This window comes from Paraburkholderia xenovorans LB400, assembly GCF_000013645.1.
Lineage (GTDB): Bacteria > Pseudomonadota > Gammaproteobacteria > Burkholderiales > Burkholderiaceae > Paraburkholderia > Paraburkholderia xenovorans.
This window is the reverse complement of the sequence record NC_007952.1, coordinates 461,374-519,044: the sequence shown is the minus strand read 5'-3', so window position 1 is coordinate 519,044 and position 57,671 is coordinate 461,374. Positions and strand designations below refer to the sequence as shown.

At 61.9% G+C, this 57,671-nt stretch carries 44 protein-coding genes and 1 riboswitch (2 of these 45 only partly in view); of the genes, 14 read left to right on the top strand and 30 right to left on the bottom strand.

Features of this window, described 5'->3' with window-relative positions; all coding sequences use genetic code 11:
• A protein-coding gene (locus BXE_RS24275) for a response regulator (protein ID WP_040124076.1) crosses the window boundary here: on the top strand, positions 1–218 show its 3' portion. It extends 151 nt beyond the left edge of the window; the window shows 218 of its 369 coding nt (coding positions 152–369); its start codon lies off the left edge, out of view; it ends in the stop codon at positions 216–218.
• Positions 219–327: 109 nt separating this feature from the next.
• On the opposite strand, the gene BXE_RS24270 is transcribed toward BXE_RS24275, so the two are convergent.
• The 5 genes from BXE_RS24270 to BXE_RS24250 form a co-directional block, all read right to left on the bottom strand.
• Positions 328–1,164 carry an HpcH/HpaI aldolase/citrate lyase family protein gene (locus BXE_RS24270; protein ID WP_011490781.1) on the bottom strand — a complete coding sequence of 279 codons (837 nt, stop codon included), beginning with the start codon at positions 1,162–1,164 and terminating at the stop codon, positions 328–330.
• Entirely contained in the window at positions 1,161–2,645 is a 1,485-nt protein-coding gene (locus BXE_RS24265; RefSeq protein ID WP_011490780.1) for an MmgE/PrpD family protein, read from the bottom strand. The genes BXE_RS24270 and BXE_RS24265 overlap by 4 nt, the downstream gene beginning before the upstream one ends.
• 68 nt (positions 2,646–2,713) lie before the next feature.
• Complete coding sequence (locus BXE_RS24260) at positions 2,714–3,892, bottom strand: CaiB/BaiF CoA transferase family protein (RefSeq protein WP_011490779.1); 1,179 nt, start codon at positions 3,890–3,892, stop codon at positions 2,714–2,716.
• Positions 3,893–3,911: 19 nt separating this feature from the next.
• Positions 3,912–5,075 (bottom strand): acyl-CoA dehydrogenase family protein, encoded by a 1,164-nt coding sequence (locus BXE_RS24255; RefSeq protein WP_011490778.1) that lies wholly within the window; start codon positions 5,073–5,075, stop codon positions 3,912–3,914.
• 28 nt (positions 5,076–5,103) lie between these two features.
• Positions 5,104–5,946, bottom strand: a complete 843-nt coding sequence (locus BXE_RS24250; RefSeq protein WP_011490777.1) for an FAS1-like dehydratase domain-containing protein — start codon at positions 5,944–5,946, stop codon at positions 5,104–5,106.
• Positions 5,947–6,246: 300 nt separating this feature from the next.
• Here BXE_RS24250 and BXE_RS24245 point away from each other — a divergent pair, with 300 nt between their 5' ends.
• Positions 6,247–7,059: a 2OG-Fe(II) oxygenase gene (locus tag BXE_RS24245; RefSeq protein WP_011490776.1), complete on the top strand. Its 813-nt coding sequence runs from the start codon at positions 6,247–6,249 to the stop codon at positions 7,057–7,059.
• Between the two features lie 315 nt (positions 7,060–7,374).
• Positions 7,375–9,291 carry an FUSC family protein gene (locus BXE_RS24240; RefSeq protein WP_011490775.1) on the top strand — a complete coding sequence of 639 codons (1,917 nt, stop codon included), beginning with the start codon at positions 7,375–7,377 and terminating at the stop codon, positions 9,289–9,291.
• A gap of 164 nt (positions 9,292–9,455) precedes the next feature.
• Here BXE_RS24240 and tssG read toward each other — a convergent pair whose 3' ends face one another.
• The 14 genes from tssG to BXE_RS24170 form a co-directional block, all read right to left on the bottom strand.
• The gene (gene tssG / locus BXE_RS24235; protein ID WP_049782252.1) at positions 9,456–10,487 is read right to left on the bottom strand and encodes a type VI secretion system baseplate subunit TssG; all 1,032 of its coding nucleotides are present in this window, start codon (positions 10,485–10,487) and stop codon (positions 9,456–9,458) included.
• Between the two features lie 169 nt (positions 10,488–10,656).
• A complete protein-coding gene (locus tag BXE_RS24230; protein WP_011490773.1) occupies positions 10,657–10,920 on the bottom strand; it encodes a PAAR domain-containing protein in 264 nt (87 codons plus the stop codon).
• A 93-nt stretch (positions 10,921–11,013) separates the two neighbouring features.
• Positions 11,014–12,285, bottom strand: coding sequence for an SEL1-like repeat protein (locus BXE_RS24225; protein WP_011490772.1), 1,272 nt, complete (start codon positions 12,283–12,285; stop codon positions 11,014–11,016).
• Between the two features lie 149 nt (positions 12,286–12,434).
• On the bottom strand, positions 12,435–13,799 hold the full coding sequence (locus tag BXE_RS24220; protein WP_040124079.1) for an SEL1-like repeat protein: 1,365 nt from the start codon (positions 13,797–13,799) through the stop codon (positions 12,435–12,437).
• Between the two features lie 181 nt (positions 13,800–13,980).
• The gene (locus BXE_RS24215) at positions 13,981–15,378 is read right to left on the bottom strand and encodes an SEL1-like repeat protein (protein WP_237712047.1); all 1,398 of its coding nucleotides are present in this window, start codon (positions 15,376–15,378) and stop codon (positions 13,981–13,983) included.
• 149 nt (positions 15,379–15,527) lie between these two features.
• On the bottom strand, positions 15,528–16,892 hold the full coding sequence (locus BXE_RS24210; protein ID WP_011490769.1) for a tetratricopeptide repeat protein: 1,365 nt from the start codon (positions 16,890–16,892) through the stop codon (positions 15,528–15,530).
• Positions 16,889–18,943: a phospholipase D-like domain-containing protein gene (locus BXE_RS24205; protein ID WP_011490768.1), complete on the bottom strand. Its 2,055-nt coding sequence runs from the start codon at positions 18,941–18,943 to the stop codon at positions 16,889–16,891. The genes BXE_RS24210 and BXE_RS24205 overlap by 4 nt, the downstream gene beginning before the upstream one ends.
• Positions 18,944–18,976: 33 nt before the next feature.
• Entirely contained in the window at positions 18,977–21,715 is a 2,739-nt protein-coding gene (locus tag BXE_RS24200; protein WP_011490767.1) for a type VI secretion system Vgr family protein, read from the bottom strand.
• Between the two features lie 12 nt (positions 21,716–21,727).
• Positions 21,728–23,653 (bottom strand): type VI secretion system baseplate subunit TssF, encoded by a 1,926-nt coding sequence (tssF, locus tag BXE_RS24195; protein ID WP_011490766.1) that lies wholly within the window; start codon positions 23,651–23,653, stop codon positions 21,728–21,730.
• 1,161 nt (positions 23,654–24,814) lie between these two features.
• Positions 24,815–25,090: a hypothetical protein gene (locus BXE_RS24185; protein ID WP_040124083.1), complete on the bottom strand. Its 276-nt coding sequence runs from the start codon at positions 25,088–25,090 to the stop codon at positions 24,815–24,817.
• Positions 25,090–27,387 carry a DUF6531 domain-containing protein gene (locus tag BXE_RS24180; protein ID WP_049782251.1) on the bottom strand — a complete coding sequence of 766 codons (2,298 nt, stop codon included), beginning with the start codon at positions 27,385–27,387 and terminating at the stop codon, positions 25,090–25,092. Before BXE_RS24180 ends, BXE_RS24185 begins: the two co-directional genes overlap by 1 nt.
• A 478-nt stretch (positions 27,388–27,865) precedes the next feature.
• Positions 27,866–27,994: a hypothetical protein gene (locus BXE_RS47915; RefSeq protein ID WP_272942394.1), complete on the bottom strand. Its 129-nt coding sequence runs from the start codon at positions 27,992–27,994 to the stop codon at positions 27,866–27,868.
• Positions 27,995–28,562: 568 nt separating this feature from the next.
• Entirely contained in the window at positions 28,563–29,303 is a 741-nt protein-coding gene (locus BXE_RS24175; protein ID WP_011490762.1) for a CbtA family protein, read from the bottom strand.
• A gap of 11 nt (positions 29,304–29,314) precedes the next feature.
• Positions 29,315–29,548, bottom strand: coding sequence for a CbtB domain-containing protein (locus BXE_RS24170; protein WP_011490761.1), 234 nt, complete (start codon positions 29,546–29,548; stop codon positions 29,315–29,317).
• A 70-nt stretch (positions 29,549–29,618) separates the two neighbouring features.
• Positions 29,619–29,683, bottom strand: a riboswitch (cobalamin riboswitch).
• A gap of 116 nt (positions 29,684–29,799) precedes the next feature.
• Between BXE_RS24170 and BXE_RS24165 the strand changes: the two genes are divergently transcribed.
• On the top strand, positions 29,800–30,393 hold the full coding sequence (locus BXE_RS24165; protein WP_011490760.1) for a histidine phosphatase family protein: 594 nt from the start codon (positions 29,800–29,802) through the stop codon (positions 30,391–30,393).
• Between the two features lie 37 nt (positions 30,394–30,430).
• Here the strand turns inward: BXE_RS24165 and BXE_RS24160 are convergent, their stop codons facing one another.
• The 5 genes from BXE_RS24160 to BXE_RS24140 all read right to left on the bottom strand — a co-directional run bounded on the left by BXE_RS24160 (position 30,431) and on the right by BXE_RS24140 (position 35,596).
• On the bottom strand, positions 30,431–30,874 hold the full coding sequence (locus BXE_RS24160) for a hypothetical protein (protein ID WP_040125025.1): 444 nt from the start codon (positions 30,872–30,874) through the stop codon (positions 30,431–30,433).
• Positions 30,875–30,992: 118 nt separating this feature from the next.
• On the bottom strand, positions 30,993–32,006 hold the full coding sequence (locus BXE_RS24155) for a hypothetical protein (RefSeq protein WP_011490758.1): 1,014 nt from the start codon (positions 32,004–32,006) through the stop codon (positions 30,993–30,995).
• A gap of 19 nt (positions 32,007–32,025) precedes the next feature.
• On the bottom strand, positions 32,026–33,384 hold the full coding sequence (locus BXE_RS24150; RefSeq protein WP_011490757.1) for an MFS transporter: 1,359 nt from the start codon (positions 33,382–33,384) through the stop codon (positions 32,026–32,028).
• Positions 33,381–34,457, bottom strand: a complete 1,077-nt coding sequence (locus tag BXE_RS24145) for a hypothetical protein (protein ID WP_011490756.1) — start codon at positions 34,455–34,457, stop codon at positions 33,381–33,383. The genes BXE_RS24150 and BXE_RS24145 overlap by 4 nt, the downstream gene beginning before the upstream one ends.
• An 86-nt stretch (positions 34,458–34,543) precedes the next feature.
• Positions 34,544–35,596, bottom strand: coding sequence for a porin (locus tag BXE_RS24140; RefSeq protein ID WP_040125027.1), 1,053 nt, complete (start codon positions 35,594–35,596; stop codon positions 34,544–34,546).
• Between the two features lie 166 nt (positions 35,597–35,762).
• On the opposite strand from BXE_RS24140, the gene BXE_RS24135 reads away from it, so the two are divergent.
• The 8 genes from BXE_RS24135 to BXE_RS24100 all read left to right on the top strand — a co-directional run bounded on the left by BXE_RS24135 (position 35,763) and on the right by BXE_RS24100 (position 45,541).
• The gene (locus BXE_RS24135; protein WP_011490754.1) at positions 35,763–36,665 is read left to right on the top strand and encodes a LysR family transcriptional regulator; all 903 of its coding nucleotides are present in this window, start codon (positions 35,763–35,765) and stop codon (positions 36,663–36,665) included.
• 97 nt (positions 36,666–36,762) lie between these two features.
• Positions 36,763–38,280: an ATPase domain-containing protein gene (locus BXE_RS24130; RefSeq protein WP_011490753.1), complete on the top strand. Its 1,518-nt coding sequence runs from the start codon at positions 36,763–36,765 to the stop codon at positions 38,278–38,280.
• A 4-nt stretch (positions 38,281–38,284) separates the two neighbouring features.
• Positions 38,285–39,943 (top strand): ATP-binding protein, encoded by a 1,659-nt coding sequence (locus tag BXE_RS24125; protein WP_011490752.1) that lies wholly within the window; start codon positions 38,285–38,287, stop codon positions 39,941–39,943.
• A gap of 85 nt (positions 39,944–40,028) precedes the next feature.
• Complete coding sequence (locus BXE_RS24120; RefSeq protein ID WP_011490751.1) at positions 40,029–40,637, top strand: MarR family winged helix-turn-helix transcriptional regulator; 609 nt, start codon at positions 40,029–40,031, stop codon at positions 40,635–40,637.
• A 6-nt stretch (positions 40,638–40,643) separates the two neighbouring features.
• The gene (locus BXE_RS24115; protein ID WP_011490750.1) at positions 40,644–42,746 is read left to right on the top strand and encodes an FUSC family protein; all 2,103 of its coding nucleotides are present in this window, start codon (positions 40,644–40,646) and stop codon (positions 42,744–42,746) included.
• A 55-nt stretch (positions 42,747–42,801) separates the two neighbouring features.
• Positions 42,802–43,011, top strand: a complete 210-nt coding sequence (locus tag BXE_RS24110; protein ID WP_011490749.1) for a DUF1656 domain-containing protein — start codon at positions 42,802–42,804, stop codon at positions 43,009–43,011.
• A complete protein-coding gene (locus BXE_RS24105; RefSeq protein ID WP_011490748.1) occupies positions 43,008–44,012 on the top strand; it encodes an efflux RND transporter periplasmic adaptor subunit in 1,005 nt (334 codons plus the stop codon). Before BXE_RS24110 ends, BXE_RS24105 begins: the two co-directional genes overlap by 4 nt.
• Entirely contained in the window at positions 44,009–45,541 is a 1,533-nt protein-coding gene (locus tag BXE_RS24100) for an efflux transporter outer membrane subunit (protein ID WP_011490747.1), read from the top strand. Before BXE_RS24105 ends, BXE_RS24100 begins: the two co-directional genes overlap by 4 nt.
• Positions 45,542–45,916: 375 nt before the next feature.
• Here BXE_RS24100 and BXE_RS24095 read toward each other — a convergent pair whose 3' ends face one another.
• Both BXE_RS24095 and BXE_RS24090 read right to left on the bottom strand, forming a co-directional pair.
• Positions 45,917–46,378 carry a (2Fe-2S)-binding protein gene (locus tag BXE_RS24095; protein WP_011490746.1) on the bottom strand — a complete coding sequence of 154 codons (462 nt, stop codon included), beginning with the start codon at positions 46,376–46,378 and terminating at the stop codon, positions 45,917–45,919.
• Between the two features lie 51 nt (positions 46,379–46,429).
• A complete protein-coding gene (locus tag BXE_RS24090) occupies positions 46,430–48,700 on the bottom strand; it encodes a xanthine dehydrogenase family protein molybdopterin-binding subunit (protein ID WP_011490745.1) in 2,271 nt (756 codons plus the stop codon).
• Between the two features lie 607 nt (positions 48,701–49,307).
• On the opposite strand from BXE_RS24090, the gene BXE_RS24085 reads away from it, so the two are divergent.
• Positions 49,308–51,200: a tetratricopeptide repeat protein gene (locus BXE_RS24085; RefSeq protein ID WP_011490744.1), complete on the top strand. Its 1,893-nt coding sequence runs from the start codon at positions 49,308–49,310 to the stop codon at positions 51,198–51,200.
• Between the two features lie 26 nt (positions 51,201–51,226).
• Here BXE_RS24085 and BXE_RS24080 read toward each other — a convergent pair whose 3' ends face one another.
• From BXE_RS24080 to xylA, 4 genes are all read right to left on the bottom strand, one after another.
• Positions 51,227–52,426, bottom strand: coding sequence for a sugar ABC transporter permease (locus BXE_RS24080; RefSeq protein ID WP_011490743.1), 1,200 nt, complete (start codon positions 52,424–52,426; stop codon positions 51,227–51,229).
• Positions 52,423–53,982, bottom strand: coding sequence for a D-xylose ABC transporter ATP-binding protein (gene xylG, locus BXE_RS24075; RefSeq protein ID WP_011490742.1), 1,560 nt, complete (start codon positions 53,980–53,982; stop codon positions 52,423–52,425). The genes BXE_RS24080 and xylG overlap by 4 nt, the downstream gene beginning before the upstream one ends.
• Positions 53,983–54,061: 79 nt before the next feature.
• Positions 54,062–55,090, bottom strand: coding sequence for a D-xylose ABC transporter substrate-binding protein (gene xylF, locus BXE_RS24070; RefSeq protein WP_011490741.1), 1,029 nt, complete (start codon positions 55,088–55,090; stop codon positions 54,062–54,064).
• A gap of 169 nt (positions 55,091–55,259) precedes the next feature.
• On the bottom strand, positions 55,260–56,582 hold the full coding sequence (xylA, locus tag BXE_RS24065; protein ID WP_011490740.1) for a xylose isomerase: 1,323 nt from the start codon (positions 56,580–56,582) through the stop codon (positions 55,260–55,262).
• A gap of 230 nt (positions 56,583–56,812) precedes the next feature.
• Here xylA and BXE_RS24060 point away from each other — a divergent pair, with 230 nt between their 5' ends.
• A protein-coding gene (locus BXE_RS24060) for a XylR family transcriptional regulator (protein ID WP_011490739.1) crosses the window boundary here: on the top strand, positions 56,813–57,671 show its 5' portion. It continues 359 nt past the right edge of the window; 859 of the gene's 1,218 nt are visible here — the first part of the coding sequence; it begins with the start codon at positions 56,813–56,815; its stop codon lies off the right edge, out of view.

Genomic DNA, 57,671 nt, shown 5'->3' with positions numbered 1-57,671 from the left:
GTGACTGGCGCATGCCCAACATGGACGGCGCCGAGTTGATCGAATCGATGCAGGCCCGCAGTGAACTGGCGTCCGTACCCGTCATTCTGACGAGCGGCAGCGGCGAGGTGCCGGCCTTTCCCGTCAAAGGCTTTCTCAGGAAACCGTTCGCGCTGGACAAGCTGCTCTCGTTGCTGGCCGAATGCGAAAGCGACGCGGCGACGCCTGCCGTCTGCTGAATTTTCTCTAGCTGCGGGCACTGCGTCGTCACGCCTTCTCCCCCGTTTCGCGCACAAAAGAGGGGCAGACGACGGGCAAGCGCACGCAGTCGTGCGGCACGAAGGTGCGTTACGCGCCCGCCGCGATCCGTCGCGCCTTCAGAATCACCGGCATATCGACCATCTTGCCGTCCACCGCCACGGCTGCGCCCTGGCTCGTTTCCACCGCGGCCAGCACGCGTTGCGCCCACGCCTTGTCCGCTTCGCTCCATGCGTAAGCGCGATGCACCGCATCGATCTGCCGTGGATGAATGCACAGCTTGGCGCCGAAGCCGAAGCGCCGGCCGCGGCGCGCCTCGGCCTCGATGCCATCGGTATCGGTGATGGTGGTCGACACGCCGTCCACCGGCGCGCCGATCCCGGCAAGCCGCGACGCCAGCACGATCTGCGAGCGGAACAGATGCAGTTCCTCGCCGTCGCCATCGATACCGAGATCGATCTGAAAATCCAGTGTCCCGAACACGATGCGTTGCACGCGCGGCGCGGCGCACAACACCGCGAGATTCGCAAATCCGCGCGCGGTTTCGACGATCGGCAACACGCTCGACGCGGAATGTGCGAGCGCCAGCACGGCTTCGATCTGCTCGCGCGTCTCCGCTTTGGGCAGCACGATGCCGGCGACGCCGGCCTGGCCGGCCAGTGCGGCGATGTCCTCGTTGAACCACGAGGTGTCCGCGCCGTTGATGCGCACCCACGCGGGCCGCGCTTCAGGCCGCGCTGCAGGCCCCGTTGCATCGCCCGATACAGCGGCCAGCACCACCGCGCGCGCCGCCGGTTTTTCGTCGGGCGGCACGGCGTCTTCGAGATCGAGAATCACCGCGTCAGCGCCCGACGCGTGCGCTTTTTCGAAGCGCTCTGGACGATTGCCCGGCACGAACAGGTAGGAGCGCGGCAGCGCGGCGCTCATGCGGCCGCCGCCGCGTTGGCCCCGGCGTTGGCCCCGGCGTTGGCCCCGGCGTTGGCCCCGGCGTTGGCCCCGGCGTTGGCCCCGGCGTTGGACCCGGCGTTGGACTCGGCGTTGGACTGTGATTCAAACACCGACCCGACCTGCGCTTGCCCCACGATCCGCCACGCGTTGCCGAGCAATCGCGCGGCCTCGCCCTCCGTGGCTGCGCCCGAAAACGCCGCCAGCCGATGCAGCTTGGTGGCGATCTCATCGCGTGACAGCGTATTGCCAGGGTCGCCCTTCGGTTCGTCGACGCGGCCCGCTAACGTGCGGCCGTCGGTGGTGGTGACCGTCACCTTGCCGATCCAGCGCGCGGGATAAGCGGCATCCACCTCGGCGTCGAACGCCATCTCGACGTTGGCGCGGAAAGCCGCAATCTCGTCCGCGTCGAAACCCTGCTCGAATTCCGTCACGCCCGCATAGCCGTGATACGCGACCAGTCCCAGCACCGTGCCCATGTTGAACTTCGCCTGGTGCACGGTGCGCGGCGTGACGACCGCGCCGAGCACGTCGAGCGCGCCTTGATGCACGTGCGCCACGACTTTCGCCATATCGCGCGGTGCGAGACGGTGCTCCTGCACCACGGCGAGCAACGCGTCGGCGGCGGGGTGCGTATGACGGCACGCCGCGTGATACTTGAACGACGTCTCCGCCGTCGCCCACCGGCTGCCCAGTCGGTCGACCAGACGCGCCGGATCGGCGTCGCTCGACATGCCCGCGGCCATGCCCTGCGCGCCTTCGAGAATATGCGTCGCGCCCTTGAAGCCGTCGGCGGCGAGTTGCGCGGCCATCAACCCGTTGGCGGCGGCCATTGCCGTGTGCAGTTGCTTCGAGTCGGCGGCGTCGCGCAGAAACTCCCACAAGCCGCTTGCCTGCGTGCCCGCCGAGCCGAACGCGTCGAGCATCTGCGTGGGCGACAGACCGAGCAGCCGTCCCGCCGTGGCAGCCGCCGCCACCGTGCCCGCCGTGCCCGTGGTGTGAAACACCTTGTAGTGCGAGCGCCCCAGAAACTCGCCGACGCGGATGCCGACTTCATAGCCCGCCACCGCCGCCGCGATCAGGTCGCGGCCCGATGCGCGGCGGGCTTGCGCCAGCGCGAGTGCCACCGGAAACACGACCGTCGCGGGATGAAATACCGAGCCGTTGTGCACGTCGTCCTGTTCGGCGAAGTGCGACGCCGCGCCGTTGATCATGGCCGCGAAATATGGCGTGGCGCGGCTGCGGTCGATCAACACTTCGCAGGCGCCGTCCTTCGACGCGCCGCTAGCCTCGCGGGCGAACCGCGCAATGGTTTCGACCGGCCGCGCGCCTTTGCCGGCCAACGCCGAGCCGAGCCAGTCGACATACAGGTTGACGGTGCGCTCGACCACCGCAGGCGGAATGCTATTGAAGTCGAGTTGAGCGGCGAAGGTGGCAAGCGTCAGACTGGGATGATCGTTCATGATGATGTCGCGTCGTATTCGTTCAGGTCGCCAGCGTGGCGTTGTTTGCCCGCTGGAACAAGGGAATTTCAGATCGCGCCGGCAGCACGCAGCGCGTCGATACGCGCGCTGTCGTAGCCGAGCTCGCGCAGGATCGCGTCGGTGTGCTCGCCGAGCGCGGGGACGGGATCCATGCGCGGCTCGAAATCCGCCGGCATGCCTGGCGGCAGCAATGCCTGCACCACGCCCGCTGCCGTACCCACTTCATGCCAGCGCTCGCGCGCCTTCAATTGCGGATGCGCCCACACGTCGGCGAGCGTATTCATCTGCGCGTTGGCAATGCCGGCGTCATCGAGCCGTTCGATCACCTGCGCCGCGCTCAGCTTCGCGAAAGCCGCGACGATCACCTCGCGCAATGCTTCACGCGCCAACGTGCGTTTCGAATTCGACGCGAAGCGCTCGTCCGTGGCGAGTTCCGGCTGCTCCAGCACGCGCTCGCAAAAGAGCTTCCATTCGCGTTCGTTTTGCAAACCGAGCATCACCGTCTTGCCGTCGCCGGCGGGGAACGGTCCGTACGGATAGATCGTGGCGTGCGCCGCGCCGGAGAGCGCGGGCGGCGCCTGGCCGTCGATCGCGTAATAGAGCGGATAACCCATCCACTCCACCATGCTTTCCAGCATCGACACGTCGATGCGGCAACCATGCCCCGTGCGCCCGCGCAACAGCAGCGCGCTCAGAATGTTGGAATACGCGTACATGCCGGCCGCAATATCCGCAATCGAACATCCGGCCTTGGCCGGCTGTCCCGGCGAACCGGTGATCGACAGAAAACCGGATTCGCTCTGAATCAGCAGGTCGTAGGCTTTCTTGTCGCGGTACGGGCCGTCGGCACCATAGCCGGAAATATCGCAAACGATCAGCTTCGGATACTTCTTGCTCAAGGCGTCGTAACCGAGACCAAGCCGATCCGCGGCGCCGGGGGCGAGGTTCTGCACCAGCACGTCCGCGTCGACGACCAGGGCGTCGAGAATCTCCGCCGCGGCAGGCTGCTTCAGATCGAGCGAGAGGCTTTCCTTCGAACGGTTGGTCCAGACGAAATGCGACGACAGTCCATGCACGCGCTCGTCGTAGCCGCGCGCGAAGTCGCCGACGCCAGGGCGTTCGATCTTGATTACCCGCGCGCCGAGATCCGCGAGTTGACGCGTGCAGAACGGCGCGGCGATCGCGTGTTCGAGCGTGACGACCTTGATACCGTCGAGTGGTCTCATGAGTGTTTTCGCCCGCAGGTCAGAACGAACGCGGCAGCCCGAGAATATGCTCGGCCACGTACGAAAGAATCAGGTTGGTGGAAATCGGCGCGACCTGATAGAGACGCGTCTCGCGGAATTTGCGCTCGACGTCGTACTCGCAGGCAAAACCGAAACCACCGTGGAATTGCAGACACGCGTTGGCCGCTTCCCATGATGCGTCGGCCGCGAGCAGTTTCGCCATGTTCGCCTGCGCGCCGCACGGCTGATGCGCGTCGAAACGGCGTGCCGCCTCGAATCGCATCAGGCTGGCCGCTTCGACGTTGATGAACGAACGCGCGATGGGAAACTGCACACCCTGGTTCTGGCCGATCGGCCGGCCGAATACGATGCGCTCTTTCGCGTACTCAGTCACTTTGTCGACGAACCAGTAACCGTCGCCGATACATTCGGCGGCGATCAACGTGCGCTCCGCATTCAGGCCGTCGAGAATGTATCTGAAGCCCTGCCCTTCTTCACCGATCAGATTCTCGGCGGGGATTTCGAGGTTGTCGAAGAACAGTTCGTTGGTCTCGTGATTGACCATGTTCAGAATCGGCTGCACGGTCATTCCGTGGCCGATCGCTTCATGCAGATCGACGATAAAGATCGACATGCCCTCCGATTTCTTTTTCACCTCCGCAAGCGGCGTGGTGCGCGCGAGCAGAATCATCAGATCCGAATGCTGCACGCGCGAGATCCACACCTTCTGGCCGTTGATCACATAGCGGTCGCCGCGCCGCTCGGCGGTGGTCTTGATCTTCGTGGTATCCGTGCCGGTGGAGGGCTCGGTTACGCCCATCGATTGCAGGCGCAAGTCGCCGCAGGCGATCTTCGGCAGATACTTCTGCTTCTGCTCTTCGGAGCCGTGACGCAGCAGCGTGCCCATGTTGTACATCTGGCCGTGGCACGCGCCCGAGTTGCCGCCCGCACGATTGATTTCTTCCATGATGACCGACGCTTCCGTCAGCCCCAGCCCCGACCCGCCGAAGTCCTGCGGAATCAGCGCGGCCAGCCAGCCGGCCTTGGTGAGCGCATCGACGAATTCTTCCGGATAGCCGCGTGCTTCGTCGATCTTGCGGAAGTACTCGCCGGCAAACTGCTGGCACAGATCGCGTACGGCTTCACGAATGTCCTGGAAGGAATCCTGTTGCGTGGTTTGCATATCGAATCTCCCGGAGTTCAGGCGAAGCTCAGGCGAGCGCGGCCGTGGCGCGCATGGTCAGACAGCCCTCGTGGTCTTTGGCCCACAGATCGATGACCTTGCCGTCGGCGGAAGGCTTGCCGCACACCGTGAACGCCTGGCCCGCGAATGTCGGACGCACTGCCTTGAAAGCGAAACTCTGGAAAGTGGCGTCCGGCTGTTCGCGGCGCACCAGGTCGACCAGCAGGGTCGCAATCAACGGACCGTGAACGACCAGGCCCGGATAGCCTTCCACCTGCGTGACGTATGGGGAGTCGTAGTGAATGCGGTGGCCGTTGAAGGTCAGCGCCGAGTAGCGGAACAGCAAGACAGGGTCGGCGTCGATCGTGCGGCGCCACATTTCGCCTTCCGGCGCGAGTTGCGGTTGCGGCGGCCGCGCGCCCTCGTGCGGCGCGTCGCGATAGACGATGTCGTGTTCTTCTTCGAGCTTCAGCTCGCCGCCGGCTTCAATGGTGTGCTGCACGGTGACGAACACGAGACGGCCAGATCGGCCGGTCTTGTCCTCGATATTGGCGATGATCGAAGTGCGCGTGGCGCGCTCGCCCACTTTCAGCGGCGCGTGGAACGTCAACCGGCCGCCGGCCCACATGCGGCGCGGCAGCGGAACGGGCGGCAGAAAACCGCCGCGCTTCGGATGGCCGTCCGGGCCGACTTCGGACATTGGCGCGATCGGCAGAAAGTACAGCCAGTGCCAGAGCGGCGGCACCGTGCCGCCGTTTTCTTCGCGATCGAGCGTGGCGGCCATCGCCGCCAGCGGAAAGGCCGTGATGTCGTCTTGGGCTACCGCCTCCTTGCCGAGCCAGTCTTCGAGTTTCTGCGGGGCAGCAGACATAGGCAAAGTCTCCGGATGTGCATTGAGCTTAATAGGGCCTTACTATGAACGAAGCAGCACGTCCCGCGAAGTTCGCATTTCCTAAGCGGGCATTTGGATTTGCTTAAGGCCCGCCGGATGACCGCGTGGCTGACGCGGCGTCCCTGCGCCGACGCTGCATCGTTCTGAACATAATGCACCCGTTGCCAGAGCAACGACTGCGAACAGCGCAGAATTGAAGAGCAAGAGTCGGAGTGCGTGACGGAACGCGTGTGCTTACACTCGATCATCGTTCTGTAGATAGCGTGATGGAGAGGGTTTATGGATACGATTGCGAAGGGTCGACAATCGCACTCGCTGGAATTGGAGTTCGGAGCCGGTGCGACCCCGAAGCCGGATAGCAAAGGCAGTGCCGCGCAGGCCGACGGTTCGCTCGCGCAGCGTGTCGGGGCGATCGACTGGTTCGATGTCGAGCAAGGATTGAACGCGTATGGCAGCGCAATGCTGCACAACCTGCTCAGCGCCGGAGAATGCGACGCGCTGACCGCGCTCTATCGGCGCGAGTCATTGTTCCGCAGCCGCGTCGTGATGGCGCGGCACGGTTTTGGCCGCGGCGAGTACAAGTATTTTGCCTATCCGCTGCCACCATTGATTGCGGAGTTGCGTAGCACGCTTTATCCGTGCCTCGCGCCCGTGGCGAATCGCTGGAACGAGGTGATGGATATCGGCGTTCGCTATCCGGCTACGCATGCGGAATTTATCGAGCGCTGCCACGCCGCCGGCCAGACGCGCCCCACGCCGCTCATGCTTCAATACGCGATCGACGACTACAACTGTCTGCATCAGGACCTCTACGGCGAACACGTCTTTCCGCTCCAGGTCGCGATTCTGCTGTCCGAGCCCGGCGCGGACTTCACCGGCGGCGAATTCGTCATGACGGAGCAGCGTCCACGAATGCAATCGCGCACGGAAGTGGTGCCGCTCGGCAAGGGCGACGCGGTGGTATTCGCCGTCCATCACCGTCCGGTACAAGGGACGCGCGGCCCGTACCGGGTCAATTTGCGGCATGGCGTGAGCCGCCTGCGCTCGGGCCAGCGGCATACGCTCGGGGTGATCTTCCACGACGCGACCTGACGCGGCTTCGGGCTAGCCTGACTCGGCGTGGAGTGCGCCGAGCCCTGCTGCACCGCCGCAAAAATTCGACAATCGTAATTTTGACCAGGTATCATCCGGGAAAACCCGAATCCGCCGGATGCGCTGCGCCACCCTTTGCAGCGCGTATTGGCGTGTGCGTTCGGGTGCTATCGCCCGTCGTCGGGCGGGGCTGCTGGCCGGTGATCCCGGCATGGCGACCCAGTCCGGCGATACGAAGTTGGCGGGCCCGCGCGCCCGCCTTGTCGCAATCGGCCAAAAGCCGGTGGCGGCTATTTAGCCTGGACATCATCGATCATGATTGCTGCCGCGTTTTCGCGCGTCGCCGACCGCCTGCTTGCCGCGGACCCGGGGCTCGTACGTCTTCATACCGCGCTGCGCGTTGCGCTCGCCTGCCTGCTCACCGGCGTGGCCAGCATCGCGTGGACCGCCTCCCGGCATCACCCCATCACGCTCGCCGCACCCGGCATCCTCTTTGCGATGGTCGCGCCGCTGTTCGTGCGCGACGCGCGGCGGCCTGCGTGGTTCGGTACGCTCGTCTGCCTCTATCTGTGTGCGTGCGCGTGCTTCGCTGCGGCGAGCGTGCTGAGCCGGTTTCCGCTGGCCGGCGATGCCGGCTTCCTCGTCGTGATGTTCGTGGGCATGCTGTGTCAGGCTTGCGGTCCGCGTGCATTGGGTTGTGCGATGCTCGGCGTGGTGTGTTTTTACCTCGGCCTGTATCTGCATCCTTCGACGACGCATCTCGTACAGTCGCTCCTGCTGTCCGCGTTCGGCCCGTTGATGGTCGCGCTGGTGGGCCGCGTGATCGTGCCGACGCGGGCCGCAACGAGCTTGCGCCTCGCGGTCCACACGGTGACGCTACGCGCGTCGCGTGTGCTTCACGCTCCGGTGGCGGCGCATCTCTCCGCGCTGAACGAAGCCGCGCTCTCGCTCGAAGAACAATTGGCGCTGCTCAATCCGTCCGATGCCGAAACGATTCGTGAACGGATTGCAGAAGTGGAAGTGGCGGCCGGGCAGTATGCGTTTGCGTCGGGCCACGCGGACGGCGGCGTCGAGGCGAACGCTCGCGTATTGCGTCATGCGATTGCGCGGCTCAGGGAGACGGCGCATCAAGGTAACGACGCGCGGCGCGCTGCGTTTGCTCCAGCCGGCGGCGCGGTCGCGCTGACTGCGTCGCAGCGCTTTGCCGACTTGCGCAGCAAGCTTTGCTGGCTCCCCGCCACGCGCGCCACGACCGCTGCATTGCTCGCCATGCTGATTGGTCACTCGCTTTCGCCGGAACGCTGGTTCTGGGCGGTCATTACCACATTCGTCGTGTTCCTCGGCACGCGGTCGCGCGCCGATACGGTGTATCGCGGCGCGCAGCGCCTCGTGGGGACGCTGGGTGGCGCGCTCGTCAGCGTGTCGCTGGTTGCGCCGCTGCAGGACTCGCCGGTTTTGCTGGTCGCCGCGATGCTGCTGTGCGTGTTCGGCTGGGCTTACTTCATCCTGAACGCGTACGCGCCGGGAGTGTTTTTTATTACCGTACTCGTCGGGTTGGTCTACGGCGAGTTGGGGTTCGCGATGGGACCGCTGGTCGAATTGCGAATTGAAGAAGTGCTGGTGGGTTGCGTCGTGTCGTTCGCTGTCGCGATCCTGATGATGCCGCTTGCCGCGACGCGGCATGTCGAGACGCGGCTGGCCTCGGTATTGGGCGCGCTGCGTGAAGTGGTGCGGCTCACCGGGTCGGGAGCGCTGGCGGCTGATGCGCTTCCGGCGATGCGCAAGCTCGATCGCAGTTGGCACGATCTGCGCATCGCGCTGCGGCCGCTGCAAACGCAGCGCGTGGTGGTGTGGAATCCCGATGTCGAGCTGGCGACCGGTTCGCTGCTGTGTTGTCTGCATTGGGCGCGGGTGTTGAGTGATTCCGCGCGGCGCGGCGGGTTGCGCGAAAAGACGGCGCTCAATGCGGCCGAGGTCGGCGCGGCGCATGTCGAGTCGATCGTGGCGCGACTCGATTCGTTGATTGCGCGCTATAACGGCGTGGCGCGTGCTGCGGGTGGTGATTCCGATGAGCGTGCTTCTGTGACGATCGACGCTGATATCGATGTTCATAAGGCGCCGGCACTCGCTCAACTGGACGGCGCGGTCGCACAGTTGTTCGACCGGTTGATGCGGCCGGTTTCGGATGCGCGGCGGGTGTTCAATTGGACGTTGAGAGGGCGGAGTGTGTAGGGGCGCAGCGGCCGGGTGTGGAGTTCATCGGCTATGCAGATGAAGTTCTCTATTGCCTGGCTTTTCTCCTTGGCGGGATCGATACCAGGCGGCCGGGAGCGAGGCACTCTTTCTCGAACGCTGGAATCAGCGGCGCGAATTCTTTGCACGGCTCACTGAGACCTCTATGCCTGGCGTCTGGTGTGCTGCATGTTCCGTACAAGCTGCTTCACGTACAGTTCGGGTTCGAAGCGCATGCCCACGACGGGCTCGCCCGCGGGCGGCTCCCCGAGCCAGCCCGACCAGCCGAGCTGCTGGTTGTCGCCGAGGCTGGCGCAGGTCGCATCCTGCGGCCTGATCTGCAATTCCAGCAGCCACTCGTACTCCAGGCCCATGTGCGCCCGTACCAGCGCGATCAGCCGCAGCAGGTCCGCACCGCGTGGCGTCAGTCGGTGGTATGTCTCGATGTCGAGCGGCCCGAGCACGAGGCAGAACCGGTGCATCCTGCCGGGCACCTGTTCGCCCAGCACCGCGCCGCCTCCCAGGATGGCGGACATGCGCTCCTGCCCCACCCTGCATTGAAGCTTCGGCGGCAGCACGGTCCAGTGCAGCGACCATTCGTCGATGCGCGCGGGCACGTGGAAGCGGTGCGCGACCGTCATGGCGAGCGCGTCCGGGTTGCGGGCCTCGTGCACCAGATGCGCTCCCGACGCGAGGCGTGCATGCGAGGGCAACCTCACAGTACGGTCGCGTCCCGGCGACGTGCCGGAAACACAGCCGACGTAGAACGAGAAGCGGTCGTGATCCGGCCGGTCGAGGCTGGCGGCCGCCTGCGCCGAGGCCCACGCGCGGTACAGGAGCGCGAGCGAGCGGTGATGAAAGACGTCGAGGAAATTGCTCAGCGTCGTGTCACCTCGCAGCGCTTCGCGCTCGCGGGCGATCTCTGTAACGTGAATTGGCAATGGCCCGTTCGGACCCAGCATCCCCAGGCTATGAAGCCGGATATGCAACCTGTTGTCCTTGATCCTGGCTTCGGCAACTTCACTCGGCGCGAAGACGAGACTCGGCTTCTGGCCGATGCGGAACGGTTCCGAGTACGGCAGCAGCGCGGTGCCGACCGGAGCGATGGCGGGGTCCGCATTGATGCGGCGCATGAGCGCGATGAAACCATGTCGCCACGGGGTGGCCACCAGGTCATCGAGCAGGTTGACTGACATTGCAACATTGGGGGCCGCTCGTTTCACCAACACACCTCGTCGGAAAAGGGGCTGCGTGAGCGGCCCGGAAAAACTCTTGATGCGGGAAATTGGGTTGGAGCCGCAGGTGGCCTGGCGGCTCTGCTGTGTAAGCGCTGCTTCTTTTGGTCAGCACGGATACGGGTTTTCGTCACGCCACCGATAATGTTTGCTGCCGGCTCACTAATGTGCAGCCACACGATGCGCGATGCCCTTCGAGCGCTACGGGTCTGTCGTCGACAAGTGTCGAGTCGTCTCCCTCGGCAATCGGATTCACGCCGTGTTCTGCGCAATACACCCTGTCGCTCTTGCGGGCAATCTTGCGACCGTCGATGTTGTCCATCTCTGAGCCTTCGATAACTTCTCCACCGAAGGGGGCCAATGTGTCACCGGTGACGATAATCTGACGTGTCATTCTTTATCTCGACGAGGAAAGGGTGAATATGTCGCGCGATACGGTGTTGTGGGCAGCGCGGTACGCGTAGCTGATTGGGGCTGCGCTGCTACGTCAAGCGAATGCGTGCCGGTCCAAGCGGTTGTGAAGTGGGGCATGCGGATGCCTGGTGGCCACACGCGCCTCCCGTATGCCGGACTCTGGGCATTTGCGCCCGCTGTCGCAGCGCATTGGTTGGGGGCGGGCCGCGGGTTGTGGCGGTAGTCCGGTTTTCGTTAGAGCCGCGTGAGGTTCGGACTGTGAAGGGTGCGCTGGAGATGTTGGTGGCGGAGTAACGGCCTTGGCGGCGTCGATCAGTGTTTGCGCATCGCCGTCCCATTTCGGTAAGGCTGCCGGAGGAAGAGGCAACACCTTGTCCAGGTTGGGGAGCTTCAGGGTGCCTTCGTACCACTTCAAGACGTCACCGATCTTCCTGTAGCGTTTGGACCTTTCCATGTCGACGTAGCCTGCAATATTGTCGCCAGAAGACAAAGAGAAACCACTAAACTCAACGCCGAGGGACTTCGCACACTTTGCGCTACCAAGCTTTACGCCCTCATGTAAAACTTTTAACGCGCGAAGATTTGCTTCCGGTGTGTGGGGGCGAGCATATACAAGTCCAAGCTCATCCGCCGCGTCGCCGTAACCTTGGGCCACGGCACATTCCAGCATCTTCACCCCAACAGGGAGATTAGCCCAGAATCCGTTGCCCGGATTGTCCCAGCCGGCATCCAGCGCTGCCCCCAGGAACGCCTGGGCTAACGGGCTGCCCATGTCGGCGGCTTTCTGGAAGAATGCATACGCGCTCGTGGCGTCTCCACCCTTGACGATGCCATTCATGTGATAGACACCCATCGTGTCCCATGCATCGGGCACCCCAAGCTGCATCGCTTTCTCTACCCAGGAAATTGCCATGTCCGGATCTCTGACGGGAATCGGGTAGTCACTCAGGATCAGACTGGCAAGATTGAGCATCGCTTTCCAGTGGTTGCGTTCCGCAGCCTGCTGGTAAAGTTGGTAGATCTTTCTCCAGTCCTTGTCCTTCCAATAGATGTTGGGATCAAGTTCCGACGCGAGTGCCTGCTGAAACCATAATTCGGCCTGCGGATCGACAGGCGGCAGATGCTGTTCCTGATACACACACGTGAAATCCTTCCGATGTGGAGCAAACAGTGGCAGTTTCGTATAACGGGGCAAATCGGAACTGGACATGGCAGTCATCAATTGGTGAATTGGGGATTCGGCAAGGGCGGTTTGTGCCACGACGAAAAGAAGCCACAAACCGAACAGATATCGAACGCGAGCGAACTTCATGTAAGTGCGACTTAACCATCGTTCGAATTTCATCAGGAATCCCTTTCTATCAATCTCGCCCACACGTCGCAAAACTTCTCCCGCTCCTTTTTCAGGTGGCAGGAAAACTCCCGATAGAGAGCGCCAGCCATAAGCTGCCGTGCCGTTCTTTCTCTCGCGACGCGGCAAACACAAAACAAGCCCTACAATGCAATGTCATACACATCCGCTACGCGCAACTGATTGGGGCTGCCCAGCCAGGTCCAGCGGACGTCGTGAGCCGATATGTCCAGATGCTGCTGTCGCGGATCGGGAAAGCTGGCCTCTTTCTCGACGAACGCTTGCCGGTCCCATCGGTTATAAAGTGCGGCAAGCGGATGCGCTGCGGCCACGCGAGCCTCCCATATGCCGGACTGCGGACATTTGAGCCCACCATTGCAGCGCAATGGTTCGGGTCGGTCCGCGAGTTGTCTCAGCAACCCGGCTTTCGTCAGAGCCGCGTGAGGTTCGGACTGTGAAGGGTGCGCTGGAGATGTTGGTGGCGGAGTAACGGCCTTGGCGGCGTCGATCAGTGTTTGCACGTCGCCGTCCCATTTCGGTAAGGCGGCCGGAGGAAGAGGCAACACTTTGTCCAAATTGGGGAGCTTCAGGGTGCCTTCGTACCACTCGAGGATGTCGCTGATTTTGCTGTAGCGCTCAGCCCGCGCTTTATCGACATAACCGACGAGACTCTTGCCGTCGCTAAGGCCCATGCCGCGAAACTGACTACCAAGAAGACTTGCGCACTTGGCGCTACCTAGCTTTGCCCCTTCCTGCAAAACTGTCACCGCACGAAGCCTGGCTTCCGGCGTTCGAGGAGCGGCATAAATGAACTCCAACTCATCTGCAGCATCGCCGTAGCCTTGTGCTAACGAACATTCAAGCATCTTCGTCGCGACAGAAATGTTAGCCCAGAAGCCGCTACCCGGATTGTCCCAGCCGGCGTTAAGCGCTGCGCCCAGAAACGTCTGGGCGGACGGGCTGCCCATGTCCGCCGCTTTCTGGAAAAACGCGTACGCGCTCGTTGCGTCTCCACCCTTGACGATGCCCTTCATGTGATAGACACCCATCGTGTCCCATGCATCGGGCACCTCAAGCTGCATCGCTTTCTCCACCCAGCGGATCGCCATCTCGGGGTCCCTCACCGGAACCGGGTAGCCGCTCAATATCAATGCTGCGAGGTTGAGCATCGCTTTCCAGTGGTTACGTTCCGCAGCCTGCTGGTAAAGCTGGTAGATCTTTCTCCAGTCCTTGTCCTCCCAATAGATGTTGGGATCAAGTTCCGATGCGAGTGCTTGCTGGAACCAGAGTTCGGCCTGCGGATCGACAGGCGGCAGATGCTGTTCCTGATACACACATGTGAAATCCTTCCGATGTGGAGCAAACAGTGGCAGTTTCGTATAACGAGGCGAATCGGAACTGGACATGGCTGTCATCAACTGGTGAATTGGGGATTCGGCAAGGGCGGCTTGTGTCATAGCGAAAAGAAGCCACAAACTGAACAGATATCGAACGCGAGCGAACTTCATGTAAGTGTGGCTTAGGCATCTTTCTAATTTCATTGGCAATCCCTTTCTACCAACTGTGCCGATACGTCGAAAAAACTTCTCCCTCTCCTTTTTCAGCTGGCAGGAAAACTCCCGATAGAGAGCGGCAGCGATACCCTGACGTGCCACTCTTTCTCGCGACGCGGCAAACACAAAACAAGCCCTACAATGCAATGTCATACACATCCGCTACGCGCAACTGATTGGGGCTGCCCAGCCAGGTCCAGCGAACGTCGTGAGCCGATATGTCCAGATGCTGCTGTCGCGGATCGGGAAAGCTGGCCTCTTTCTCGACGAACGCTTGCCGGTCCCATCGGTTATAAAGTGCGGCAAGCGGATGCGCTGCGGCCACGCGAGCCTCCCATATGCCGGACTGTGGACATTTGAGCCCACCATTGCAGCGCAATGATTCGGGTCGGTCCGCGAGTTGTCTCAGCAATCCGGCTTTCGTCAGAGCCGCGTGAGGTTCGGACTGTGAAGGGTGCGCTGGAGATGTTGGTGGCGGAGTAACGGCCTTGGCGGCGTCGATCAGTGTTTGCGCATCGCCGTCCCATTTCGGTAAGGCTGCCGGAGGAAGAGGCAACACCTTGTCCAGGTTGGGGAGCTTCAGGGTGCCTTCGTACCACTTCAAGACGTCACCGATCTTCCTGTAGCGTTTGGACCTTTCCATGTCGACGTAGCCTGCAATATTGTCGCCAGAAGACAAAGAGAAACCACTAAACTCAACGCCGAGGGACTTCGCACACTTTGCGCTACCAAGCTTTACGCCCTCATGTAAAACTTTTAACGCGCGAAGATTTGCTTCCGGTGTGTGGGGGCGAGCATATACAAGTCCAAGCTCATCCGCCGCGTCGCCGTAACCTTGGGCCACGGCACATTCCAGCATCTTCACCCCAACAGGGAGATTAGCCCAGAATCCGTTGCCCGGATTGTCCCAGCCGGCATCCAGCGCTGCCCCCAGGAACGCCTGGGCTAACGGGCTGCCCATGTCGGCGGCTTTCTGGAAGAATGCATACGCGCTCGTGGCGTCTCCACCCTTGACGATGCCATTCATGTGATAGACACCCATCGTGTCCCATGCATCGGGCACCCCAAGCTGCATCGCTTTCTCTACCCAGGAAATTGCCATGTCCGGATCTCTGACGGGAATCGGGTAGTCACTCAGGATCAGACTGGCAAGATTGAGCATCGCTTTCCAGTGGTTGCGTTCCGCAGCCTGCTGGTAAAGTTGGTAGATCTTTCTCCAGTCCTTGTCCTTCCAATAGATGTTGGGATCAAGTTCCGACGCGAGTGCCTGCTGAAACCATAATTCGGCCTGCGGATCGACAGGCGGCAGATGCTGTTCCTGATACACACACGTGAAATCCTTCCGATGTGGAGCAAACAGTGGCAGTTTCGTATAACGGGGCAAATCGGAACTGGACATGGCAGTCATCAATTGGTGAATTGGGGATTCGGCAAGGGCGGTTTGTGCCACGACGAAAAGAAGCCACAAACCGAACAGATATCGAACGCGAGCGAACTTCATGTAAGTGCGACTTAACCATCGTTCGAATTTCATCAGGAATCCCTTTCTATCAATCTCGCCCACACGTCGCAAAACTTCTCCCGCTCCTTTTTCAGGTGGCAGGAAAACTCCCGATAGAGAGCGCCAGCCATAAGCTGCCGTGCCGTTCTTTCTCTCGCGACGCGGCAAACACAAAACAAGCCCTACAATGCAATGTCATACACATCCGCTACGCGCAACTGATTGGGGCTGCCCAGCCAGGTCCAGCGGACGTCGTGAGCCGATATGTCCAGATGCTGCTGTCGCGGATCGGGAAAGCTGGCCTCTTTCTCGACGAACGCTTGCCGGTCCCATCGGTTATAAAGTGCGGCAAGCGGATGCGCTGCGGCCACGCGAGCCTCCCATATGCCGGACTGCGGACATTTGAGCCCACCATTGCAGCGCAATGGTTCGGGTCGGTCCGCGAGTTGTCTCAGCAACCCGGCTTTCGTCAGAGCCGCGTGAGGTTCGGACTGTGAAGGGTGCGCTGGAGATGTTGGTGGAGGAGTAACGGCCTTGGCTGCGTCGATCAGTGTTTGCACGTCGCCGTCCCATTTCGGCAATGGGGCTGGAGGAAGAGGCAACACTTTGTCGAGATTGGGGAGCTTCAGGGTGCCTTCGTACCACTTGAGGATATCGCTTAGTTTGGTGTAGCGATCGGCCCGGGCTTTATCGATATAGCCAGCAAGGTTTTCACCTTCGGTCAGATCCATACCCCTAAACTGACTACCGAGGTAATTTGCACATTGTCCACTTCCGAGCTTTACCCCGTCATGTAAAACCCTCAGCGCGCGAAGCCTGGCTTCCGGCGTATTAGGACGTGCGTATACAAACCCGAGTTCATGCGCCGCGTCGCCGTAGCCTTGGCCTACGGCGCATTCCAGCATCTTCACACCAACAGGCAGATTAGCCCAGAAGCCGCTACCCGGATTGTCCCAGCCGGCGTCCAGCGCCGCACCCAGAAATGATTGAGCCGACGGGCTACCCATGTCCGCCGCTTTCTGGAAAAACGCGTACGCGCTCGTTGCGTCTCCACCCTTGACGATGCCCTTCATGTGATAGACACCCATCGTGTCCCATGCATCGGGCACCTCAAGCTGCATCGCTTTCTCCACCCAGCGGATCGCCATCTCCGGGTCCCTCACGGGAACCGGGTAGCCGCTAAGTATCAACGCGGCGAGGTTGAGCATCGCTTTCCAGTGGTTGCGCTCGGCGGCCTGCTGGTAAAGCTGGTAGATCTTTCTCCAGTCCTTGTCCTCCCAATAGATGTTGGGATCAAGTTCCGATGCGAGTGCCTGCTGGAACCAGAGTTCGGCCTGCGGATCGACAGGCGGCAGATGCTGTTCCTGATACACACACGTGAAATCCTTCCGATGTGGAGCAAACAGTGGAAGTTTCGTATAACGGGGCAAATCGGAACCGGACATGGCAGTCGTCAAATAGTGAATTGGAGATACGGCAACGGCGGCTTGTGTCATGACGAAAAGAAGCCACGCACCGATCAGATATCGAGCGCGCGCAAATTTCATGTCAGTGCGGTTTGACCGTTGGTGGAAGGAGCTACGGTATTCATGGCATGTTTCGTACTGGTAGACCGTTTGTCTTCGAATTTCACCAGGAAGCCTTTCAGTTTTTCGTTTCCCTCTTTACATTTGTTGTAATTTTTTTGCATATAACTTTCCCAATCTCCAAACACGCTTGGCATCGCTTCCCGTCCACCATCTCCTTTAATGTCACCTCCCGAATGAAGTCCAAATACATCACCCCGCAACCTGGCCGCATGCTCCGCCCCCGTCGCCGCAATATTGATCTCACTATCCACCGACATACTGCGCTGGTTCAAATTTGCGCTACCGAGCGTCAGGAACACATCGTCAATGATCATCAACTTCGAATGGATATAGATTTCCCGATACGCCATCTTTCCTTCCACCGAGTCGCTCGTGCATAGCCGCGCCACGCTCACCTTCAGCCCCAACGTCCGTTCCAGTGTTTCCAGGCTAGGCCGATCCAGCACTGGATGAGTTCGAGCAATGCTGACCGGCTCGCCAGACTCGTCCGTGAATGTGGTGGTGTAAGTCGCCTGTGTTGAATGGTTGCCGTATTGCTGATCGGCCTTCCCTTCATCGACATAGCCCGCCTGGGCGGGCATTGCATCGCTCTTTCCCAGTTCGGTCAGCGTGTCGAACGTCCGGGGAACCATTCCGTCATCCTCGGGATGAGGAATGACAATGAAGAGATGAAGATTTGGCACGGCCGTCATCGGCTTTTTCGCCAACCTCGCCCATGCCCGGCAGAACTTTCTTCGCTCATTCTTCAGATGACGCGCAAACTCCGGATAAAAAAAGTACTGGTTTTCAATATAAATATAGTTACGCGCAATACTCGTAGCCTGGAAATAAAGCTTCTTGATAGTCTTCTCCCCTTCCGCCGCCTGAGTCCGGACTATCTGCACGCGTTGCGCCGGGTCTTTCGCAAGCGTAGGAATCTTCGGCGGCAGTGAATCGCCATCCTTCGCCGATGTTTTCCATTGCGAAGGCGCAAACGCATTCCAGCCGTTCTCGAAATTTTCGTGCAGCCGCCTCAGCGCCGGCCCCACCACCCGACAGGCATAGTCCTGATAAGGGCGGATGGACGTGTAATTTCCGCCATGAATCGCTGCCACCTTCTGCGCTTCGCCTGGATCGCCGCCGCCAAAATCGCTCCTGTATTCGTGATCGATCTCGCCTTCCCACGTGGACCTCGCACCCGTTTCGCGCAGACCCGTTTCGATCTTGTGCTCCGCCGTATCCCAGAAGTCCGTGACCGAATTCAGCCCCATCACAAAACCCACCGCCTTACTGCCACCATCGTGTGCATAGTCGATCAGGACGGGCTTCTGATGATGCGTCGGGTAATTCCACAGCAACGCGGATTCGTCAACCGGGCTAAGCCAGCTCGAATCGGGCCGGTCCTCCTCGGCAATGTCCGCGGCCAGCAGACCCTTGACGGCCTGCTTTTCAATCCCGCGCAGCACGATCTGAAGATGATCGGGGTACAGCGCCTTGCGTGGGTCAATGCGGTCATTTTCCAGGCCATGCCGTTTCCACCACGCCTTGCACCAGTCGTGACGCACCGGATTGCCGTAGGGGTCATCCCCCTGGACCATCCGCTGGATGGGGCTTGTCGCAAGGGAAACCGGCACATCGGTATAGCCCGGCATGCTGTTCTGCTTTCTCGATGCGCGAGGATCAAACCAGAGTAGCAATCTGACCCGCACTTCAGCTTTGGCCAGCTGTTCGAGCAGATCGCCGTATCGCAGGTCGCGCGGCCACGCTTCGCCTGTGCGCTCGACTTCCATGCCCGGGTCAAAGCCCCAGCAGACAATATCGACCGTCGACTTCGCAGCGCGTAGATCTTTGGATAACTGACCAAAGCCCTCCTGACCGCAGATGAAGAACTGGAGATCGTTGCCTTCGGTAATCTCGGGCGCATCCGGGCATGTCTTCTTTTCGAGCAGCCATTGGACCGAGCCTTGCGCCTGACCGCCCACTTCGGTAATGGCGACGTCGACGGGATTCTGTGTTTTCAGATTGGACATGACTGATCCGTTTCCGGTTTTTCAAATGAGTTATCAGACTGCACGATCGCCCCGGTTGCTGCGCTGATCGATATGGTCGGCATCGGCATTGAGTGCATCCTTGACCTTCAGCCTGAACTGGCCGCCATAGCAAAGCTTGACGCAATACTCCGTCGTCTCCGGCTGATGGTCTTTCACCACTACGCGCCCGTAGCTGTCGGTCACACCGCTGTCGATCAGCGCGTTGCCCTGGTAAAGTTCATAGGGTTCTTCCACGTACCGGTGAGCAGCGCCGTTCGCGAGCGCGCCTAGCGCGAAATGCAACTCCTGCTGGCCAGGCGCCGATTCAGGAAGAGTTGGAAGGGAAGCCGAATCCGGTCCAGTAAACAGGCGCCCTGCGGAATGGATTTCAAACTGCCCCGGCGTGCCGTGGTAGATCTTCCCGTTACTCCATCGCGTGAAACTGCCGCCGCCCCGGATTTCGACTTCCTGCTTCGCACTGATCGTGATCTTCTCGGCCGTGACGGTGACATTGAGCCTGGCCAGGAGATTGATGCTGTCTTTCAGCGCGCGCAGATCGATATCGCCCGACACTGCAACGAGCCGCATTCCGGCTTTCTGGACGGTCATGCGCAACTTGTTGCCAAATGTCCCGAAGAATGACCCGCCCGCCGCAATAGCCACATCGGCTCCACTCGTCATCGCAAGATGCTCGCCGCTCGCAACATGGGTGCTGCCCGCCGTGGTGGACTCGATACCGGCGGGACTTGCCAGCGTCACGTGAGGCTGGGCGAATTCAGGAAATTTGCCCGCCCCGGCCTTGCCCGCCAGCGCACGGTTCTGCGCCCTGATCGCTGAAGCAACGGCCTTCTGATCTCCGCCTGAATCCTGCGCGCCGTTTGCCTGCGCCTCCCCCGCCAGCCTGTCGTGCAGGGTGCGGGCCTCGTCAAGGCGCGCAATCGTCTCGCCCATGTCCTTCATGGGAGCCGTCGCCCCGTCGCGAGCCTCGGTCGTGATGAGCATGCCCCGGTTCGCGCGCATGACCGCATTTGCGTCGGTCGCAATCTCGATGCCTTCGCCGCGCGCCTGCGAGCGCCCTGTGTTCCCGTCGATGCGCACGTTGCAGCCCGCCACGAACCTCGAGTTGGCATGGTCGCTGGTCACCTGCACCTGGAGCTGGCCGGGCGTGTCGTCGGTCACCACCGTGTTCGATCCCTTGCCGTAGCCGTCCAGATCCTGGCTGCGCCAGCCCGAGAGCGCGTGGTTCGCGTACAGGTCCCACGGCGCCTCGTTGCGATCTGTTGTGTGGCTGCCGAGAATGAACGGGCGGTCCGGGTCCATGTTCAGAAACCCGATATAGACGTGATCGCCCACGCGCGGAACGAAGTTCATGCCGTAGCGCTGCCCTTGCCACACCTGCATGAGCGGTATCCAGCACGACGCTTCCTCATCGGCCTGGCTCACCCGGTCCCAGATGAATTTGACGCGGATACGCGCCATCGCATCCGTGTGGACGCCTTTTTTGTCGTGGCCGGTGACCACCGCTTTCTCCGCAAACGCGCGCGGTTTCTTCGCCTTCTGCGGCGTGCGGTAGTAGTGGTCGTTCGGAATCGCCGTGAACTTAGTCCTGCACGTGTACTCGCGCTGTAGCGTCCCGCCCTGCGTGACCGAATCGTTGTTCACGATCTCGATCTTCGTGCCCGTGACGATGTACTTGCGGTTGACGGGTGCAAACGGATGACCCGCAACCGTGAGCTGATGCCCCGTCATCACGCCGCGCAGGTTTCCCGTGGCCTTGATGACCAGTGACTTGTTGCGGTGTGCATCGACGCGCACGCGCGCAAGATGATCGCCTTCGAACTCGTAGTCGTTCGGTTCGGCATTCAACCCCATCGCACCCTGCTGGGGCTGTGCGTAATCGAGCCAGGTATATTCCTCGGCGTTGTCGTGCGCGGCGTCCCGGTGGTTCGAGATCCTTCGTTTGAACTGCCGGTTCGTTGCGCGCGTGTAGTCGTAATCAATCCCGGCCACCTTGCCCGTGGTCAGCCCGCGCGAATACTCGAGCTTGTGGATATGCTCCTCGTCAATGCGCTGGCCGCCGCGTTCGAGGTAACGCACCGTTTTGCAGGCAGGACCGTGCGCGGGGTAGCCTGCGTTGTCCATCAGCACCAGGGTGTCGTCATCCCAATAGAACGTGATGCCCCACTCCTGCCAAAGCCGGTTCAAACAGGAAAAGTCCGACTCCCAGAACTGGCGCTGATAGTCGCGCTTCGGAAAGTTCCGACTTCCATTCCCCGCACCGATGAGGTTCCACCGGACACTGAACGGATACTTCTTCAGGATCTCGTCGGAGATTTCCCTTACCGTCCTGTCACGGAAATGCCGGTTGTCGCGATTCAACGACGCCAGCCAGAGCAGGCATCTCAGACGCAGGCGGTAGAACATGCGCCGGTCGTCCGCACCCACGCACTTCACCTCCGCAATCACACCCGTGATTACGCGAACATCGGCGCCGATATTTTGCTCGTCGCTCTCCTGCGTGCCGCTGCCTTCAATGGCGATTTTCACGGTCAGGCGTTTGCCCACCAGCTTGCTGACGTCGACCAGCCTGTCCATGTCGTTGACGTGAAGGCCATTCGCCTCGATGGTCTGCACGTCGATCCGGTAGTCGAACAGCCGGCCCAGCTTGTCCGTGCCCTTGCAACGCACAGGTTCGAAGATCTTCTTCCCGCAGTGCTCCGGAATCGCGTCGCTGACGATTTCCAGCGTGCGCGACTGGGTATTCCATGTCACCGTGAACCTCCATCAGAAGACACCGCGCGTGCCGCCACGCGTCGGGAACGTAAAAATCTCGCCACGCTGCGTGGTGCGTACCGTGGTGCGCGTAAAGCAATGCGCCGAGACGTGCCGCGCGACGTAGCGCTCCAGCACCAGCGCGAACGCAAAGGGCGACCAGCCGTCGAGCCGCGACTCGTCAAAGGTGAGCGTGACCGCGATGCCGCGCGCGAGATGCAACTCGCCGCCCCAGCAATGCATGTCATTGACCGCGCCGGCCGTTGCCCCGACCAGGCTGTCGAGAACACGGGCCATTGCCGGATCACCGGCTGCCAGATACGGGCGGAGCATCAGCCGCAGGCCTTCGCCGGGATTGGGCTCGTCGAATTCGTCGTCAAAGACGGCGAGCTCCAGATGAAACTGGCGAACGAGCTCCCAGGCCGCGTCGCCCCGCGCGCCGAGCGCGAGCGGAGGCCTGGGCGCGGTCGGCCCGCGCACGAAGCCGACGCTCTCAACCGCCTTCGCATCCGCCATCGTCAGGTCGTTCACGCCGTTGCGTGGCTGCACGCAGGGCAGATCTCCGTTCGTCAACCAGGCGTCGAAGGTAAGAAACCGCATGCCTGTTTCATCCGGCTTGCGGTTCTCGTCAAGGAGCGTGATCGAAGTGAGCGTGCGCACGAACTCACGGTGCGTGTCATATCGCCGTTCGTTATCCGCCACCAGTTGCTGCTCGCGGCGCAGCGTGAAATACCGCGAGTTGCGGCGGGTGTCGTCGGGCAGTGCCGCGTCGAGCGGCTGGAAGAGGAACTTCTCCGACTCCTCTTCCAACTGCCCCCTGACACGATCTACCGAATGAACCTCGTAGTCGCCCGGCCGCTCCGCCACGGGCGTGAGCGGATGCTCGTGCTTCTCCGGGTGCATGGTGAGCCGCTCGCTCGTCGCGGGGTACAGATTGACGATAGGCGTGCAGTAGAGCGCGAAATCCCGCACGCCGATCTGCTGGTCCAGTGTTGCCGCCTCGCGCGCGAGCAGCAGCACGATTTCGACCTCAGGGCCGCCGATATGCTTGAGCCCCGCTGCCAGGCCCGTGATCGTGAAGAATCCGAATCTGGATGGGAGCGCAAAGAATTCATGGACCAGCCTGTGTCCGTGGAACTTCGCGGCGACCGGACGCAACAGGCTTTCATGCGGCTCCAGCCCCGCGTGCTTCACTTGCATGTACGGCATGCCGGGTAGCTTTGCGCCATACAGCCCGCCCTTTTCGAATTCACCCGGCACGCCCATGACGATGCCGACCACGCTGGTATGGATCAATTCGAAGAGCTGGGAGGCCATCTTCTCCTCACCGCACAGGTACACGGGCAGTTCGTCCAGCGCTTCAAGACCGCGGAACGCCATGCCGTTGACGGTAGCAAGGCTCAGGCGCAGCGCGCCACGCACGCGCGACGCGTCCTGGCCGTCGTGGACGTAGCGGTAGAGCGCCGGAACGTCGGCGGGAATGCCAGTCGGCTTCGCGCGCGTGATAGCAACCGGCCAGAGCCTGAGCGGTTGGCTCGTGAGGAACGCGCACTCCGTTGCATCTTCGGCTGCGTGTACCGTGAGCCTCGTGCCACGCGCCAACGTCAGGCCCTGCGGACTATGCGGTGCCTCTGCATCGGGATAGAACCGCGCCACGCCCAGCGACGGCAGCGGCGCGGTCAGGTTCAGATCGACGCCATCCAGTTTGCGCAACGGGATGTCCAGCGAAAAACGATCGATACGCATCTGCGAGCGCGCCGCCGTTATCGCAAAGGACTGGAGCAGGCGCTCGACATAAGGGTCGCCCGCTTCACCTGCCTGCGCGCCGAGCCTGCGGGCAATCTTTGGGTGCTGCTGTGCAAACTCCTGGAAGAGTTCGTGGATGTAGTGCAGTTCGCCCTGGTAATACGCTGGTAATTCCGGGTCCATACTCGCCATGTCGGAATCCGTCACTTATCGGGCGACTGCGCTGCGGAAATATGCGGCGCAGGACATGACGCACAAAGTGGGAAAGGCATGAAGATGGCTCCGGTTTCGATCGTTACGGCTGCGTCGGATCAGGCGTGCAGGCACGTCGACGCGCACTGGATGCATGGCGGACCGGAGCCAGGCAAGGCACCTTGCGGAATCAGGTTGATGCGGTGGATTTTCTTAGCAGGTCACGCGCTTTTTCTTGCCCAAGATTTTCTATTTCCATTATCGAATTGGGATTGTCGGGTGTATATAGGAGCCATGTAAAAATTGGTCAAACCGATAAATAGATAGGTATCCCGCATAAATATGAAAATGATTGATTGAGACCAAAATAGGGATAACCATTTAAGGTATGGGGAGGCGCCTTTTTTCGCGCCAGCAGAGTCGCATTGCGACGAAGATTCCGCACAACAAAAAAGGGCGACCGAAGTCGCCCTGAGGGTTCATGCCACGCCATTCCTTTCGCCCCGCAGTAGACTTTGCCGGACAAACCCGTGCCGTCGTTCGGAACGTCGCGATGGTCGCCAGCATCGGAGCAGGGGCCTGTCAACCCCATGCGACGCGGGACGCATTTATCCACAGAAATTGTGCTCAAGCCTGTGGATAAGTTTCTCCCCACAGCGCTGAACCTGCGCCATAAGGCTTTGCGCGCCACGTGATGGGAAATTGAGCATTCCCCACGCCGCGCGATGATAGGGCTACAGCTCCCAGCGCTGCCCGTCTTCCGTAACTAGCCAGGGCGCACGGCAGCACGGGTCTTCAAGTACCGGAATGTTTTGAACCAGCACCCGTCGTATGTGACGTCAGTACGCCGCATACGCAGATCATCGCATAACATGCGCTTGTGCTCGGGATGAAGAACCAGCTCCACAGGTTCCTCGCCCCGATGCTCTTTCAGATACCGGTAAAGCCCGTCCGTGATGAAGGCGCAGGCTCTCGTGTCTGGCCGGAAACTCAAGGTCATAAATCACACCCCATGATTTTTTCCGGTTCACGCCACCGCTTCCGCGGCGGCGCGCCGTGACGAGAAGACCGCTTTAAGGCTGACTTGGATTCGTAGGACTAGCTGGCTAACCGGTGCTGCGGCCAGAATCGCGATGATCGCAGCACCAGGCGCCTAGCTAGTTAACCTTCAGGTAGCTCGTCAATGGGGTGCTGCGTATAGGTCGTGTATTGCTTGATCTCCGGCTGCCCAAGAGCAATCAGATTAAGCAAGCCTCCGCCCAACCTACGTACAAATTCATCATCAAGTCTGAAATCAAATTCTTCCAGCAGAATTGGGGCTTTCAGCGTTCGAGCCAAGAGCGGCGCCAGCTTGGCTGGATCAACTAACTGCAAAACTATCTGTTGACTGTCTTCGTCGTAGGTTACGACCACTGAACGCGGGGGGTAACTAGTCATCAATGACCTCTACACTCTTGATAATCCTCGAACGCTTGCTGTTTGCAAAGCGCACGCCCTCGGCTCTTGCCCATTATGGTGCCAAGCGAATTGCAAATTTGCATATCGTACATATACTTCGCATGACAATCCGCCTCGCGCCACTCATTGTTCCCGCTGCCACCGCACTTTACCATTCCCCCATCCCCGCTCCCGCCACCAAAAAGCGTACTGTAAAGCGTTGACCGTTTCGCAGAACTCGTCAGATCCGGCACAAGCACCGGATAAGGAACCTGCGCCTGATCGCTGACCATCAACTCGGTTGCCTCGCGCCAAGCCGGTAGCGTTTCACCCAGTTCATGCCCAAATAGCTTACCTGTCGGCAACGCCTTCCAGGCCATGTAGCATTCGACGCACATATCAGGAACGAATGCTGGAGCATCCGACTGGAGTCCTGTCAGGTTCGCGGGTGGCGCAACCGGGTCGTTCCCGAGTTCCCAGTTCGTCAGCCAGACACCCAGTTCAGCATCACTAATCGGCTTCCACCAGGCTCCATTCGTTGAAACCTGAGCCGTGCGCGAGGACACCGAACCATCTGGACCGTACCGGTAATCGACTGCCAGTACACGGGCAAGTCCACCATTTAACGAACTTGCCGGTTCGCTATACTGAAAGGACTTTACGCGACCGCGCTCATCGTACCCGATGCTCGCCTGACCGCTGTTTCCAGCTATCTGCGTTGCACGATTCTCAGCATTGCGCGAGAGCGTTCGCATCGACCAGCCAGATACGGCATCCTGCACTGACTCGACATTGCCCCGTACATCGTATGTGTAGGTCCAGTCTTCACGCTTCGAGCCATTACGGGTAATCGCAGCCGACAGAAGGCGACTCGCCGAATCGTAGCGTGCACCGACTGTCCACTGGTTACCGGTCCCAACGGCTTGCATCCCCTGGTCGCCCGTCAGATCGCTTGTCTCCGTCTCGGCGTAGCCAGTAACGTTGCCGGCCTGGTCATAGACAAACGCGCGGATTTTACCCGGCGTGGCGACCAGATGCGGACGCAACGAGGTACTGTCGCTATACTCGATCGTCGTTACCGTCCTGTTGCCAGAGACTGTCGCAACTGCTTTCGTCGGCCGGTTGGCGCCGTCCCACGTGTACTGTGTATTCCCATCCGGTGTAATTGTCTGATTCAGGTTCCCTGATGTATCCCATGTACGTGAGACCGCGCCGCCAGGCGTAACAATTGAGCCAGGACGCGACGTGTCTCCAACATTAAAAGAATACGTGCTGTTGCCGGACATATTGCTAACAGTGGTCGTGTTCGCGCCATAACTGAAAGAAACGTTACGCGTCGTGTCCGGATGGGTGACTGAGATTGCGCGTCCGCTGGAATCGTAGGTCCATGTTGCAATCCGTGAACCGGATTCGTCCTTTATCCCGGTCATCGCATTGGGGAAGCGGGCATCCTCATAAAGGTACTGACGAACGTATCCAATCGGCGCGGTTACTGAAACAAGATTGCCTTTCGCATCGTACGCATAATGTGTCGCGTTGCCCGAAGGCGGCACTACACTCAGAATGCGACCATTACTGTCATATGTCAGACTAAGTGTCAGCCGCGATGCCGCCTGCCCGGTCCGATCAACGGGCCACTGCGCGATCGAATCTATCTGTTGTCCAACGTATTCAACTTCACGATACATACCCGTGCGTGTTGTCTCGGAGTGAAACAGACCTGTGCTGACGGAGTATGTTTCGGTCGTGCCAAGCCGTTCGTCCTTCAGGTAGAAGTATCCGTCGCCAGCTTTCAAGAGAGAAAGACCCGACGTACCCGGCACCGCCCACCCGCCGTTAACCCACTTGAAGATCAGAGGCTGGCCGTTACTCCGATACGCGGTGATTTTCGGCGTGCTTGCATTGACCGAGGTCAGATCAAGCCGTCGCTGCCAGTTACTTGCCCAGTACCCGCCCATCGCTACCTGCGCTTTGTCGAACGGCTTCGAAAGGTAGGTACGACTAAACACAAGCGGCGACGCGTCACCGCTTGCAAAGTCAGTTTCAGAGAAAGTCACAATCCCATTCGCGGGAAACACCGGGTCTGCCACGGGGCAGGTATCGTCTGGCGGGGTTTCCGTTGAATTGCACCACTGATCGATCAGGGCGAGGTCATTGATACACGCGTAGTTGCCCATTCCGCCCGGCGTGTTGCTCGTAACGTCGAGCTTGCAGGTCTTGGAGCCCGGCGTGGCGCCGGACTGGGCATACAGCGAAAAACAGTCGACTGCGTTAGCGCTGAACGCGAATATTAGCAACGAGAAGGCAGCCAGCAGGCGCCCCGCGAATCCGGCTGTCTCACCGTGGAGTCTGGATTTTTTCGTTCTTATCCCTATTGGCTTATTGTTTGAAACGTTTGGTGCACACACACCGTATAGGGACCACCAAAAACGAAAAATCCGACAATTCCTATATTTGCGACTTACTTACGCACACTCAAAATGTGATCCGGATTTACGGCTGCACGATATAGGAATGCACAACAGGAACTGTCAGAATTAGCGGAACAGACAAGAAGAAATAGCGTACCGGGAGATGCGGGTACGACATTGCTGATCGATAGAACGCAAGAGAAAAGGAGGAGTGCCATGAAGGTCACCCCGGAAGGTAGGTATCCAGATAGTAGTACGGATTTATATTCTTAAAACTGATGCACCTCGCATCGTCAAGTCACTTGCTGCGACGATAAGGGTGTGTGCAAAACATTTCACTGCGCGACGTCAGGAAAATCACACCCTATGATTTTTCCTTCCGTTCCCACCCGATACCTGTCCGCACCGCCTCAAGCGTGAGCGTCGCAGGCGTTTCCGCGATGCGCAGCGTATCGAAGAAGTATTTCCAGCGCGTCGTGTCCTGGCCTTCCATCACGTGCGACACGCAGAGCACGCCCTTGAGACCACATTGCCGTCCTCATCCAGCAGTTCGACCACGACGCCAATCCACTGCCATCCAGCACAAGCGCCTGTTCAACAGCCTGCACCGACACCGCGATTTCAGCGGAAATGGATACTGACACCTTTCGCCTCAGCGTAGACGTTGCCAGACAGACCTGTGCCGTCATTCAGGATGCGGCCATGATCGCCTGCGGTGAGCTTCAGGAGCATCCCTTCGCGAATTGTTTGCGAACGATTTTCCCCCACAATATTCCCCACAAAACAGATGTCACGGTCGGATTCCAGCCAGCGCCGAGTCCAACATGTAGACATCCGACCTGTTGAAATTAAACAGAACAGATGTTTGTAGGTATATTGCGTTGCAGGAAAATTTTATCCACAGTTTTTGTTCAGAAGCCTGTGGATAACCGCCCCACAACACCCCCAACTCCTTGATGCACATACCTTCTTGACCACTGCGCGAGAAGCGAAGAGCGAGGGGCAAAGCGCCGGCCTCAGAGCGCAGCCACCCAAACCGGCTGCGCTCCGCACACCCACCGTCAGGCTGACTCCACCGCCGACCCTCCGCCCACCCGCATAAACGCACCCCGCTCGACAAGCGCGCCGAACAGCAGTCCAATCGTCGTCCACATGATCGCCTGCATACCGAGCGCCGCCACACGGAACTTCCACAGCAGCACCGCCGGAAAAGCCTCCGGCACTTCGTTGATAGCCGGCATCGACAACTGCACCGCGGCGATAATCACGACGAAGACCAACCCCGCCACAATCGAGCCATTCCACGCGCCGAGTTTCGCGGCCGCACGGCGTCGGACCTTGAGCGAAAACACCATCGCGGCGAGCGAGATCGCAATCATCAGGAAGAACAACCCCGTGCGCATTCCGATTGTGTCCGGGTCGCCGACCGAAGGCGGGTTCGCCGGATACTTCAGGTTCGGAACGACCGCCAGCGCAATGAACGCGCCGAGCGCCAGCCACGCGGACAACGCGCGCGCGCTCAATGCCCCAACCCGCCCATACGCGTAAGCGAACACCAGCGAGAACAAGCCGCCGAATGCCGCACCGTAAACCACCACACCGGTCAACAAGCCAAGTCCGCGCTGTGTATCGCGGCTCACCAGTTCAGGTTCGGGCGCCTCGCCTTTCGCGGCATCGGCCTTTTCTTCGAATGAAATCGCCTGATTGACTTGCGGCTCGCCCACCACGCGGGCGAAGCCGAACGTGAGCAGTCCCGCGGCGATGCCTGCGAGCATCCCGCGTACCAACAATTTACCGACCATGTTCGACTCCGTTAGTGGCAGGGAAAGCCGAGCAGATGGCGGCCGTCGTGCACGAACTCATGCACGTACATACCCGGCACGAGCGATGTGGCGCCCTGTTCCGCACCCACGAAGTAAAGCGCAAGCAACAGCAGCAAACCGCCGAACACGAGCCACGGCAACAACTCGCGCAGCGGAATCGGCGTGGGTTGAGCAACGGGTTGGGAAGCAGGCCGGGAAGCGGAATTGAAAACGGCTTCAGTCATGATGGACATCTCCTGGGGTTACGCGCCCCGATAGTCATTGGTCATTGCAGAGGGATGATGCGAAGCTCAGGTCTGGCTTTCGGCTTGGGCTGCCGATTACAGTGGCGCGACCGCGCCGGGCTTTCACCGGCTTCCGCGCTTCGCAGTCCGGCTATTCTACGCGCTAAACTCCGGTACCCGGCAACCCCAGGCGTGCGCTTCGTGCCCAACCGGCGTCCAGCTTCGGCGTAGCCTCACAGGAAATGAACAGAATGGACACACGGCTGCTGATGATCAGCCACGCCTCGACCGCCGCCCAGCGCGCAGGCCGCTTTCCCGCCGATGACCCGCTCGACGCCCGCGGCCTCGCCGAAGCCCACGCCTACGCCGCGCGCATCACACCGGCGATCGGACAAGGTGCGGCAGCCTACGTCAGCCCTGCCGTCTGCGCGCGTGATACGGCAGCGGCCTTGGGCCTTGCCGCGTCGGTGGATGTCGGGCTGGCGGAGATGAACTACGGCACATGGCAGGGACGGCGGCTCGCCGACCTCGCGGTCGAAGCGCCGCAAGACCTCGCGGCATGGACACGCGATCCCGACGCCGCGCCGCACGGCGGCGAGTCGTTCAGCAACCTCGTGAAGCGGATAGGAGAATGGCTCGATGCGCTACGCCGCGTGGCGGATCCGGCATCGAAGCATACGCGCAACGTGATCGCCGTCACCCACGCGCCAGTGCTGCGGGCAGCAATTGTGTCTGCGCTGGGCGCATCGCCCGTGGTGTTTTCGCGCATTGAAATCGCGCCGCTTTCTACGATCGAGTTGCGGCGCTCATCGCGTGGCTGGACATGGTGGCCGGCGTCGCAGTAGCGGGTCTCGTGCCGCGACGCAAATCACCTGACCCACATCACTTGCCCGACACCACCAGACGCAGCTTGTTCGCACCCGTCGGTGTCAGCGTAATGCCGGTGCGTTTGCCCTTCGCGCCCAGATAAAAATGCTGACGTCCCGGCGAATTCTGATCGTGCGTCGCGTCGGGCAGACACGACGCGACGTCCGCCGCGACAGCTTGCAGCGCGTCCGCGTTCGAACCGGCGTCGTGATGCGGCGTCCACGTGCATTGATAGCTGCCGTGGCTTGCCGAACATTGCGCGTCGTCGCCATAGGGTTGCGCGATGCCTTTACCGTCGTCCGGCGTCAACGAGGCGAGGCCGCCCGGCGCGGCCGCCACGATCCGTTTCAGCGATGTACATGGGCTGGGCGCATCGTCGGCATACGCGCCGCTGCACGGCAGCAAGGCGCCTAGCGACGCAGCGGCAAGTACGGTAGCAACCAGTCGGATTCTGTTCATATCGGCGCGGTCCTCGAAGTGACACACAGGTAGCATCAAACAGGCATCAAGCGCAGCAGCACGCTTCGTGCCTATGTGCGCCGAGTGCATAACTCCATGAACCACTCCGCAACCCGCATCACAGGCCGGCGCCGAACAAGGCAGCCAACCCATAAGCCGACGAGAAAATCCCCTTGGCATCATGCCCCACCCCATCGACCACAAACGTCCGGTGCGTCGGCAATCCTTCTGGATGCCGCGCCGCCATATAGCGCGCATAGGCCAGTCCGCGCCCGAGCCGGTGACTCCCCTGGCTTTGCGCGGCACAAGAACGGTCGAGCGCGGGATGCAGCGGATCGCAATCTTCACCGCCGAGCAGCACCGTAACGTCACGCTGCACATAGCGCGCTTCGAGCGCCGCAGCGCAAGCCGCGCTATCCGGGTCGCTCGCGTAAGCCGGCAAATCCTCGAGCCCATACTTCCAGCGATTGAACGACGGACACATCGCCCGATCGAACGCCGCGAACTCGCCGGACGCGACGGGCCGCATCGCATCGAAGTACACATACGACGAAGGATTCGCGACCACATAGCGCACCGCAACACCACGCGCCGTAAGCGGCGCCTCGCTGTGCGCCACCACCGCATAGCGCTGCACGACCTGGCCGCCGCCGGAGTGCCCGGCGATCACCACCTCGGCAAGCGACGCGAACTGCTCACGCGAAGCGAGCGTGAGCAAAATCGCGTCGAGCACCTCGAACGAACTGATCGGCGCGGGACCTTCGGCGTTTTCGCCGCCCATCCAGCTCGTCCAGTCCCAATGCAACGTGGACGGCGGCAGCTCATGCGCCTCGACGTCCGCGGTCGCGAGAAACTGCGGCACGATCAGCAGCGTATCGGCCGCGCTGCCGCCCGCGAGCGCGCACGACCGCTCGGCGAGATCGTAATAGGTATCGCCGTTGCGCAGTCGGCCGTGAATCAGAATCACGGCGCGGCGGACTTCACGCGTCGGCGCTAGCCAGTCGCCGTTCGCAAATACGGGCACCGTGCCGCTGCCGGCTCGCGTCGTAACGCTCAGATGCCGGCTCGCGACGACCGCAACCGGGCGTTCATTCGGCGCGCGTTCGTCGTCTGTGATCAAAGGCTGGGTCATGCAATACGCTCGTGGTTGATCAATGAGTGGCGGGCCTCGCCGCCGCGCCGCCCGAGATGCGTCCGGCGCGCGTGAAGTACACCATCGCGAGCGACACGAAGCCGGCAAAAATCAGGTAAAACGCGGGCGTGAGGCTGCTGCCGGTCACGCGGGTCAAGCCGGTAATGGTGAGCGGCGCCATGCCGCCGAACAGCGTCACCGCAATGTTGTACGACAGCGCCACGCCCGCCGAGCGGCTGCGCACCGGGAACAAGGTTGCGAGCATGCCGGGATGCGCACCGGACATTGCGGCGAGGAACACGGTCGCGATCATCTGCGCGATGAACAGATGCCCCGGCGTCGGATTCGTCACGACGAAGTGATAGAGCGGGTACACGCAGACCATCCACGCGATCACGATCGGATAGAACAGTTTGTACGCGCCGTAACGATCGGCAAGCTTGCCCGACAGCGGAAACAGAAACAGATTGAGCACGCCTGACACGAATGCGCCGAGCAACGCAGTGGAAAGCGGCAGATGCAATTGCCGTTCGACATAGACCGACAGATATGAGTGCCACACATAATTGGTCGCCGCGCCGATTATGATCACGCCCATCGCGCAGATCGCCGCATCGCCGTTATCGCGGAAGAACTGGCGGATCGTCACGCGCGGCGGCTTGTCCTTGTGATCGAGCAGGCGTTCGAACTCCGGCGACTCGGCCACGCGATGCCGGATATAGAAGCCGAACGGCCCCGCCAACGCGCCGAACAGAAACGGCAGACGCCAGCCCCACGCCACCAGTTGCTCATGCGTGAGCTGCGTGGTCAGCAGATAGCCGACCCCGGACGACAACAGCAACGCGAACGCCTGCGCCGACATGTTGAAACTGCCATAGAACATCTTCTTGTGCGGCGGCGCATACTCGACCAGCATCGCCGAGGCGGTCGCGAACTGTCCGCCCACGGAGAGTCCTTGCAGCAGGCGCGCGAGCACCACCAGTAACGGCGCCGCGATGCCGATGCTCGCATAACCCGGCGTGAGGCCCATCAACAGCGTGCTGGCCGCCATTGAAATGATCAGCAGCGAGAGCGCCTTGCGGCGCCCTGCCCGGTCCGCGTAGATGCCCAGCAGAATGCCGCCGATCGGCCGTACGATGAAACCCACCGCGAACGTGGCGAGCGTCAGCATGATCGACACGAAACCGCCGCCGCCTGGAAAGAACACTTGCGCGATGATCTTCGCGAAGTAGCCATAGATCAGAAAGTCGAACCACTCGAGTCCATTGCCGAGCACGGAGGCGAAGATCGCGCGCCGTACCATTGCCGGACTCAATGTGTTCGACGCATCGGCGCCCGACGCTGCGCCATCACGCTGATTCAAGATTGCCTCGCTCATTGTTCGCATCCCTGAGTGTCGAACATCGCCGCCAGCGCGCATACCGACGTCAACATGCGCGAGCCGTTGTGCCCCACGCCCGGCACGATATGAAAGCGCTGCTTCAGACCGTGCGGATGACGCGACTGGATATACCGGTAGTACGCCTCGGCACGCGCGACGCGTTGCGGCCCTTGCGCTTCGGCCGCGCAGGTTTTGTCGAGCGCGTTCTGTTGCGGATCGTCGTCCGCGCCGCCCACGAGGTAGTCGATCCGGCGTGCCGCATAGGTCGCCTCCAGTTGCGCGGGCGTGCGGTCGCCGAGATAAGGCGGCCGGTTGTCCATGCCGTATTTCCATTGATTGAAGTCGGGACATTGCGCGGCATCGAACGGCGCTGCAACGCCCTGCGCGTTGGGCCGTTGCGCATCGAAATACGCATAGGTGGACGGACTTGCCACCACGTAACGCACGTCGATGCCCTCGTCGGTCAGCGCGGCAATGTTGCGCCCCGCCACCGCGTAGCGCTGCACGACTTGCCCACCGCCCGAATGCCCGGCGAACACGACGTGCCGGAGATTCGGAAACAGCTTGCGATCGGCAAGACGCGCGACGATCGCGTCCAGCACTTCGTATGAACTGATCGGCAACGGCGCCTGCGCCGCGTCGCCGCCCATCCACGCGTCGCCGCTCCAGCGCAGCAGATCGGCGGGTTCGTCGTGCACGCGCGTGTCGAGCGTCGCGAGGAACTGCGGCGCGATCAACAACGTGGCGTCGGGGTCCGCGTGGGCCGCGTCGCGAGCCTTTTGCGCGGTGCGAAAGTACACGTCCGCATTGCGCAGTTTGCCGTGAATCACGATCACCGCACGCGTCACCTGCGGCTGCGCGACGCTCCAGTCCTTCGACAGATACAGCGGAAACTCGGCGTGCCCTTGCGGCGTGTCGAGCGTGAAGCGCGTATCCGAAACCGTCGCCACCGGCTTCAGATGCGGCTCGTAAGCGTGGACGGCGAACGCGGGTTGCGCGAGCGTCATGAGCAGTGCAGCGCCAGTTGCGGCGCACAGCACGGCGAGACGTCGCGAAAGGTTGAAAGTCATGCAGCTTGCTCCTGATCACCGTGTACTGTGCTGAACGCGGCGCATCGTCAAATCCGTCGTTGAAGAACCCGAATGAACCCGAATGCTCAGAACCGATGCCGGATACCGAGCGTCACGCCGGTCTGGTTCGGACCGAACGCGGTATCGCTCGTCAAACCGACGGGCGTGTATTCGTCGTTGGCGTAGTGCGTGGCCGCCGCATACGCGACGGTTGCGTACACATCGGTCCGCTTCGACAGAATATAGTCCGCTCCCAGCACGCCCATCAACGAGTTCGATACGTTGTCCGCCTTGTTGCTCTGGTAGTACGCGGCCGCCGTCACGCGGAAATCCGGCGCGATCAGATAACGCACACCGCCGAACCACAACGCCGACGACACCGACTTGCCCTTGGTCGGGTCGTACAAATAGTGCTCATAGCCGCCCATGAGCGTGACGTTGCCGAGCTGCTCGCGCGCCGAGGCGCTCCAGTTGCGCGATTTGGTCCACATGCCGGTCGAGTTGATCGCGCCGTTGCGGTAGTCGTAGGCCACGGCCGCGGCGAAGCTGCCGGTATCGTAGTCGAGCGCGCCGCCGTACGCGGCGCTGCTCTGGAACGAATCCGCCGAGCCACCGAAGCTGTAATCCGCCGTCGCCGTCAAACCGCCGAAGCGGCCCACGTACTTCACCGAGTTGTTCACGCGCGCCTTGAACGAAAAGCCATCCACGGAACCGGTGGTCGGCATCCACGTGTATTGCTGGCCGAACACCATCGGGTCGTATTTGATCAGCGTGTCGTACATCGCCGTGTACTGCAAGCCCGCCGACAGCGCACCGTACGCGTTGGAAAGCCCCACCGCCGCCGTGCGATTGAACAGCACGCCGGCACTCGCATTGGTGCCGTCGTTGCCGTTGAAGCCCGCTTCGAGAATGAAGAACGCTTTATTGCCGCCGCCGAGATCTTCGGCGCCGCGAAAGCCGAAGCGCGAGTTGCTCAGGCCGCCGGAATTCTCGCGAACCAGCGAGCCGCCGCTGGCGCCCGCATGGTTGAGAAATTCGAGGTTGGTGTCGATCACACCGTATAACGTGACCGATGCCTGAGCATGCGCACCCGCGCAACTCACCACGGCCAAAGCGGCCACCGCATATTGTTTTTTCACTGACGTCTCCTGTCGGATCTTGTTGTATTTCGCGTTCATTCCATGCGATGGACGAGATCGTAGGATCGGGCGTGGTAAATGTAAAATACCTGTTTTACGCACCACCCATATCTATTGAATATGGCGGCGAACCAACCTTCGCACGCTGTCCGGGAGACGAAACATCATGGAGCTGCGGCATCTGCGTTACTTTCTGGCGGTGGCCGAAGAAGGCCAGTTCACGCGGGCGGCTGAAAGGCTCGCCATGCAACAGCCGCCGCTTTCGCAGCAGATTCGAGCGCTGGAAGAAGAGATCGGCTTCGAACTCTTCGTGCGCATGCCCCGCGGCGTCACCCTGACGCCGGCCGGGCAGGCCTTTGCGGAAGACGCGCAACGCTTGCTGCAGGACCTGCAGCAGTCGGTGGAGAAGGCGAGCCGAATTGCGCGCGGCGAACTCGGCACGGTTTCGATCGGGCTGACGAGCTCCGCTGCGTTTCACCCGTTCACGACCGAAGCGATCCGCGCGTTTCGCGCGGTGTGTCCCGAGGTTGCCGTGGAGCTTGCCGAGCTGAATGCGGCGGAGATCATCGAGCGCCTGGCCGCCGGTCAGATTCAGGCGGCGTTTCTACGCAAGCCGGTCGAAGCGCGCGAAGGCGTGGCCTTCGAGTTGCTGCTCGACGAGCCGATGGTCGTGGTGTTGCCGGTCGGCCATCCCTTGCTCAAGGGCAGAAAGCGGCCACAGGTGCCGCTCAAGGCGCTGGCGCACGAAGACTTCATTCTGGTCCGCCGCCCGGGCGCGCCCGGCATGTATGCCGATATCCTCGCGGCGTGCCGCCAGGCCGGCTTCGTCCCGCGAATCGCACGGGAAGTGCCGCGCATGGTGTCGGGCATCAACCTGGTTGCGGCGGGTCTCGGCGTGACGCTGGTGCCCGCCTCCATGCAGCGTTATGACCAGGTGGGCACGGTGTATTGCACGCTTGCGAATCCCTCGAAACTGAGCGCGCCGCTGCACCTCGCCTATCCCACGGCGTTGCACAACAGCGCGGCCACGCGCTTTATCCAGCTCGTGACGGCGCGCGCGGCCCTGTAACGCCAGCGCTAATGGGCACACAAATTGCGTGCTCGGCGTACCGGCTGACACATCCTCAGCCTCTCACTGACGCCAAAACGCCACGCGACATCACGCCATGTCAAACCGACACGACGCCGACACACCGGCCCGCCTGTCCTCAGGAATCGATGGAATCGACGACATCCTGGGAGGCGGTCTCACACCGCACCGCATGTACCTCGTGGAAGGAGCGCCCGGTACAGGTAAAACTACCCTGGCCTTGCAGTTCTTACTCAAGGGTGTCGAAGAAGGCCAGGGCGGCTTGTATATCACGCTGTCCGAAACCCGCCCGGAGTTGATCGCGGTGGCCGAAAGTCATGGCTGGGACATCAGCCGGTTCACGATTCTGGAACTGCTTTCCGACGAAGGCCTCGACCCGCAATACGAGCAGACCGTGCTGCACCCGGCCGAAGTCGAACTCGGCGAGACCGTGCGTAACGTGATCCAGCATGTCGACGAACTCAAACCCGCTCGCATCGTGCTCGACAGCCTCTCCGAACTGAGGCTGCTGTCGCAGAACCCGCTGCGCTACCGGCGGCAGATTCTCGCGCTCAAGCGTTATTTCGCCACCCGCGAATGCACCGTGCTGCTGCTCGACGACAATTCGTCCGACCCCGGCGACGTGCAGCTGCACAGCATCGCGCACGGCGTGATCAGCCTCGACAACCTCGTGCACGACTATGGCGGCAACCGCCGCCGCGCACGCGTCGCCAAGATGCGCGGCATCAAGTTCCGCGAGGGCTACCACGACTTCACGCTCGACACCGGCGGCATCCATGTCTATCCGCGTCTCGTTGCGGCCGAGCATCACGCGGACTTCAGCACCGAGGTGGTGAGCACCGGCACGGCGGGACTCGACGCGCTGCTCGGCGGCGGCCTGATCCCCGGCACCAACGCGCTGATGATCGGCCCCTCGGGTGTGGGCAAGACCACCACGGTGGTGTCGTGCCTGATCGCGGCGCTGGAACGCGGCGAGCGTTGTGTCTACTACGTGTTCGACGAAACCCTCACCACCCTGATGACCCGCTGTGCGACGCTCGGCATATATCTCGCGCCGCACGTCGAGAGCGGCTTGCTGACGCTGCGCCAGATCGATCCGGCGGAAATCTCGCCGGGCGAGTTCGCGAGCGACGTGCGCCGTTCGGTCGAAAAGAAGGGCGTCAGGTACGTCGCAATCGACAGTCTGAACGCTTACCTCCAGGCCATGCCCGGCGAGCGCTATCTGCTGCTGCAAATGCACGAACTGCTCGGCTATCTCAACCAGCAAGGCATCGTCACGATGCTCGTGCTGGGGCAGCACGGCATTATCGGCGAGGTGCAGAACGATATCGACATCAGCTATCTGAGCGACGTGGTCGTGCTGTTCCGCTATTTCGAACACCACGGCGAAGTGCTCACCGCCATCACCGCCGTGAAGAGCCGGGCCAACGCCCACGAACGCTCGATACGGCAGTTCCGTCTCGGCGTGAACGGCGTTGAGGTGGGCGACGCGCTGCGCGACTTCGAAGGCGTACTCTCCGGACTGCCGGCTTATCGTGGCAGCACTGCCCTGCTGGGGGCGACGAACCGCGTCATCGAAACGCCCGGGAAGTGAGGTTATGGAACAACGCGTTCTTATCCTCGCGCCGTTTGGCCGCGACGCCGATGTGATCGCAGAAGTACTGCGCAAAGACGACCGCATGTGCGTGGCATGCCACGATGCCGACGCGCTCACCACCGCGCTGGATGCCGGCGCCGGCGCCGCGCTGATTGCCGAAGAAGCGCTGGCGGGCGACCATGCAATGCGCCTGTTCAACTGGCTCGAACAGCAGCCGGCATGGTCCGACTTCCCGTTCACGCTGCTCGCCGCGCCGCGCGTCGGACATCGCTCGGAGCGCGGGCTGGAAGTGCTCGAGCGGCTCGGCAACGTGGTCGTACTCGAACGTCCGCTGAATTCGGAAACGCTGCGGCGCGCGGTGGCGTCGTCATTACGGGCACGGGCGCGCCAATACGAGACGCGCCGCCATCTCGCCGAACGGATCCAGGCGCAGGATGCGCTGGTGCAATTGAACGACTCGCTGGAGAGCCGCATTGCAGAGCGCACCCACGAGCTTGCTTCCGCCAACAACCGGCTGATGATGGAGATTCACGAGCGCGCCAAAGTGCAGGCCGTGCTGGTGCAATCGCAGAAAATGGAAGCGCTCGGGCAACTCACCGGCGGCATCGCGCACGACTTCAACAATCTGCTGAACGTCATCATGGTCAACGCGGAGCTGATCGCTCGCGTGAGCAGCGACGAGCGCCTTCGCGGCATGGCCGCCACCGTCAAACGCGCGACCGAACGCGGCGCGAAACTGACAGGACAGTTGCTCACTTTCTCGCGCAACAGCAACCTCGACCTGAAAGCGGTCGACGTGGTGACGTTGCTGCAAGGCATGCGCGACATCATCACGGTATCGCTCGGTTCGAGCATTCGCTACACCAACGAGTTCGACGGCGCGGAGCTGTGGACCGAAGCCGACGCCAATCAGCTCGAACTGGCCATCCTCAATCTCGCCATCAACGCGCGCGACGCCATGCCGGCCGGCGGCCAGCTCGGGATTCGCGTGAAAGAGCGCGAAGCGCCGGATCAGACGCTCGAAGCCGGCCCCTATGTGGTGATCGAAGTCGCCGATACCGGTTCGGGCGTGCCGCCCGAAGTCGTGTCGCGCGTGTTCGATCCGTTCTTCACCACCAAGCCGATCGGCAAGGGAACCGGACTCGGCCTGAGCCAGGTCTACGGGATCGCGACGCAGGCCGGCGGCACCGCGCGTCTCTTCAGCGAGGAAGGCGTGGGCACCACCGTCGAGATCTGGCTACCGTTGCGCGAACGCGTGGTGCCGCAAGCCGAAGCGACGTCGAATGCGGAAGCGAACGCGGTCGGCGAAAAACGCGTGCTGGTGGTCGAAGACGACGGCGAGGTGCGCGCCATGCTCGTCGAGTCGCTAAGAATGCTCGGCTACACCGTGACCGAAGCCGCCGACGGACGCGCCGGACTGAACCGTTTGCAGGACGACAAACCGGACCTGCTGATGGTGGACTTCGCCATGCCCGGCATGAACGGGATCGACGTGATCGCGGAGGCGCGCAAACTGCGCGAGGATCTACCGGTGATCCTCGCAACCGGCTATGCGGACGTGGATATTTCCGGACTGGCGGTGAAGCGCTGCACGATCCTGCGCAAACCGTTTCAGCTCGATGACCTGGCACGTACGGTGAGGCTTGGGCTCGCAGCGTGAGCGCGTTTTGATGGATGAGCGCGGCGCGATAAAAACTTCGATTCAATAGTTTGCTAACGAAGTTTTTGCAAATACAATAGCGGCCATGCCGAATCTGGATACCTTGCGCCGCACCGTCAGCAGCACGCTGGTCGTCGCTGCCCGAAAGTGGCGGCGCACGAGCCACGGCGTGCTGGCCGCCTTCAATGTTTCCGAAGCATGCGCCACGCCGCTGCTGACCGCCAGCCGGCTCGGCTCGGCGGTGCGCCAGGTCACGTTAGCCGATCACATTGGAATCGAGGGGCCCTCGCTCGTGCGGCTGCTCGATCAACTGTGCGCTGCGGGGCTGATGCGCCGCGACGAAGACCCCGAAGACCGGCGTGCAAAAACCGTGGTGCTCACCGAAGAAGGCCGCGCCGTCACCGCGAAAATGGAAGAAGAACTGGTCACGCTGCGCGCGCAGGCATTGAAAGACGTCTCGCGCAGCGATCTCGAAGCGACCTTGCGCGTGCTGGCCGCTTTCACGGGAGAAACCGCCGAACCGGCCGGTCAGAGCAGCGAGCCAGGCGCCGAAGAAGGTAGCCGGGCCGATCAACGCACCGCGGGCGAAGCGGCGCAAACCGGCGGCCAACTCCGCCAGGCAGCCAGAGAGAACAGGTCGCACAAAGGCAAGGCAGAGCCCGCCGCGCCGCACGAGACCGGCGATCCGGCGTAACGGTTTATGGTCTACCCTTCCCTTCGCGACTGGCTGTTCTCGGTCAAGACTTTTGCCGCGGCGATGACCGCGCTCTACATCGGTCTCGCGCTCGAACTGCCGCGCCCGTATTGGGCAATGGCGACCGTCTACATCGTGTCGAATCCGTTTGTCGGCGCGACCCGCTCCAAGGCGTTGTACCGTGCGCTCGGCACCATGCTCGGCGCCTCGGCGGCGGTGCTGCTGGTGCCGCCGTTCGTCGAATCGCCGTATCTGTTCAGCGTGATCGTCGCGTTGTGGACCGGCACGCTGCTGTATCTCGCAGTGTCCGACCGCACCGCGCGCAGTTACGTGTTCCTGCTGGCCGGCTATACGATGCCGATCATCGCGCTACCTTCGGTGACCAATCCAACCGGCGTGTTCGATCTCGCTGTCAGCCGCACCGAGGAGATCACGCTTGGCATCGTGTGCGCGAGCATTGTCGGCAGCGCGCTGTTTCCGAGCCGGCTTGCGCCCACCATCATCGAGCGGACCGACGCATGGTTTCGCGACGCCGCGTTCTATGCCACCGAAACGCTGTCCGGCCGCATTGCCGGCTCGGCGGTGTCGGGCGCCCGGCAGCGAATCGCGGCGACCATCAACGGGCTGGAACTGCTGCTGAGCCAGCTTGCCTACGATCACACGCGCCCCGACGTGCTGGCGCGCGCGCATGAGTTGCGCGGGCGCCAGCAGTTGCTGCTGCCGATCATGTCGGCGCTCGCCGATCCGCTGATCGCGCTCTACAACAGCAGCCGCCAGACGTGGCCTGAAGGGCTGGAAAGCCTGCTCGCCGATCTCATCGAGTGGTTCAATGAGCCGATGCCCGCCGTGAGCGAAGGCTATCATCCCGACCCGACGGCAGACGCCTTGCGCGAGCGCATCGCGGCGCTGCAGCCGCCGCCGTCGGCGCTGGCGAGCTGGGACGGCGCGCTGCTCTCGAACGCGTTGTGGCGAATGAAGCAGGTGATCGACGTCTGGCAGGACTGCCGCTCGCTGCGCATCATCATCACGCGCGAAGAAGGCTCGTGGCGCCCGCGCTTTCGCCATTGGCGGCTGGGCGGCACCGAGCGCTTCTACGATCACGGCATCATGCTGTTCTCGACCGGTTCGGCCGCGGCCGCCGTGGTTCTCGCGTGCAGTCTGTGGATCGGCTCGGGCTGGAACGACGGCGCCAGCGCGGTGACGCTCGCGGCCGTGGCATGCTGTTTCTTCGCGGCGCTCGACGAGCCCGCGCCGTTCGTGTTCCGCTTCTTCGTGGCCACCGCGATCAGCGTGGTGGCGGCGGGCGTCTACCTGTTCGCCGTGCTGCCGCACGTGCATGACTTTCCCATGCTGGTCGTCATGTTCGCCGCGCCGTTCATCTTCGTCGGCACGCTGATTCCGCGCCCGCAGTTCAACCTGGCCACCGTGCTGGTCGCGGTGAACACGGCTACTTTTATCAGCATTCAGGACGCTTACGACGCCAACTTCTTCGTGTTCCTGAACAGCAATCTCGCGGGCCTCGCCGGGCTGCTCTACGCGTACGTGTGGACTCGCGTGACGCGGCCGTTCGGCGCCGAACTCGCGGCGGCCCGCCTGTTGCGGTCGAGCTGGGCCGACGTGGCGCTCACGGCGTCGACACGGCCAATCGACGATCCGCGCAATCTCGCCGCGCGCATGGTGGACCGGCTGATGCAGTTGATCCCGCGCCTCGCCGCCACCGACGACCATCGCCATCCGTCGATCGAGAGTTTTCGTGATCTGCGCATTGCCTTCAACGCGCTCGATCTGCGCCGCCTGACCCGCAAGCTCGGCGGCGAAGCGCCGGCCGCGATCGACCACGTGCTCGACGACGTGCGTCGATACTACGAAAGCTGTGTTGCGCGCCGCAAGCGCGAGCCGGTGCCGGACAGCCTGATGTCGTCGATCGACGCCGCCGTGGCGCGCGTAACGGTGCAGGGGCTCGCCAACGCCGGCGCGCCGAGCGCGACCTCGCAAACGTCGGCGCGGCAGTTGCGTGACGCGCTGCACGCGCTGGTCGGCTTGCGTCTGGCGCTGTTTCCGGCCACCTTGATAATACCGACGCCGCCCGAGCCGGAGGCTGCCGCGTGATGCACGCCGCCCGTCACCGGTTTCCGACCGTCTCCACCTCTTTCCACTCTCCGCGATGATCGGTGAAATCGATATCTTCGGCGTGTTCGTGCCGGCCGTGCTCGTGCTGATGTTGATCGCGTATCTGGTCAACCTGGCGATCCGCACGGTGCTTGCGCGCGTCGGCTTTTACCGCTTCGTCTGGCATCGCTCCATCTTCGATCTCGGCATCTATGTGCTGGTGCTGGGCCTTGTCGTTGTCGTTTCGCACAGACTAATAACGTGAAAAAAACCTGGTTCTCCGTCGGGCAGATTCTGCTCACCCTGATCGTCGTCGTGGCCGCGGCTCTGGTGCTGTGGAAACTGGTCGACTACTACATGTTCGCCCCGTGGACTCGCGACGGACACGTACGCGCCGACGTGATCCAGGTGGCGCCGGACATCTCGGGGCTGATCTCGTCGGTCGAAGTGGTGGACAACCAGCAGGTCAGGCAAGGCCAGGTGCTGTTCGTGATCGATCAGGCGCGCTATACGCTCGCGCTGCGCCAGGCGCAGGCCACCGCGCAACAACGCCGCGCCACGCTCGATCAGGCGCGCCGCGAAGACGCGCGCAATCGCAAGCTCGGCAACCTGGTGGCGGCGGAGGTGTCCGAAGAAAGCCGCTCGCGCGTCGAACAGGGCGAAGCCGCGCTTGCTGATGCAAACGTTGCGATCGATACCGCGAAGCTGAATCTGCAACGCGCCACGATCGTGAGTCCGGTCGACGGTTATCTGAACGACCGCGCGCCGCGCGCCGGCGAATTCGTCGCGGCGGGGCGGGCGGTGGTCTCGGTGGTGGACATGCATTCGTTCCGCGTCGACGGTTATTTCGAGGAGACCAAGCTGCGCGGCATCGGCATCGGCCAACCGGTGGATATCAAGGTGATGGGCGAGCCGGACGTGCTGCGCGGACACGTGCAGAGCATTGTCGCCGGTATCGAGGATCGCGACCGCTCGCAGGGCACGAATCTGCTGCCAAACGTGAACCCGGCGTTCAGCTGGGTGCGGCTCGCGCAACGGATTCCGGTGCGCGTGGCGCTCGACGAAGTGCCCGCCGATTTCCGCATGATCGCGGGACGCACCGCGACGGTGTCGGTGCGCGATCTTGCGCCGGGGGGTAAGACGCGGCCGGGTGCGGATGCGGTGGGTGCGGTGGGTGCGGTGGGTGCGTCCGCTTCTTCTTCGACCTTGGCTACGTCCACTGTTCCGGCTGCTTCGGCCGCGGTGATCTCGGGCGCGTCGCAATGAAGCTGTCGCGCGCCCTGCCCTTATTGCCGCTGCTGCCACTATTACCGCTGGCCGCCGCGCTCGACGGCTGCATGAACGTCGGCCCCAACTATGCGTTGCCGCAACAGGCGCTCGTCAACGCGCCGCTAGCCAATACGCCGATCGAAGGCGCCGACGCGGCCCTGACCACGCGTCGCAACGTGCCGCCCGTATGGTGGAAGCTGTACGACGATCCGGTGCTGAACGGACTCGTCGACGAGGCGCTGCAATCGAACACCGACTTGCGCGTCGCGGCGGCGAACCTCGCGCGCTCGCGCGAAGCGCTCGGCGTCGCGCAGGCGCAAGGTGGTTTCTCCGGCAAGACTTCGGCGCTGATCGAACGCGCGCAGGAATCCGCCGAGCAATACCTGCTCACCGAGAAACTGCCGGTCGCCAATGAAGGCGACATCGGCATCAGCGTCTCGTATGAAATCGATCTGTTCGGCAAGCTGCGGCGCGGCGTGGAAGCGGCGCAGGCAGACAGCGAGTCCGTGCAGGCCGCGGCCGATCTCGCGCGGATCACCGTGGTGGCGGACGTGGTGCGCTCATACGTCGAGCAATGTTCGGCAGCCGATGAGCTCAGAATCGCGCAACAGTCGCTCTCCCTGCAGAAGCAGCGCGTGGACGTCTCGCGCCGCCTGCGTGACGCGGGCCGCGGTAATCAGCCCGACGTGACGCGCGGGCAGACCCAGGTCGATACGCTGTCGGCGGATATTCCGCGCTATACGGCACGCCGCAAGATTGCCCAGTACCGGCTCGCCGCGCTGCTCGCCCGCGCGCCATCCGACTTGCCGCCGGCCGTGCTCGCGTGCGACACGCTGCCGCAAATCCGCCAGCCGATTCCGATCGGCGACGGCGCCGCGCTGCTCAAGCGCCGCCCGGATGTGCGCGAAGCCGAGCGTCAACTGGCGGCGTCCACGGCGCGCATTGGCGTGGCCACCGGGGCGCTGTATCCGACGGTGAGCATCGGCGCCTCGGCCGGCTTGACCGGGATCCTCGAAGACCTGGGCACCTCGCCCACGGCGCGCTGGGGCTTCGGCCCGCTGATCAGCTGGACCTTCCCGGCGAACGGCGCGCGTGGCCGGGTGGGCGAGGCCCAGGCGTCGAGCCAGGTGGCTCTGGCGAAGTTCGACGGCGTGGTGCTGACCGCGTTGCGCGAGACCGAAACCAGTCTGGCAACTTATGCGTCGGACTACGCCCGCGCCGACGCTTTGCGCGCCGCCGTGAAGTCGGCAGCCGCGTCCGCGGATGAAACGCATCGGCTGTATCTCGCGGGGCGTGAGTCGTTTATTTCGGATCTGGATGCGACGCGCACGCTCACTTCGACGAAATCTCAGGCGGCCGCCGCGGAAGGCCAGGTGGCGATCGATCAGGTCAACCTGTTCCTCGCGCTGGGCGGCGGGTGGGAAATGGATCCGCCGAATGCGTCCGGCAGTCCGGCGCCCGCAGCCGCCGCAATGCCGGTCAAAGCGGCGCCGACCGCCGCAGCGGCTTCGGCAAAAGCGCCTTGATGCGGCTTCTGATTTTGAGCGTGTGAAGCTAGCTTCGGGTCGAGGCGCGCTTGCAAGGCCGCTTGCGGGACCGCCGCCGCGAGGGCACAAGCACATGCCCTATCCATACGGTTTATTGTTCCGCTCTCAAGTTTACGAATTATTTTTGAATATCTTTCTTTTACCTTTCATTTCGGGTTAAATACGTTCCATCGACCACTCATTACGGGGATACGTATGTCGCAATTCATGAAAAGCGCAGCAGCGCTGGGCGGATGCATCGGCATTTACACGGCGGTCGTCGCCGTGGTGGAAATGCTGGCGGGTTGAACCCTCGCGCAGCGGCTTCCTGCGTCGGCGCGTTAGCGCTTTAGCGCGAAAAAAGCGTCGGCAGCGCTACGCTGACCGACGCTTTGCCGCCGCCTGATGAATCGCCGCCCGGACCCGTGGATAGGTGCCGCAACGGCACACGATATGACACATTGCCGTGTCGATGTCGGCGTCGGTGGGTTTGGGATTGTGCTTGAGCAGCGCACAGGCCGCCATGAGTTGCGCGCTCTGGCAATAGCCGCACTGCACCACGTCGAGATCGATCCACGCCGCCTTCAGTGCCTGTGCTTCGGCGCCCTGCAAGCCTTCGATAGTCGTAATCTTCTGTGTATGCAGACTCGACATGAGCGTCTGGCACGCGAAGCTCGCTTCGCCGTCCACATGAATCATGCACGCGCCACAAATCCCCAGCCCGCAGCCGAACTTGGTGCCCGTCATGCCGAGTTCACAACGCAGCACCCACAGAAGCGGCATATCCGGGTCGGCTTGCACCGCCACCGCGCGGCCGTTGATGTTCAGTGATCCCATCGCCCGTCTCCTCTAGTTTCTTCGTCGCTGCGTTTTCGGATTCGCTGCGCGTCACGCGAGCTTCAACGGCAGTGAGCGCAAGCGCTGGCCCGTCAACGCGAACACGGCATTCGCCACCGCCGGCGCGACCGGCGGCACGCCCGGCTCGCCCACGCCTTGCGGATGCATCTGGCTCGGCATGATGTCCGTGTCGATCACCGGGCAATCGTTGATCCGCACGACCGGGAAATCCACAAAGTTCTTTTGCTGCACCTGACCGTTGACGAGGGAGATTTCGTCCTGCAACGCGGTGGAGAGACCGAACACGATCGCGCTTTCCATCTGCTGACGGATCAGATTCGGATTGACCGGCATGCCGCAATCGATCACGCAGACCACCCGATGCACGCGAATCCCCTTATCCGGCCCGATCGACACCTCCGCCACCTGCGCGACCACGCTGCCGAACGCCTCGTGCAACGCAACGCCACGCGCGCGCGGCGCGCCGTCGGCGGCATGCGTCAACGGATGCCCCCAGTCCGACAAAACCGCAACCCGCCTTAACACCGCCAGATGTCGCGGATGCTGCGCGAGCAGCGCGGCGCGAAACGCAATCGGATCCTGGCCGGCGGCCACGGCGAGTTCGTCGGTGAAACCCTCGGTGAAAAACGCCTGATGCGAATGACCCACCGAGCGCCAGAAGCCGACCGGCACCGGCAATTCGACAATCTTGTGCGCCACGCGCGCGGCGGGCCATTCGTAGGGCTGATCGAAGGCGCCTTCGCAGGTGGTCTTGTCGATCGGAATGCGCGGCACGCCGTAATAGCGCGCGAGAGATTCCGGCACGATCGCCTGACTGGCCGACGTGGCCTGCCACGCCACCAGTTTGCCGTCGTTGTCGAAACCGGCCTTCAGCCGCGACACGCACGCGGGACGATAGAAATCGTGAGTAAAGTCCTGGGCCCGCGACCAGATGGTTTGCACCGGACGGCCGCCGCCCTCGCGCGCAATCGCCGCGGCCTGGGCGATGAAATCGAGTTCCAGGCGCCGCCCGAACGCGCCGCCTAACAGAAGCGTTTGCACGTCAACCTTGTCGGCGTCGAGATCCAGCACCTTCGCCACGTGATGCCGCGCGAGCGCGGGCATTTGCGTGGAAACCCAGACCGCGGCCGAGCCGTCCGTGACCTGTACGGTGCAGTTGGGCGGCTCGACCGCGCCGTGCGCGAGATACGGCGCGCGATATTCCGCGCTGACGGTACGCGCCGCGCGGCTCAACGCGGCGTCTACGTCGCCCAGACGGTAGTAGGCGTGGCCGTCGCCATCGTCCAGTGCTTGCGCGAGATGGCGGTCCACGTCCGCGTTCGACAGCTTCGCCGCCGGGCCGTCATGCCAGTCCACCTCCACGGCGGTGACCGCGTTCATCGCGCGAAACGGGTTGTCCGCGATCACCGCGACGCCACCCGTGCCGCCGTTATACGGCGCGACGGCGAAGGCCTTGATGAAGCCCGGCATTTTCCCGGCGGCCGTTGCATCGAACCTGGCGACCGAACCGCCCAGCGTCGGGCACATGACGACGCTCGCATAGAGCAGGCCGTCGGGAAGCGCGTCGATACCGAAGCGCGCCGTGCCGTTGATCTTCGACGCCGCTTCGATACGGCGTAGCGGTTTGCCGATCAGCTTGAAGCCGGCGGGATCTTTCAACGCCACCTGGCGCGGCAGCGGTTGCTGAGCGGCCATCGACGACAATTCGCCGAAGCTTGCCTTGTGTCCCGACGGGTGCAGCACGTGGCCGCCTTCCGCGCGGCATTCACCGGCCGGCACTTTCCATTGCGCGGCCGCCGCGCCGATCAGCATGGCGCGGGCGGAAGCGCCGGCTTCGCGCATCGGCGTCCAGAGATCGTTGATGCTCGATGAGCCGCCCGTCATCATCGTGCCGGCTTCGCTCACCACCTTGCGGGTCATCCAGACGGTGGCGCGCTTGATGGCGCTGTCGTCGTCGGGGCGAAACGGCAGGTCGTCGATGATGTTCTGCACGCTGTTGTAGATCCTGTCGATGGGCGAGTCTTCGACCCGCACTTGCGACCAGTCGGCGTCGAGTTCTTCGGCGAGCAGCATGGCGAGGCCCGTGTGGATGCCCTGGCCCATTTCCGCCTTGCACATCATGATCGTCACGCTGTTGTCGGCGGCGATCTTGACCCAGCCGTTGAGCGCCACCTGTGTGCCTTGCGCCGGCAGCGGCATGGACGTGGTCAAACGCTGCCCAGGCGGCAGCACCGACCACCCGACCAGCAGCGCGCCGACAGCGCCGGCGCCGCCGAGCAGGAAGGTTCTGCGCTTTAACATGACATGGCTCGATCAGCTCGCACGCTGGCTGTGAAGCTATGAAAGCGCGGTCGGCGCCTTGGCGTTGTTCCTCGGAATAGTAATAAGACGGGCGAGCCGATGTGAGACTTAAATGCTTGCGTTCAGGTCAGGACGGCGCGGGGCGGGAGATGCGGGGGAAGGTGGGAATGGGGGGAAGTCGCGGGGTGTTTCATTAAATGCGGTGGGGACGGTTTGTTGGGACGGTTTGTTGGCATGGCCGGAGATGTCGCAATTGGCGCGTCGCCATTCCTGACATCCAAGGTAGATTTTCGCTCACATAAAGCAGCGCTTTCCGCTGCCTCTCACTTTTACAAACGAATACCCTCGTATTACGAATGGGTACAGCGCTGGCTCTGTCCGCGTGTAGCGGAAGCGGGTTGAGTGACACCGCTTCTGTATCTCAGGGCCGGTTCGCCCACTACGGTAAACGCGCCTTGCGTGAGAGCATTCGCTTCAGGCAGTGGCGCCCAATGCATCATGTCGAGCCCGGCAGCAGGCACTTATTACGTCATAGTGAGCCCAAATACAAATCTCAACGACGACGTGCTTTACGCCACCTATACACCTTGAGGCTTGTGTTGGCGAAATGCATCTGCGTCGCTCTTACGCCGCGCAGATGCACAACTTCACGCATAAGCGAAGCTGGTTATCTTTGAAAATGCCTGACGCCACCGCCCATCATTCCTACGTCGTCGACATCGACGCCCTGATTGCTCGCGCGGACGCCGACTATTCCGCCTTACGCATGAGGGATGCGGAAAGCGGCTATCAACGCGCATTGGCCCTAAGCCCGCTCAACGTCCATGCCCTGCATCGTATGGGACTGGTGTGCGTGCACCTGAAAAAAATCGCCGAAGCAGATACTTATCTGGAGCGTGCTCTAAACGCCGATCCGGCACGTGCCGATCTGTGGGAACACGCGGGCCTGATTGCCGCGATAAAGGGCGAATACATACGTTCGGAAGCCTTCTACCGTCGTGCGCTCGGCCTCTCTGGAAGCACCGCAACGTTGCATCGCAATCTCGCGGATTGCCTGCGACTCAGCGGCCGCCTTGCTGATGCGAAAGTGCAATACAAAAAGGCTCTCTCCATAGAGCCGGACCTTCATCATGCGATACGTGCCATCGCGCGTTTGAGTGCCGAACTCGGGGAAACCGATGACGCCGCCGATTATTGGCTATCTGCCTGGGCGCTCGATTCATCTTCCCTGCAAGACGGGTTCGATCTGATCCATGCGCTAGCCAAAGCCAATCGAACGGTGCGGGTAAACGAAGCGGTCGCACAGATCAGCAAACGGGAAGCGGACAATCCTGAAGCATTGCAGGCGCTGTGTCTCGCGCTATACAGAGTGGACAGCTTCGCCAACATGCTGAATGTCGCCCGCCAGGCAATCAGGATGGATCCGCAACGCGTCGCGCTGCACCACTATGCCGCCCATGCCCTGAGCGTACGCGGCAGAGTTGCAGAAGCGTTGGTCTACAGCAGCGAAGCGGTACGGCTCGCGCCCGACGATCCAGTCATGCAGTGTCAGCTTGCATGCCTCGAACTGAGTCAGGGCGACTTCAAGAGCGGATGGGCGCGTCGCAATATGACTTACGCCATGCCGCTCGCGCGTGCCACGTTGGTTTTTCCGGATTTTCCGGTGTGGAACGGCGAACCGGTTTCCGGGTCTAGTTTCCTGCTCGTCGGCGAGCAAGGACGTGGTGACGAAATCCAGTTCATCCGGTTTGCCGAGTGGCTGCATCAGCAAGGCGCAGTTGTCGATGTACTGGTCAGCCAACCCGTCGCCAGAATTGCGGCCAGCATGACCGGCGTACGATCGGTGTTTACAAAATTACCGGCCGGTCCTTACGACTACTGGAGCCATATGCTAAGGATGCCGGAGCATATGAAGCTCGACCTGCCAATGCTCCCTGTTGCCATGCCATACATCTCGGCATCGCCGCTTCATGTTGACCAATGGCGGTCAAGGATCAATGCAGCTTCACCGTCAACTGCGTATAAGAAAACCGCGAGAATCGGCGTAGTGTGGGCAGGCGGCGCCCACACTGCTCTGGATCGATTCCGGTCGATTAGTATGGAAGCGCTGAAACCTCTATTGGAGCATCCGGGGACGACATGGTTTTCATTACAGAAAGGCGAGCATGAACGCGACAGCGAACGTCTGGCGGGCAAGTTCGATTTGCACACGCTCGGACCAGTCATCGAAGACTTCGCCGATACGCTCGCCATACTTGAAACGCTTGACCTGCTCATCACCGTTGATACGGCCGTCGCACATCTTGCCGGCGCGGCGAACCTTCCTGTCTGGGTACTCTTGCCCGCGTATTCGGAGTTGCGCTGGCTGACCGGCAGAACAGATAGCCCCTGGTATCCATCAATGCGGCTATTCCGCCAGCGCGAACTCGGAGAGTGGAACACCGTTGTCGAAGAAATGAGGGAGGCTCTGACGGATTGGTGCCGTACCGGACCGATATAGCCGCCGCACCTCTCCCTTGTTCCATTTCACCGCCGGTTCGACCCCGACACCACATCGATCCACACGGCCAGCACGAGAATGCTGCCCTTCACGATCATCTGCCAGTAAGCATCGACATCGAGCATCGACATGCCGTTATCGAGGCTCGCCATGACCAGTGCGCCGATCAACGCACCGTAGACCGTGCCGGAACCACCGCGCATCGACGTCCCACCGATAAAGCAAGCCGCAATAGCATCGAGCTCGCCCATCGATCCGGCCGAAGGCGACCCGGCAGCAAGCCGCGCCGTATTGACGATGCCGCCGAACGCGCACATCAGCCCCATCAGCGCGAAAATCGCCAGTTTCACGCGGTTGGTGTTGACGCCCGAGAGTCGCGTCGCTTCGAGGTTCGAACCAACCGCATAGATGCGCCGCCCGAACACCGTCTGCGTGGCGATCCACGTAAAGATACCCAGCAGCGCGAGCAGCAACAGGACCGGCACCGGAATACCGCCGTAACGGTCGAGCGTAGCGACAAAGCCGGCGAGAATCACGCCCGCGCCCACCACTTTCACGACGTCCTGCCAAACCGGCACCACACGCAACTGATAACGCTCGCGGTTTCGCCGCTGCCGTATCGTCAGAAATGCCAGCAGCACAAACAGCACCACGGCAAGCGTATCGCCCGCGAGCCTCGGCAGATATCCTTGCCCGACGAACACGAAGCCGTCCGACACCGGCGCAATCGTCGAGCCGCCTGTCACGCCGAGCAGAATGCCGCGATACGCCAGCATGCCGCCGAGCCCGACAATGAACGACGGCACGCGCCGGTAAGTCGACCACCATCCGTTGAACATGCCGATCAGCACGCCGAGCAACATCACCACGGGTAACGTGACGGCGAGCGGCCAGTGCCGGTTGACGTCGAGTATCGCCGCCACGCCGCCGAGCAAACCGAGTAGCGACCCGACCGACAGATCGATCTCGCCGGCAATGATCACGAACACCATGCCGCACGCGAGCATGCCGGTAATCGACATCTGCCGCAGCAGGTTCGACAGATTGCGCGGCGTAACGAAAGCGCCGTGCGTCAGCACCGAAAAGAAAATCCAGATCGCGGCCACGGCGATCAGCAGCGCGAGAATCTTGTAGCGCGCAAACAGTTGCTGAAGGCGCTGCGGACCGCCGAATGCGCCTCGCGGCAGGGCTTCATCGGCGCGTTGGGAAGTAACGTCGGGCGTCATGCGGCACTCGCTACGGTTGGGTTCGGGGATCGCTGCACGGGACGGATCGCGGCACTGAGAATGTCCTCTTGCGTGAGACCGTCGTTGACGAAATCGCCTCGCAACTCGCCTTCGCCGATCACCAGCACGCGATCGCTGATACCGAGCACTTCGGGCAATTCGGAGGACACCATCACGATCGACATGCCGCGCTGCGCCAGCTGAAAAATCAGTTTGTAGATTTCGTATTTCGCGCCGACGTCCACGCCGCGCGTGGGTTCGTCGAGAATCAGCACTTTCGGATTGGTCAGCAGCATGCGTGTCAGCACGGCCTTCTGCTGATTGCCGCCCGACAGACTCGCAATCGATAGCATGGGATGCGCGGCGCGTACCGAGAGCCGCTTCATCTCCGTGTGAATCGTATCGAGTTCGGCTGCGGAGTCGATCCGGCCAGCCGACGCGAAGCGCCCCAACACCGCCAGCGTGATGTTGTGGCCGACGCTCAGCCCCGGCACGATGCCGTGGCGTTTGCGATCTTCCGGCACCATGCCGATGCCGGCGCGAATCGCGTCCACAGGTGCGCGAATCTTGAGCGGCTTGCCCTCCATCACCACGGTTGCCTCGCTCACACCCGGATACGCCCCGAAGATCGCCTGCATCAACTCCGTGCGCCCCGCGCCGACCAGGCCGGCCACGCCGAGAATCTCACCACGCCGCAGCGCGAACGACACATCGTTCACACGCTTGCGACGCGGATTGGTCACATCGAAACAGGTGACGTGCCGCGCTTCGAAGATCACGTCGCCGATTGGATGCGGCTCGCGCGGAAACAGGTTCTTGATCTCGCGGCCCACCATTAGCGAAATGATGCGGTCGGTCGTAAGCGCGCGCATCGGCTCGGTCGCGACATGACGGCCGTCGCGAATCACGCTGATGGTGTCGCATACAGCCGCCACTTCGTCGAGCTTGTGCGAGATATACACGCAGGCCACGCCGCGCCGCTTCAGATCACGCACGATGTCGAGCAGAATGCTGATCTCGGATGCCGTCAACGAAGAGGACGGTTCATCGAGAATCAGCAGCTTTGCGCGCTTGTTCAGCGCCTTGGCAATCTCGATCAGCTGCTGATGGCCGCCGCCGTAGTTCATCACCGGCTGCGCGGCATTGATTCCGCTAATGCCGAGTTCGCGCAGCAGCTCATCGGCGCGCTGATACATCGCGGCGTAATTCATGCGCCCGCCAGGCAGCGTGATTTCATTGCCGAGAAAGATGTTCTCCGCCACCGACAATTCCGGCACCAGCATCAACTCCTGGTGAATGATGATGATGCCGGCGCGTTCGGTGTCACGCACACTGGCGGCTTTCAACGGCGCGCCTTCCCAGATGATCTCGCCATCCCAGGTGCCCCACGGATACACGCCGGAGAGTACTTTCATCAGCGTGGATTTGCCCGCGCCGTTCTCGCCGCACAGGCCCACGCACTCGCCCGGTGCGATCGTGAGGTCGATGCCGTCGAGCGCCTTCACGCCGGAAAACGTCTTGACGATGCCGCGCATCGTCATGAGAGGTTGCGTCATTCGCTATGCCTCGCTATAAGGCGCGCGACGGCGCCGACACGCATGACACGCATCGGCGTACGCCGCGCACACGTTACGCTCATTGGCTCGCGAGCTGGGCCTGGGTGTAGAAGCCGTCCTTGACGACTACGTCGACATTGGTCTTGGTAAGCAGCGTGGGTTGCAGGAGCACCGTGTCGACCTTCTTCTTGCCGTTGTCGTATTGCGCGTTATAGCCGGGCTTCTGGCCCTTCGCAAGTGCCACGGAGAGCTTGGCCGCTTCGCTCGCAATCAGTTTCAACGGCTTGTAGACGGTCATGGTCTGCGTACCGGCAATCACACGCTTGACCGCCGCAAGGTCGGCGTCCTGGCCCGAAACCGGCACCTTGCCCGCCAGGTGCTGCGCGGCGAGCGCCTGGATCGCGCCGCCCGCTGTGCCGTCGTTCGAGGCGACGATCGCGTCGATCTTGTTGTTGTTCGCCGTCAGCGCATCTTCGACAATACGCAGCGCCGTGGATGCGCTCCATTCCGGCACCCACTGCTGACCGACCACTTTAATGTCGCCCTTGTCCATAGCGGGCTTCAGGATTTTTAGCTGGCCTTCACGCAGCATCTTGGCGTTGTTGTCGGTTGGCGCGCCGCCGAGCAGGAAGTAGTTGCCCTTGGGTTGCGCGTTGTAGACGCCTTGCGCCTGCAATTCGCCCACTTTCTCGTTATCGAACGAGATATAGGCATCTACGTCGGCGTCTAGAATCAGGCGGTCATACGAGACGACCTTGATGCCCGCTTTCTTCGCTTCGGCCACCACATTGCCGAGTGTCTTCGAATTGAACGGCACGATCACGATGACATCCACGCCGCGCGAGATCAGGTTTTCGATCTGCGAGATCTGCCGCTCTTCGCTCGCGTCGGCGGATTGCACCGATACTTTCGCGCCGAGCTTCTCTGCCGCGGCGACGAAATAGTCACGATCGCGCGACCAGCGCTCCACGCGCAGATCGTCGATACAGAAGCCAATTTCCGGATGATCCTTGCTTGCATGCGCGAGCGGCGCGGCAAGCGAGAGGCTGGCGAGCACCGCTCCACACACGAGCGAACTCAATACACTACGACGTGTTGCGAATTTCATGTCTGTCTCCTTCTTCTGATAGCCGGAATACCGGATGGGCGGCCTGCGCTGCGAGCCGCAGGACCGGACAAGCGACAACCCAAAGCTTCCTGTTTCGCGCGGTCGACGTGGCAGCGCGATTTTTATGTGGTGCTGCTACCTACTCATGCACTGCTTCCTGCAATACTCGTCAGCGTCCGCTGTAAATAGCCTGATTCACGATGTTTTCCATGAGCTCCTGGTGGCCGCTTGCATGCTGCGGGTTCAGACCGCGCGCGAGCGCATCCGTTGCCAGCGTGGAGAGCGAATAGTCGCCGGACAGGATCTTGCGTCCAAAGTCTGCGTCCCAACCCGCATAGCGTTGACGCTTGAATTGATCGAGGCGGTCGTTTTCGATCAGCACCGCCGCGCGCTCGACGGCGAGCGCGAGGTTATCGATTGCACCGATGTGGCCGTAGAACAGATCTTCCGGATCGACACTCTGGCGCCGCACTTTCGAGTCGAAGTTCATGCCGCCCGTGGTGAAGCCGCCGTGTTTGAGAATTTCGTAGAAGGCAAGCGTCAACTCTTCCACACTATTTGGGAACTGGTCGGTATCCCAGCCGTTTTGCGGGTCGCCGCGATTCGCGTCGACGCTGCCGAAAATACCCAGCGCATAGGCCGTGGCGATCTCGTGATGAAACGAGTGACCCGCGAGCGTTGCGTGATTGGCCTCGATGTTTACCCGGATCTCTTTCTCCAACCCGTGTTGCAGCAGGAAACCGTGTACGGTTGCGACATCGTAATCGTATTGATGCTTGGTCGGTTCCTGCGGCTTGGGTTCGATCAGCAGCGAGCCTTTAAAGCCGATCTTGTGCGCATGGTCCACGACCATATGCAGAAAACGGGCAAGTTGATCGCGCTCACGCATGAGGTCGGTATTGAGCAACGTGTCGTAACCCTCGCGGCCGCCCCACAGGACGTAGTTGTCGCCGCCTAACCGCTGGGTCGCATCGAGCGCGTGGCGCACCTGCGTCGCCGCAAACGCGAACACCTCCGGATCGGGGCTGGTGGCCGCGCCGGCCGCGTAACGGGGATGCGAAAACAGATTGGCCGTGCCCCACAGCAGCTTGATGCCGGTGTCCTCCTGCTTGCGTGCCAGATAATCCGTAATGCGCAGGAAGTTTTCGCTGTATTCCTTCAGGCTCGAACCTTCGGGCGAGACGTCGGTATCGTGAAACGTGTAGTACGGCGTACCGAGCTTCGAGAAGAACTCGAATGCGGAGTCCGCCTTCTGCCGTGCCCGCTCCATTGCATCGCCGGCTTGCTGCCAGGGACGCCGAAACGTTCCCTGCCCGAAAATATCCACGCCCGGCCAAACGAATGTGTGCCAATAGCACACCGCAATGCGCAGATGTTCTTCGAGGGTTTTACCGAGTACCTTTTTACTTTTATCGTAGTGGCGATAGGCAAGCGGGTTGTCCGATTGTGGGCCTTCGTAGCGGATCTCGGGAATGTGTTCGAAATAGGACATCTGCGTCTCCAGTTATGTTGCACCGCAACCCGTGCGACGTCGTCGCGCCGGTCGACAAGGTGACGCCATGCTGCCGCTTGCCAGATGCGTCGGCAATTGCGAAATTGCGCAGCGTGCTTGATGTTTCTTACCGCCTTCCATTTTGTTTCGCACCGGCGCGTGATTCGGGGCCTAGAATAACCGGACGCTTAAAACCGGTGCCGCGTGAAACGCGTGCCCTGCCCACTGCCATGACTCGTCCGCAAACACCGCAAACCAGCCACCGGATCGCGCTGCTGTTCAACGCGAACAAGGTCTATGACCGCGAGATCATCACTGGTATCGGCAATTACCTGCTGTCCACGCGCGTGGCGTGGGACCTCTTTCTGGAAGAAGACTTTCGCTGCCGGCTGACGGGCATCGAGCGTTTCGACGGCGACGGCATCATTGCGGATTTCGACGATCCCGCCGTAGGCGAAGCACTGCGCGATTGTCCGTTGCCCGTGGTCGCCGTGGGTTCATCGTTCGAAGATCCCGCGCACTATCCTCCGGATTTACCCTATATCGCCACCGACAACAGCAAGCTCGTCTCGCTCGCCTATACGCATCTGATCGGCGCGGGTCTCGAACACTTCGCGCTGTATAGCCTGCCGCAGGCGCAGGAAAACCGCTGGGCGCAACAGCGCGAACTCGCGTTCGCCCATTTGCGCAGTGCGGATGGCCGCAGCACCGCACAGATAGACGGCGAGATATATCGCGGCCTTTCCACCAGCGCGCCGTCATGGAACCAGGCGACCGAGCAACTCACCGCATGGCTACGTGATTTGCCGAAGCCGGTCGGCATCATTGCCGTGACCGATGCGCGTGCCAGACACCTGCTGCAAGCGTGTCTGATTGCCGGCATTCCGGTGCCGGAGGAGGTCGCGATAATCGGCATCGACAACGATCCGCTAACGCGCACACTGACGCGCATTCCGCTTTCTTCGGTGATTCAGGGCACGGAAGAAATGGGCCGCACCGCGGCTCACCTTTTGCACCAGATGCTGCACGGTGCACGCTTTCCGGGGCGGCGCATTCTCGTGCCGCCGGTCGGCATCAACGTGCTCGAAT

Excerpts from the sequence above, each read along its gene's own strand:
- BXE_RS24270 (WP_011490781.1), bottom strand. The coding sequence starts at position 1,164 with ATGAGCGCCGCGCTGCCGCGCTCCTACCTGTTCGTGCCGGGCAATCGT.
- BXE_RS24265 (WP_011490780.1), bottom strand. The coding sequence starts at position 2,645 with ATGAACGATCATCCCAGTCTGACGCTTGCCACCTTCGCCGCTCAACTC.
- BXE_RS24260 (WP_011490779.1), bottom strand. The coding sequence starts at position 3,892 with ATGAGACCACTCGACGGTATCAAGGTCGTCACGCTCGAACACGCGATC.
- BXE_RS24255 (WP_011490778.1), bottom strand. The coding sequence starts at position 5,075 with ATGCAAACCACGCAACAGGATTCCTTCCAGGACATTCGTGAAGCCGTA.
- BXE_RS24250 (WP_011490777.1), bottom strand. The coding sequence starts at position 5,946 with ATGTCTGCTGCCCCGCAGAAACTCGAAGACTGGCTCGGCAAGGAGGCG.
- BXE_RS24245 (WP_011490776.1), top strand. The coding sequence starts at position 6,247 with ATGGATACGATTGCGAAGGGTCGACAATCGCACTCGCTGGAATTGGAG.
- BXE_RS24240 (WP_011490775.1), top strand. The coding sequence starts at position 7,375 with ATGATTGCTGCCGCGTTTTCGCGCGTCGCCGACCGCCTGCTTGCCGCG.
- tssG (WP_049782252.1), bottom strand. The coding sequence starts at position 10,487 with ATGTCAGTCAACCTGCTCGATGACCTGGTGGCCACCCCGTGGCGACAT.
- BXE_RS24230 (WP_011490773.1), bottom strand. The coding sequence starts at position 10,920 with ATGACACGTCAGATTATCGTCACCGGTGACACATTGGCCCCCTTCGGT.
- BXE_RS24225 (WP_011490772.1), bottom strand. The coding sequence starts at position 12,285 with ATGAAATTCGAACGATGGTTAAGTCGCACTTACATGAAGTTCGCTCGC.
- BXE_RS24220 (WP_040124079.1), bottom strand. The coding sequence starts at position 13,799 with ATGAAGTTCGCTCGCGTTCGATATCTGTTCAGTTTGTGGCTTCTTTTC.
- BXE_RS24215 (WP_237712047.1), bottom strand. The coding sequence starts at position 15,378 with ATGAAATTCGAACGATGGTTAAGTCGCACTTACATGAAGTTCGCTCGC.
- BXE_RS24210 (WP_011490769.1), bottom strand. The coding sequence starts at position 16,892 with ATGAAATTTGCGCGCGCTCGATATCTGATCGGTGCGTGGCTTCTTTTC.
- BXE_RS24205 (WP_011490768.1), bottom strand. The coding sequence starts at position 18,943 with ATGTCCAATCTGAAAACACAGAATCCCGTCGACGTCGCCATTACCGAA.
- tssF (WP_011490766.1), bottom strand. The coding sequence starts at position 23,653 with ATGGCGAGTATGGACCCGGAATTACCAGCGTATTACCAGGGCGAACTG.
- BXE_RS24185 (WP_040124083.1), bottom strand. The coding sequence starts at position 25,090 with ATGACTAGTTACCCCCCGCGTTCAGTGGTCGTAACCTACGACGAAGAC.
- BXE_RS47915 (WP_272942394.1), bottom strand. The coding sequence starts at position 27,994 with ATGGAAGGCCAGGACACGACGCGCTGGAAATACTTCTTCGATACGCTG.
- BXE_RS24175 (WP_011490762.1), bottom strand. The coding sequence starts at position 29,303 with ATGGTCGGTAAATTGTTGGTACGCGGGATGCTCGCAGGCATCGCCGCG.
- BXE_RS24170 (WP_011490761.1), bottom strand. The coding sequence starts at position 29,548 with ATGACTGAAGCCGTTTTCAATTCCGCTTCCCGGCCTGCTTCCCAACCC.
- BXE_RS24165 (WP_011490760.1), top strand. The coding sequence starts at position 29,800 with ATGGACACACGGCTGCTGATGATCAGCCACGCCTCGACCGCCGCCCAG.
- BXE_RS24160 (WP_040125025.1), bottom strand. The coding sequence starts at position 30,874 with ATGAACAGAATCCGACTGGTTGCTACCGTACTTGCCGCTGCGTCGCTA.
- BXE_RS24155 (WP_011490758.1), bottom strand. The coding sequence starts at position 32,006 with ATGACCCAGCCTTTGATCACAGACGACGAACGCGCGCCGAATGAACGC.
- BXE_RS24150 (WP_011490757.1), bottom strand. The coding sequence starts at position 33,384 with ATGAGCGAGGCAATCTTGAATCAGCGTGATGGCGCAGCGTCGGGCGCC.
- BXE_RS24145 (WP_011490756.1), bottom strand. The coding sequence starts at position 34,457 with ATGACTTTCAACCTTTCGCGACGTCTCGCCGTGCTGTGCGCCGCAACT.
- BXE_RS24135 (WP_011490754.1), top strand. The coding sequence starts at position 35,763 with ATGGAGCTGCGGCATCTGCGTTACTTTCTGGCGGTGGCCGAAGAAGGC.
- BXE_RS24130 (WP_011490753.1), top strand. The coding sequence starts at position 36,763 with ATGTCAAACCGACACGACGCCGACACACCGGCCCGCCTGTCCTCAGGA.
- BXE_RS24125 (WP_011490752.1), top strand. The coding sequence starts at position 38,285 with ATGGAACAACGCGTTCTTATCCTCGCGCCGTTTGGCCGCGACGCCGAT.
- BXE_RS24120 (WP_011490751.1), top strand. The coding sequence starts at position 40,029 with ATGCCGAATCTGGATACCTTGCGCCGCACCGTCAGCAGCACGCTGGTC.
- BXE_RS24115 (WP_011490750.1), top strand. The coding sequence starts at position 40,644 with ATGGTCTACCCTTCCCTTCGCGACTGGCTGTTCTCGGTCAAGACTTTT.
- BXE_RS24110 (WP_011490749.1), top strand. The coding sequence starts at position 42,802 with ATGATCGGTGAAATCGATATCTTCGGCGTGTTCGTGCCGGCCGTGCTC.
- BXE_RS24100 (WP_011490747.1), top strand. The coding sequence starts at position 44,009 with ATGAAGCTGTCGCGCGCCCTGCCCTTATTGCCGCTGCTGCCACTATTA.
- BXE_RS24095 (WP_011490746.1), bottom strand. The coding sequence starts at position 46,378 with ATGGGATCACTGAACATCAACGGCCGCGCGGTGGCGGTGCAAGCCGAC.
- BXE_RS24090 (WP_011490745.1), bottom strand. The coding sequence starts at position 48,700 with ATGTTAAAGCGCAGAACCTTCCTGCTCGGCGGCGCCGGCGCTGTCGGC.
- BXE_RS24085 (WP_011490744.1), top strand. The coding sequence starts at position 49,308 with ATGCATCTGCGTCGCTCTTACGCCGCGCAGATGCACAACTTCACGCAT.
- BXE_RS24080 (WP_011490743.1), bottom strand. The coding sequence starts at position 52,426 with ATGACGCCCGACGTTACTTCCCAACGCGCCGATGAAGCCCTGCCGCGA.
- xylG (WP_011490742.1), bottom strand. The coding sequence starts at position 53,982 with ATGACGCAACCTCTCATGACGATGCGCGGCATCGTCAAGACGTTTTCC.
- xylF (WP_011490741.1), bottom strand. The coding sequence starts at position 55,090 with ATGAAATTCGCAACACGTCGTAGTGTATTGAGTTCGCTCGTGTGTGGA.
- xylA (WP_011490740.1), bottom strand. The coding sequence starts at position 56,582 with ATGTCCTATTTCGAACACATTCCCGAGATCCGCTACGAAGGCCCACAA.